General features: G+C 64.2%; 51 protein-coding genes and 1 pseudogene (2 of these 52 only partly in view). 26 read left to right on the top strand and 26 right to left on the bottom strand.

The window, feature by feature from the left end; genetic code table 11:
• The 3 genes in view from ACVIHF_RS07625 to ACVIHF_RS07615 are tightly spaced (at most 37 nt apart) and all read right to left on the bottom strand, a layout consistent with a single transcriptional unit that may run on beyond the window.
• Positions 1–256 carry the beginning of a S8 family serine peptidase gene (locus tag ACVIHF_RS07625; RefSeq protein WP_253609548.1) on the bottom strand. It extends 1,430 nt beyond the left edge of the window, so the window shows 256 of its 1,686 coding nt (coding positions 1–256); it begins with the start codon at positions 254–256; its stop codon lies beyond the left edge, outside the window.
• Positions 257–293: 37 nt separating this feature from the next.
• A complete protein-coding gene (locus ACVIHF_RS07620; RefSeq protein ID WP_050387103.1) occupies positions 294–1,013 on the bottom strand; it encodes a hypothetical protein in 720 nt (239 codons plus the stop codon).
• Positions 1,010–1,579, bottom strand: coding sequence for a sigma-70 family RNA polymerase sigma factor (locus tag ACVIHF_RS07615; protein ID WP_016843228.1), 570 nt, complete (start codon positions 1,577–1,579; stop codon positions 1,010–1,012). Before ACVIHF_RS07615 ends, ACVIHF_RS07620 begins: the two co-directional genes overlap by 4 nt.
• Positions 1,580–1,996: 417 nt before the next feature.
• Here ACVIHF_RS07615 and ACVIHF_RS07610 point away from each other — a divergent pair, with 417 nt between their 5' ends.
• Together ACVIHF_RS07610 and ACVIHF_RS07605 are read left to right on the top strand one after the other, a co-directional pair.
• The gene (locus ACVIHF_RS07610) at positions 1,997–3,145 is read left to right on the top strand and encodes a GGDEF domain-containing protein (RefSeq protein WP_253609549.1); all 1,149 of its coding nucleotides are present in this window, start codon (positions 1,997–1,999) and stop codon (positions 3,143–3,145) included.
• Positions 3,146–3,202: 57 nt separating this feature from the next.
• Positions 3,203–4,309: a DUF2336 domain-containing protein gene (locus tag ACVIHF_RS07605; protein ID WP_028331661.1), complete on the top strand. Its 1,107-nt coding sequence runs from the start codon at positions 3,203–3,205 to the stop codon at positions 4,307–4,309.
• A gap of 221 nt (positions 4,310–4,530) precedes the next feature.
• On the opposite strand, the gene ACVIHF_RS07600 is transcribed toward ACVIHF_RS07605, so the two are convergent.
• Together ACVIHF_RS07600 and ACVIHF_RS07595 are read right to left on the bottom strand one after the other, a co-directional pair.
• Positions 4,531–5,169, bottom strand: coding sequence for an NrsF family protein (locus ACVIHF_RS07600; protein WP_076833110.1), 639 nt, complete (start codon positions 5,167–5,169; stop codon positions 4,531–4,533).
• A 2-nt stretch (positions 5,170–5,171) separates the two neighbouring features.
• Complete coding sequence (locus ACVIHF_RS07595; RefSeq protein WP_057015660.1) at positions 5,172–5,717, bottom strand: sigma-70 family RNA polymerase sigma factor; 546 nt, start codon at positions 5,715–5,717, stop codon at positions 5,172–5,174.
• Positions 5,718–5,766: 49 nt separating this feature from the next.
• Between ACVIHF_RS07595 and ACVIHF_RS07590 the strand changes: the two genes are divergently transcribed.
• A complete protein-coding gene (locus ACVIHF_RS07590) occupies positions 5,767–6,726 on the top strand; it encodes a hypothetical protein (protein WP_225641783.1) in 960 nt (319 codons plus the stop codon).
• Between the two features lie 124 nt (positions 6,727–6,850).
• The gene (locus ACVIHF_RS07585; RefSeq protein ID WP_253609550.1) at positions 6,851–7,630 is read left to right on the top strand and encodes an enoyl-CoA hydratase; all 780 of its coding nucleotides are present in this window, start codon (positions 6,851–6,853) and stop codon (positions 7,628–7,630) included.
• Between the two features lie 75 nt (positions 7,631–7,705).
• Here ACVIHF_RS07585 and ACVIHF_RS07580 read toward each other — a convergent pair whose 3' ends face one another.
• Positions 7,706–9,577, bottom strand: a complete 1,872-nt coding sequence (locus ACVIHF_RS07580; RefSeq protein WP_253609551.1) for an acetyl-CoA hydrolase/transferase C-terminal domain-containing protein — start codon at positions 9,575–9,577, stop codon at positions 7,706–7,708.
• A gap of 242 nt (positions 9,578–9,819) precedes the next feature.
• Between ACVIHF_RS07580 and ACVIHF_RS07575 the strand changes: the two genes are divergently transcribed.
• Entirely contained in the window at positions 9,820–11,238 is a 1,419-nt protein-coding gene (locus ACVIHF_RS07575) for a TolC family outer membrane protein (protein WP_253609552.1), read from the top strand.
• Between the two features lie 138 nt (positions 11,239–11,376).
• A complete protein-coding gene (locus ACVIHF_RS07570; protein WP_253609553.1) occupies positions 11,377–12,345 on the top strand; it encodes an amidohydrolase family protein in 969 nt (322 codons plus the stop codon).
• Positions 12,346–12,356: 11 nt separating this feature from the next.
• Here ACVIHF_RS07570 and ACVIHF_RS07565 read toward each other — a convergent pair whose 3' ends face one another.
• The 3 genes from ACVIHF_RS07565 to ACVIHF_RS07555 all read right to left on the bottom strand — a co-directional run bounded on the left by ACVIHF_RS07565 (position 12,357) and on the right by ACVIHF_RS07555 (position 18,406).
• Positions 12,357–15,485 (bottom strand): efflux RND transporter permease subunit, encoded by a 3,129-nt coding sequence (locus ACVIHF_RS07565; RefSeq protein WP_253609554.1) that lies wholly within the window; start codon positions 15,483–15,485, stop codon positions 12,357–12,359.
• Between the two features lie 115 nt (positions 15,486–15,600).
• On the bottom strand, positions 15,601–16,848 hold the full coding sequence (locus tag ACVIHF_RS07560) for an efflux RND transporter periplasmic adaptor subunit (protein ID WP_057015665.1): 1,248 nt from the start codon (positions 16,846–16,848) through the stop codon (positions 15,601–15,603).
• A 151-nt stretch (positions 16,849–16,999) separates the two neighbouring features.
• On the bottom strand, positions 17,000–18,406 hold the full coding sequence (locus tag ACVIHF_RS07555; protein WP_253609555.1) for a CoA transferase: 1,407 nt from the start codon (positions 18,404–18,406) through the stop codon (positions 17,000–17,002).
• Positions 18,407–18,528: 122 nt separating this feature from the next.
• On the opposite strand from ACVIHF_RS07555, the gene ACVIHF_RS07550 reads away from it, so the two are divergent.
• Positions 18,529–18,816: a hypothetical protein gene (locus ACVIHF_RS07550; RefSeq protein WP_018270628.1), complete on the top strand. Its 288-nt coding sequence runs from the start codon at positions 18,529–18,531 to the stop codon at positions 18,814–18,816.
• Positions 18,817–19,872: 1,056 nt separating this feature from the next.
• Here the strand turns inward: ACVIHF_RS07550 and ACVIHF_RS07545 are convergent.
• Genes ACVIHF_RS07545 through ACVIHF_RS07535 form a run of 3 tightly spaced genes read right to left on the bottom strand, consistent with a single transcriptional unit; the run spans position 19,873 to position 25,626 of the window.
• Entirely contained in the window at positions 19,873–23,310 is a 3,438-nt protein-coding gene (locus ACVIHF_RS07545; RefSeq protein WP_253609556.1) for an error-prone DNA polymerase, read from the bottom strand.
• A complete protein-coding gene (locus tag ACVIHF_RS07540) occupies positions 23,307–24,956 on the bottom strand; it encodes a Y-family DNA polymerase (RefSeq protein ID WP_253609557.1) in 1,650 nt (549 codons plus the stop codon). The genes ACVIHF_RS07545 and ACVIHF_RS07540 overlap by 4 nt, the downstream gene beginning before the upstream one ends.
• Positions 24,847–25,626 carry an ImuA family protein gene (locus ACVIHF_RS07535; protein WP_253609558.1) on the bottom strand — a complete coding sequence of 260 codons (780 nt, stop codon included), beginning with the start codon at positions 25,624–25,626 and terminating at the stop codon, positions 24,847–24,849. Before ACVIHF_RS07535 ends, ACVIHF_RS07540 begins: the two co-directional genes overlap by 110 nt.
• 383 nt (positions 25,627–26,009) lie before the next feature.
• Here ACVIHF_RS07535 and ACVIHF_RS07530 point away from each other — a divergent pair, with 383 nt between their 5' ends.
• Together ACVIHF_RS07530 and ACVIHF_RS07525 are read left to right on the top strand one after the other, a co-directional pair.
• Complete coding sequence (locus ACVIHF_RS07530) at positions 26,010–27,458, top strand: UdgX family uracil-DNA binding protein (RefSeq protein ID WP_456791878.1); 1,449 nt, start codon at positions 26,010–26,012, stop codon at positions 27,456–27,458.
• A 539-nt stretch (positions 27,459–27,997) separates the two neighbouring features.
• Positions 27,998–29,620 carry an inorganic phosphate transporter gene (locus tag ACVIHF_RS07525; RefSeq protein WP_057015669.1) on the top strand — a complete coding sequence of 541 codons (1,623 nt, stop codon included), beginning with the start codon at positions 27,998–28,000 and terminating at the stop codon, positions 29,618–29,620.
• Positions 29,621–29,711: 91 nt separating this feature from the next.
• On the opposite strand, the gene ACVIHF_RS07520 is transcribed toward ACVIHF_RS07525, so the two are convergent.
• Positions 29,712–30,620 (bottom strand): LysR family transcriptional regulator, encoded by a 909-nt coding sequence (locus tag ACVIHF_RS07520; protein WP_456791877.1) that lies wholly within the window; start codon positions 30,618–30,620, stop codon positions 29,712–29,714.
• A 138-nt stretch (positions 30,621–30,758) separates the two neighbouring features.
• Between ACVIHF_RS07520 and ACVIHF_RS07515 the strand changes: the two genes are divergently transcribed.
• Positions 30,759–31,940, top strand: a complete 1,182-nt coding sequence (locus tag ACVIHF_RS07515; protein ID WP_253609561.1) for a cytochrome P450 — start codon at positions 30,759–30,761, stop codon at positions 31,938–31,940.
• Between the two features lie 3 nt (positions 31,941–31,943).
• Here ACVIHF_RS07515 and ACVIHF_RS07510 read toward each other — a convergent pair whose 3' ends face one another.
• Positions 31,944–33,116, bottom strand: a complete 1,173-nt coding sequence (locus ACVIHF_RS07510; RefSeq protein ID WP_057015671.1) for a M20 aminoacylase family protein — start codon at positions 33,114–33,116, stop codon at positions 31,944–31,946.
• A gap of 262 nt (positions 33,117–33,378) precedes the next feature.
• Between ACVIHF_RS07510 and ACVIHF_RS07505 the strand changes: the two genes are divergently transcribed.
• Positions 33,379–33,804 (top strand): hypothetical protein, encoded by a 426-nt coding sequence (locus ACVIHF_RS07505; RefSeq protein WP_057015672.1) that lies wholly within the window; start codon positions 33,379–33,381, stop codon positions 33,802–33,804.
• 43 nt (positions 33,805–33,847) lie between these two features.
• On the opposite strand, the gene ACVIHF_RS07500 is transcribed toward ACVIHF_RS07505, so the two are convergent.
• Positions 33,848–34,474 (bottom strand): pyridoxamine 5'-phosphate oxidase family protein, encoded by a 627-nt coding sequence (locus tag ACVIHF_RS07500; protein WP_253609562.1) that lies wholly within the window; start codon positions 34,472–34,474, stop codon positions 33,848–33,850.
• Positions 34,475–34,638: 164 nt separating this feature from the next.
• The gene (locus ACVIHF_RS07495) at positions 34,639–35,409 is read right to left on the bottom strand and encodes an IclR family transcriptional regulator domain-containing protein (RefSeq protein WP_253609563.1); all 771 of its coding nucleotides are present in this window, start codon (positions 35,407–35,409) and stop codon (positions 34,639–34,641) included.
• A gap of 170 nt (positions 35,410–35,579) precedes the next feature.
• Here ACVIHF_RS07495 and ACVIHF_RS07490 point away from each other — a divergent pair, with 170 nt between their 5' ends.
• The 5 genes from ACVIHF_RS07490 (at position 35,580) to ACVIHF_RS07470 (ending at position 40,806) form a co-directional block, all read left to right on the top strand.
• Complete coding sequence (locus ACVIHF_RS07490) at positions 35,580–36,071, top strand: MaoC family dehydratase (RefSeq protein ID WP_253609564.1); 492 nt, start codon at positions 35,580–35,582, stop codon at positions 36,069–36,071.
• Between the two features lie 11 nt (positions 36,072–36,082).
• Positions 36,083–36,535, top strand: a complete 453-nt coding sequence (locus ACVIHF_RS07485; protein ID WP_253609565.1) for a MaoC family dehydratase — start codon at positions 36,083–36,085, stop codon at positions 36,533–36,535.
• 236 nt (positions 36,536–36,771) lie between these two features.
• Positions 36,772–38,079, top strand: coding sequence for an MFS transporter (locus tag ACVIHF_RS07480; protein ID WP_253609566.1), 1,308 nt, complete (start codon positions 36,772–36,774; stop codon positions 38,077–38,079).
• Between the two features lie 197 nt (positions 38,080–38,276).
• Positions 38,277–39,896 (top strand): GMC family oxidoreductase, encoded by a 1,620-nt coding sequence (locus ACVIHF_RS07475; protein ID WP_253609567.1) that lies wholly within the window; start codon positions 38,277–38,279, stop codon positions 39,894–39,896.
• Between the two features lie 7 nt (positions 39,897–39,903).
• Positions 39,904–40,806, top strand: coding sequence for an alpha/beta fold hydrolase (locus tag ACVIHF_RS07470; RefSeq protein WP_253609568.1), 903 nt, complete (start codon positions 39,904–39,906; stop codon positions 40,804–40,806).
• Positions 40,807–40,832: 26 nt separating this feature from the next.
• Here ACVIHF_RS07470 and ACVIHF_RS07465 read toward each other — a convergent pair whose 3' ends face one another.
• The 6 genes and pseudogenes from ACVIHF_RS07465 to ACVIHF_RS07440 form a co-directional block, all read right to left on the bottom strand.
• Positions 40,833–41,342 (bottom strand): DUF2721 domain-containing protein, encoded by a 510-nt coding sequence (locus tag ACVIHF_RS07465; protein WP_253635991.1) that lies wholly within the window; start codon positions 41,340–41,342, stop codon positions 40,833–40,835.
• A 133-nt stretch (positions 41,343–41,475) separates the two neighbouring features.
• A complete protein-coding gene (locus tag ACVIHF_RS07460) occupies positions 41,476–42,477 on the bottom strand; it encodes a SphA family protein (protein WP_309144978.1) in 1,002 nt (333 codons plus the stop codon).
• A gap of 212 nt (positions 42,478–42,689) precedes the next feature.
• Positions 42,690–44,124 (bottom strand): annotated as a pseudogene (locus tag ACVIHF_RS07455) (DUF1254 domain-containing protein).
• A 93-nt stretch (positions 44,125–44,217) separates the two neighbouring features.
• Entirely contained in the window at positions 44,218–44,559 is a 342-nt protein-coding gene (locus ACVIHF_RS07450; protein ID WP_018270606.1) for an HdeA/HdeB family chaperone, read from the bottom strand.
• A 106-nt stretch (positions 44,560–44,665) separates the two neighbouring features.
• A complete protein-coding gene (locus tag ACVIHF_RS07445) occupies positions 44,666–45,334 on the bottom strand; it encodes a hypothetical protein (protein WP_253609570.1) in 669 nt (222 codons plus the stop codon).
• Between the two features lie 106 nt (positions 45,335–45,440).
• Complete coding sequence (locus tag ACVIHF_RS07440) at positions 45,441–45,827, bottom strand: helix-turn-helix domain-containing protein (protein WP_253609571.1); 387 nt, start codon at positions 45,825–45,827, stop codon at positions 45,441–45,443.
• A 205-nt stretch (positions 45,828–46,032) separates the two neighbouring features.
• Between ACVIHF_RS07440 and ACVIHF_RS07435 the strand changes: the two genes are divergently transcribed.
• Together ACVIHF_RS07435 and ACVIHF_RS07430 are read left to right on the top strand one after the other, a co-directional pair.
• Positions 46,033–47,085, top strand: coding sequence for an AraC family transcriptional regulator (locus tag ACVIHF_RS07435; RefSeq protein WP_310880723.1), 1,053 nt, complete (start codon positions 46,033–46,035; stop codon positions 47,083–47,085).
• 152 nt (positions 47,086–47,237) lie between these two features.
• Positions 47,238–48,014, top strand: coding sequence for a hypothetical protein (locus ACVIHF_RS07430; RefSeq protein WP_253609573.1), 777 nt, complete (start codon positions 47,238–47,240; stop codon positions 48,012–48,014).
• A gap of 254 nt (positions 48,015–48,268) precedes the next feature.
• Here the strand turns inward: ACVIHF_RS07430 and ACVIHF_RS07425 are convergent, their stop codons facing one another.
• A complete protein-coding gene (locus ACVIHF_RS07425) occupies positions 48,269–48,760 on the bottom strand; it encodes a hypothetical protein (protein WP_253609574.1) in 492 nt (163 codons plus the stop codon).
• Between the two features lie 14 nt (positions 48,761–48,774).
• Between ACVIHF_RS07425 and ACVIHF_RS07420 the strand changes: the two genes are divergently transcribed.
• The gene (locus tag ACVIHF_RS07420) at positions 48,775–49,221 is read left to right on the top strand and encodes a hypothetical protein (protein ID WP_076833062.1); all 447 of its coding nucleotides are present in this window, start codon (positions 48,775–48,777) and stop codon (positions 49,219–49,221) included.
• A 166-nt stretch (positions 49,222–49,387) separates the two neighbouring features.
• Positions 49,388–49,621, top strand: a complete 234-nt coding sequence (locus tag ACVIHF_RS07415; protein WP_253609575.1) for a hypothetical protein — start codon at positions 49,388–49,390, stop codon at positions 49,619–49,621.
• 78 nt (positions 49,622–49,699) lie between these two features.
• On the opposite strand, the gene cax is transcribed toward ACVIHF_RS07415, so the two are convergent.
• Complete coding sequence (gene cax / locus ACVIHF_RS07410) at positions 49,700–50,803, bottom strand: calcium/proton exchanger (protein ID WP_076833060.1); 1,104 nt, start codon at positions 50,801–50,803, stop codon at positions 49,700–49,702.
• Between the two features lie 181 nt (positions 50,804–50,984).
• Between cax and ACVIHF_RS07405 the strand changes: the two genes are divergently transcribed.
• A complete protein-coding gene (locus tag ACVIHF_RS07405; RefSeq protein ID WP_233475477.1) occupies positions 50,985–51,539 on the top strand; it encodes a Spy/CpxP family protein refolding chaperone in 555 nt (184 codons plus the stop codon).
• A 98-nt stretch (positions 51,540–51,637) separates the two neighbouring features.
• Here ACVIHF_RS07405 and ACVIHF_RS07400 read toward each other — a convergent pair whose 3' ends face one another.
• A complete protein-coding gene (locus tag ACVIHF_RS07400; protein WP_253609577.1) occupies positions 51,638–52,045 on the bottom strand; it encodes a GFA family protein in 408 nt (135 codons plus the stop codon).
• Between the two features lie 249 nt (positions 52,046–52,294).
• Here ACVIHF_RS07400 and ACVIHF_RS07395 point away from each other — a divergent pair, with 249 nt between their 5' ends.
• From ACVIHF_RS07395 to ACVIHF_RS07380, 4 genes are all read left to right on the top strand, one after another.
• Positions 52,295–53,248, top strand: coding sequence for a metallophosphoesterase family protein (locus ACVIHF_RS07395; RefSeq protein WP_310880721.1), 954 nt, complete (start codon positions 52,295–52,297; stop codon positions 53,246–53,248).
• 12 nt (positions 53,249–53,260) lie between these two features.
• A complete protein-coding gene (locus tag ACVIHF_RS07390) occupies positions 53,261–53,584 on the top strand; it encodes a cupredoxin domain-containing protein (RefSeq protein WP_028338682.1) in 324 nt (107 codons plus the stop codon).
• Positions 53,585–53,678: 94 nt separating this feature from the next.
• Positions 53,679–54,236: a sigma-70 family RNA polymerase sigma factor gene (locus ACVIHF_RS07385; protein ID WP_018270594.1), complete on the top strand. Its 558-nt coding sequence runs from the start codon at positions 53,679–53,681 to the stop codon at positions 54,234–54,236.
• Complete coding sequence (locus tag ACVIHF_RS07380; protein WP_253609580.1) at positions 54,233–55,003, top strand: anti-sigma factor family protein; 771 nt, start codon at positions 54,233–54,235, stop codon at positions 55,001–55,003. Before ACVIHF_RS07385 ends, ACVIHF_RS07380 begins: the two co-directional genes overlap by 4 nt.
• 102 nt (positions 55,004–55,105) lie before the next feature.
• Here the strand turns inward: ACVIHF_RS07380 and hpnO are convergent, their stop codons facing one another.
• On the bottom strand, positions 55,106–56,497 hold the full coding sequence (hpnO, locus tag ACVIHF_RS07375; RefSeq protein ID WP_050387129.1) for an aminobacteriohopanetriol synthase HpnO: 1,392 nt from the start codon (positions 56,495–56,497) through the stop codon (positions 55,106–55,108).
• Positions 56,498–56,598: 101 nt separating this feature from the next.
• Between hpnO and ACVIHF_RS07370 the strand changes: the two genes are divergently transcribed.
• A protein-coding gene (locus ACVIHF_RS07370; protein WP_253609581.1) for a DUF2147 domain-containing protein crosses the window boundary here: on the top strand, positions 56,599–56,977 show its 5' portion. It continues 251 nt past the right edge of the window; only the first 379 of its 630 coding nucleotides appear in the window; its start codon is at positions 56,599–56,601; its stop codon lies beyond the right edge, outside the window.

Here is a 56,977-nt window from a genome sequence, read left to right as displayed (position 1 = left end):
ACGACGTGGCCGGGCCGCGGTCCACCGATGGCGGCGGCATGCGGCCAACTGAGCCGCCGAACCCGCCGGCGGGATTGCCACCAAGCCTTCCGATACCGGGATTGGCCCGCATCCCGGGCGAGACCTGTGGCGCGCCACCGGTCGGCGATCGCATGAAATTCTGGGCGGAGGCGGAGCCGGCAACACAGACCAGCAACAAGGCTGCGGCTGCGCCGATCGCGTGGTTCGTCAATCTGGTCCGGCCGTTAGCGGCCATGGTGACCTCAACTCGGCGCAGAACCGTCAGCCGCCGACTACGGCGTTTCGACCGCGAGGCTGACGATCTTCTCCTTCTGCAAACGCGCAATCAGCGCAGCGACGCTGCTCTTGTCCATTGCGCGGAACTGCAGCCGGAACATCCCGCCCTTCCCGTCGAGGATCGAGGCCTGGTAATTGTCGAGTAGCGACGTGATGTCGGCGACCCTGGCATCGGGTGTGAAGCGCACCAGCAGCCGGGTCGGCGTCGCCGCCACGCTGGCGCCGAGGTCGCGGGTGATCGGCGCACTGGGCGCGACCGGCGCACTGCGCTCGGCGACATCGAGCGACGCCGTCTGGAACAAAGCCGGCTGGCTGCGCATCAGCACCGCGCCGATCACGCCCGCCTGCAACAACACCACGACCGCACCGAGGCCGGACGACCACGCCAGCGTCCGCGGCGACAATTTCGAAAAGAACTCCGAGACAGAGGCCGACATGCGCGCGCCCATCGACGGCTTGTGCTCCGGCTCGGCATCGATCGCGGCGAACAGCTTCTGCATCGCGCGCGCCGAGGGCGCACCGAGGCTCTCGTTGAGGCCGATGGTCTCGGCATATTCCTCGCGAATGACGGCATATTGCCGGGCGAGCTCCGGATCGCTCGCAAGCGCGTCCTCGACTCGGCGCGTGTCACGCGCGTTCAGCGTGCCGGCCGCGTGCCAGGGCAGCAGCATCTCGATATCGTCAGGCTCTTGCACCTTTGTTCTCGCAGCCATCATGGCCAACCTCGCTCGACACCGGCTGCCTTCAGCAACTCGGCAAGTTTCTTGCGCGCATAGAACAGGCGCGTCTTCACGGTATTCTCCGGAATCCCCACGATCTCAGCGACGTCTTCCACGGATTTCTCGTGATAGTAGACAAGATCGACAATTTCCCGATGTTCCGCCGATAGTCCCGTCAGGCACCTACGCAGCGTGTCACCGGTGTCCTTCTTCTGCACCACCGTTTCCGGATCGTCGGACGTGTCCTCGATCGCGTTCGCGGCCTCATCGTCCAGCTCGGCGTCCTTCCTTCGCCGCAGCGAAGACAACGCCTTGAACCGGGTAATCGCCAGAAGCCAGGTCGAAACGGCGGATCGTCCCTCAAACTTGCCCGCCTGACGCCACACGTCCAGAAAGACCTCGCTGATGAGATCTTCCGCCACCTGTTCGTCCCGCACGAGCCGAAGCCCGAAGCGGTACACCCTGACATGGTGCCGCCCGTACAGCACCTGCATGGCAAGCCGGTCGCCTTGAGCGATCCGAGCGATCAGAACGTCGTCTGAAGCCGCCTGTGTCGCGCTCAATGCCCGTCTCGCAAAGTTGGTCTGAAGGGGGCGGTGCGTGGTTCGACGCGAGAGCCAAGATTCTTCACATTACGGCAATGTCCGCACTGCATGTGTGATCTATGCCACAGTCGGCGCTTCCAATGAGGAAAAATCAGCCGAGACTCGATAAACGGTATCATAGTAGTTAGAACTCTCGCGGACAGGCACCATCCGGCGCGACCATACCAAGGCTTTATCGGCACGCCAGCACCGTCACGCAGTCCGCCACGGCGCAGGCTTGCCGCACATCGCTCCCGCCTCGCCGCTGCGAACGGATTCCCCTTACGAAACAAGGGCGATGACCGGGTTACACCGGGGTAGATTCGGTTCCAAAAGATACCAAACCTAAAGGCTTTCCCACGTAGATTTTCGCCGGATTTCACCAATGGCGAGACCATGGGCAGCGCTGCGTCGTCACTTCCCAGCCCGATCGCGGGCGCATCGGAAAGCGGCCGTCCCAGGCTGACGGCCGAGCGCCTGGCGCGCCGGGCCAAGCAGCGCCGCCAGATCCAGTCGATGATCGCGGCCTGCTTCGTGCTCGACGCCGTCGTGCTGCTGATCTACGCGCATGGCGGCACCACGTCGGTTTGGGTGGCGGCCGCCTACGCGCTGACCGGCCTGTCTTTGGTCGCCGTCTACGTGGCGCTCTCCGAGCGCGGCCTTCACGAGCGCTTCCGCGACCACTATCTGGTCGCGCCGCAATCGGCGATCAACATGGTGAACCTGCTGGTGTTCACCTACATCGCGCCGGAAGTCGGCGTGCTGTTTCTCTGCAACCTGTTCGTGGTGTTCGGCTTCGGTGCGCTGCGCACCTCGGCGCGGCAGACTGCGATCGTCTGGACCGTCATGGTGCTGGGCCTCGCCGCGCTGTTCCTCGGCACCGACAAGGCGATCGGGATGCCGACCGCGACCCGGATCGATCGCCTCGCCACCATGCTGGTGTTCGCGCTGACGATCGGGCGCTGCATGTGCCTCGGCATCTTCTCCAGTTCGATGCAGCAATCGCTGTACCAGAGCGGACTGAAGCTGAAGGAGGCCTACCGGCGCATCGAGGAGCTCGCGGAGCTCGATGAACTGACCGGCGCCTCCAATCGCCGCAGCATCATGCGCACGCTCGAAGAGGAGATCGCGCGCTGCGCGCGCAACGGCAGCTCCTGCGCGGTTGCGCTGATCGACCTCGACCATTTCAAGCGCATCAACGACGTCTACGGCCATCCGATCGGCGACGAGGCGCTGCGCACCTTCGCCATCGGCATGTTCGCCAACCTCCGCAGCGTCGATCGCTTCGGCCGATACGGCGGCGAGGAATTTTTGCTGGTGCTGCCCGACCTGTCGCAGGATCAGGCGATGCGCGCGCTCGAGCGGCTGCGCACGATCATCGCCGATCTCGACTGGAGCGCATTCTCGCCCGGCATGCGGGTGACGATCTCCGCAGGCGTCACGACGCTCAAGCCGCGCGAGAACTCCGATACGTTGCTCGCCCGCGCCGATGGCGCGCTGTACGCAGCCAAGGCCAGGGGACGCAACCGCATCGCCAGCGCCTGAAATCCATTTCCCTCTTCGGCGCCGGAGAAGCCGTCGCCACCGCTCCAGGACAGAGTCATGAGTTTGAAGCCCGAGACCGCCCCCGAAAGTCTGCTCGACGAGCTGCAGACGACGCTCGCGCACGGCACCGTCGCACGCCGCGTCGAGACGCTGCGCCGCGTGACCGACCTCTTCATCAACGGCTCGGTGAACTATTCCAACGAGCAGATCGTGCTGTTCGACGACGTTTTCCAATGCCTGCTCGAGCACATCGAAAACTCGGCCAAGGCGCTGCTCGCCGACCGCCTCGCCCCGATCGACACCGCACCGCCGCAGACCATCCGCACCCTTGCCTTCGACGACCTGATCGAGGTCGCGGGCCCCGTGCTGACGCTGTCGCCGCGGCTCGACGACGACACCCTGATCGAAACGGCGCGCAGCAAGAGCCAGGCGCATCTGCTCGCGATCTCGAACCGCAAGACGCTGAGCGGCGCCGTCACCGACGTGCTGGTGCTGCGCGGCAATGACGAGGTGATCCAGAGCGCGGTCAACAATCCCGGCGCGGAATTCACCGAGCGCGGCTTCACCCGCCTGGTCAGCCGCGCCGAGGGCGACGACAATCTGTCGACCTGCGTCGGCCTGCGCCCGAACATCCCGCGGCATCTCTATCTCAAGCTGGTCGCCAAGGCCTCGGACGCGGTCAGGCAGCGGCTCGAGGCTGCCAATCCGCAGCAGGCCAAGGAGATTCCGATCGCGGTGAAGGAAGCGACGCGACGCGCGCGCTCGGCGCCGGCGGCCGTGACGCCGGACACCACGATCGCGCATGCCTTGGTCAAGTCGCTCTACCAGGACGGCCGGCTCGACGAATTCCAGCTCGCAGCCTTCGCCGAGGCCGGCAAGTTCGACGAGACCAACGCCTCGCTCGCCGCGCTCGCCAACGTCTCGGTCAGCGTCGCCGAGAACATGATGATCGAAACCCGCGCCGAGGGCGTCATGATCCTGGCCAAGGTCTCGGGCCTGTCATGGTCGACGGTGCGGGCGATCATCAACCTGCGCGACGACATCTCGGGCGGCGAGCCGACCGATCTGCAGGCTTGCAAGGACACCTATGAGCGGCTGCGGCCGTCGACCGCGCAGCAGGTGCTGCGCTTCCATCGCATGCAGCAGTCCGCGCCCGCGGCCTGATTTCCCGTAGCCCGGATGCAGCGGAGCGAAATCCGGGCTACGACGTTCTCTTCCCCTTCCCCCTGAAAGGGGGAAGGTCGGGATGGGGGTGAGCCGCAGGCGACGCTGCCCTTGGAGAGAGCTGATCCCCACCCGCTTTGCTCTGACGAGCAAAGCGACCTCCCCTTTTCAAGGGGAGGTTAGGGCTCAGCCGGATTTCGCTCCGCCCGGGCTACAAGCAGTCAGTATCGCAACGCCCGGTTTCCCATCAGCGCGCCGACGCTCGCGACGATCGCGGTCGCCAGCGTGTACCAGGTGGCGACGAACAGCGGCGAGTCATCCGTGCAGTGCGACGCGTAGACGGTTGCCGCGAGCCCCGCCGAGAGCAGGCCGGCTATCGCGCCGGCGACCGCCGGCCGCGCCGGCGCGCCCTGCCGCAGCCCGTACAGCGCGCCGACCAGCAGCGGCAGCGACATCGCGGGGATCGCGGTCATGCAGGCCATCGAATTCTTGCCGATCAGCCGCGTCATCATCGGCGTACGCTGCGGCATCATCATCTCGCCGCTGATGGCGGCGACGAGGATGCCGGCGGGAATCAGCAGCCACCAGCCGAAGCCGCGCAGCGAGGCCTCCGGGCGCGACAGATGCAGGCTGACCGCGATCGCCGAGGCGGCAAGCGCCAGCGTCACGGCGAATTTCAGGTCGAAGAACGGATTGTGCATCGCGATCATCACGTCGGGCCGCACGCCGAGTTCGGCGAAGAAGATCAGGAGCGAGACCGGCGCCGCCGCCAGCAGTGCCAGCATCAGCGCAAGACCGATCGGACGCGCGCGATAGGCATTGTCGGCGGCAAGGGTTCGAATGAGTTGATCGGTGTCCATGCTCATCGATCCCGTAATTTCGCAGTGAGGCTCGCAAGCCCACGATGCAGCGCGACCCGCACCGCGCCCTCGGTCATCGAGAATTTCGCCGCGGTGTCCTTGATCGAGGTGCTGTCGACCGCGATCGATTGCAGCACCTCGCGCTGCCGCGCAGGCAAAGCCTGCAACTGGGCGCTCACCTCGCCCGGCGAGGCCGTCGGTTCCGGTGTTTCCCCGGGCAGCGTCTCGGCGAAATCATCGATGTTGACGAAGATCCGCTTGCCGCGGCGGCGCAGCGCGTCGATCAGCTTGTTGCGCGCGATCGCGAACAGCCACGGCGCGAACGCCGCGCTGGTGTCCCAGGTCTGTCGCTTCAAATGTACCGCCAACAAGATGTCCTGCACGATGTCCTCGGACTGATCGACCGGTTGTCCCGCGCGCGCCAGGCCGCGGCGCGCCGCAGCACGGAGTACCGGCGTGATGGCCTTGAGCAGGCGATGGTACGCCGCATCATCGCCTGAAATGGCCGACCGCATCAGGCCGGTCCATTCATCCTCACGTTCGCGCACGCAGGCTCCTGAATTGCAATTCGGCCGATCTTTCAGTTCGTTACGCGGCATGCCAGACGATCACGAATTCGTGATCTCTATCCTCCAGCAAGACCGCGCCGAGGATCGGCCTCAAAGAATCGCTCCGGCGGGTTTCCAGACGTCACGGCTCATAACACCGATCGGTCCGACAAGCATCGGTGCTGCTGCCGTCGATGGGCCACTGGGAAGAAATTGCCCAGCTTTTGCCCCCGGATGCCCGAAGATTCCCTTTTTCTGCCCCGGTGTGGACACGCAGCGGGGTCTCTTTTCGCCCTTGGGCGGGCGACATGGGGAGATCATCAAAATGAAGATCAAAGCCAGCGGGCGCTTGGCATTGATGGTTGCGACAGGACTGACAGGGCTTCTTGTGTGTCTCGCGGCTCCGTTGCCGGCGCATGCGGCCGGATCGGACGCATCGGCATCGAAATCCGACAGCGCAACGACCGACAAGTCTGCCGAGCAGAGTTCGCGGCATGGCCGGCGCTCGGCACGCCACCGGTCCTCCAGGACCGCTGACAAGACCGCCGACAAATCCGACAGCAAGAAGGCCACCAATAACGACGCCGGCAGGGTCACCTCGGCAGGCATTCCCGCCACCGTCGCCAACGCCAATGCGGAGCTGACCTCCGGCGACGACAATGCAGCGGCGACGCCGGTGAAAGCCAATGTGTTGATTGCCGCGGCCGACAAGCCCGCAGACCAGTCCGACGGTAATGTGGTCGCATCCGACCAGCTCAACGAGGTCGACCGAGCCCTGCAGCAGGAGCAGCCGGCGGAACAGCCGCAGCCGGCCCAGCCGCAGACCGCTCAACAGGAGGCATCGCCGGCGCCGCCGCCGACGGTTGCCGTGGCTGCACCCAAGCCGGCCCCGGTTCTGGCGAGCAGCGACAGCGCGAGCTGGGACCAGACCTCGCTGATCGGGAAGATCTTCATCGGGTTCGGCGCTTTGCTCACGGTGGCCTCCGCCGCGCGCATGTTCATGGCCTAGCGGAGGCACCTGCGGTGCGGCGCGGGGGGCGCCGCACCGCAGCCCAAAGCCTCGTTTCAGCCACTTGAAGCGCATCCCGTCAGCGGGCACATTGCCCGGCAAATCAGGCACGGGGTTTGCGTCCATGGCTACGTTCGAATTCATCATTGTCGAAAGCAAGGGACCGGTCGGCGTCATCACGCTGAACCGGCCGAAAATGCTGAATGCGCTCTCGTTCGGCGTGTTCCGCGAGATCGCCGCGGCGGTCGACGATCTCGAGGCCGACGACAAGATCGGCTGTATCCTGATCACCGGCAGCGAGAAGGCCTTCGCGGCCGGCGCCGACATCAAGGAGATGCAGCCGAAAGGCTTCATCGACATGTTCAACAGCGATTTCACCGCCATCGGCGGCGACCGCGTCGCCCGTTGCCGCAAGCCGACCATTGCCGCGGTCGCGGGTTATGCGCTCGGCGGCGGCTGCGAGCTCGCGATGATGTGCGACATCATCATCGCCGCCGACACCGCCAAGTTCGGCCAGCCGGAAATCACCCTCGGCACCATTCCCGGCATCGGCGGCACGCAGCGCCTGACCCGTGCGATCGGCAAGTCGAAGGCGATGGACCTCTGCCTGACCGGGCGGATGATGGATGCGGCGGAAGCCGAGCGCTCGGGCCTCGTGTCACGGATCGTGCCGGCCGACAAGCTGCTCGAGGAGGCGCTCGCGGCAGCCGAGAAGATCGCCTCGATGTCGCGTCCGGCCGCCGCAATGGCCAAGGAAGCCATCAACCGCGCGTTCGAGACGCCGCTCGCGGAAGGCATGAATGTCGAGCGCAACCTGTTCCACTCGACCTTCGCGCTCGAGGATCGCTCCGAGGGCATGGCGGCGTTCATCGAGAAGCGCAAGCCGGTCAACAAGAACCGCTAAAGCATGATCCGGAAAAGTGCGAAGCGGTTTTCCGGACAAGATCATGCTGAGACAACAGGCTAAGGCGCGATGATCTCATCGCGCCTTAGCCGTTCGGCTCCGTTGCAATGCCGCGGTGACGAGCGCGCGATAGGCGCGCTCGGCGAAATGCATCGGCTTGTCGAGACCGAGCCGCGCCAGGCATTCGCGGTCGGCGGCATCGGGCGGATGCCGCATGCCCTGCCACAGCAGGCCGGCGAGTTGCAGCGGCATGTGCTGCGCCTGCTGCAAGATCTGCAAAGCCGGAATCAGCCGCTGCTCGACATCGGTGAAGTCGCTGCCGAACGGGAATGACGGCAGCAGCCCGGCATCGCGCGCGGGCTTCAGCGCATCGCCGATGCGCTGGGGATAATTTTCGCGATGCGCCGCGGGAATCTCGTAGCTGCGCGGCAGCTTGCCGGCGTCCTTGGCCTGCCGCATCAATTCGCCCTGGAAGCGGGAGTCCGAGACCTGCAGCATTGCGGCGATCACGTCGGCATCGGATTTCCCCCTGACGTCGGCGACGCCATATTCCGTGACAAAGATATCGCGCAGATGCCGCGGGATGGTCTCATGTCCATAGGACCAGCGGATGTTCGACTGCGCTTGCTTGCCGGACTGACGGGTCGCCTCCAGCGCCAGCACAGAACGTGCGCCCTCGAGCGCGAATGCCTGCGCCACAAAATTATACTGACCGCCGACCCCGCTCACGACCTGGCCGTTCTCGAGGCCGTCCGAGATCGCAGCGCCGAGCAGCGTCGCCATCATCGCATTGTTGACAAAGCACGCATCGACCCGGGCGCGACGCTTGCCGTCCTCGTCGCCGAAGATCTCGTTGGTGAAGGAAACCGGCATCATCTGGATTCGCGCCAGCTGCTCCGGTGCCATCTCGCGCAGCGCCCGGTAGAATGATGGCGGGCCCAGGAAGAATGCGCCGTGCAGGATCACGCCGCCGACCTCGCGCTTGAGGATGCCGGCGTCGATCAGCCCGAGGAACGCCTCGAACAGCATCTCGCTGACGCCGTAGAGCCCCTTTTCGAACGACCCAGTCTCGGCCGCGGCGAGTTGCCCGGTACCGGGCGCAAGGCGCTGCATGATGCCATGGAATTCGGCGTTGTCGCGATGGCGGACCACGAGCCCCTGCGCCAGCGCGTCGCCGACCTGCCCGATGCCGATCTGCAACGTGCCGCCGTCGCGGACCAGACCGGCGGCATGCAAGCCGATCGCATATTTGGTGTCGCTGATCGGCTCGGACGGCGGCGCGAACAGCGGGAAATCGGTCTCTGGACTGTCGAGCACCGCGGCGAATTCATCCGCCGGCAGGTCGCCGGCGCCGGGCATGAACGGCAGCTCGGAATTGACCTGGCCGATCAGCTTGAACGACGCCCGCCCCTGCGCACGGGCGCGCAGCACGTCGAGCGTGGTGTCGGTGTTGCAGCTCAGGCTGTAGCGCGGCGCGCCGTCGACCATGCGCTTGGCAACTAGCTGAGGCACGACATTCAGTCCGCGCGACAACAAATATGACGCCGCATGGGTGTAGTTGGCGGAAATGTAGTGCTGTTGCGCGAATGGCTGGTGCAGCCACTGCCCCGCGAGGAAGAAGAACTCGATCACCTTGATGTTGGGCGGAAGTGCGCCATGATGCAGCGCATCCGCGTAGGCGAGATCTGGATAGCCGCCAAACAGGCGGTCGATCACCGGTCCGATGAAGCGCCGTTCGAGCAGGCTCTTCGGCTTCGGCTTTTCCAGCGTCAGCGCGGAGAACAGCGTGAGGTTGATGGAGCGGTCGGTCACTGCTCGCGCATACAGCGCGTTGACGATGTGGTTGGCCTTGCCGAGGCCGAGCGGCAGCCCGACCACCAGTTCGGTTCCGACGTCACGAATGATGTGCTCCGCGATCGCCTCGGGGTCGGAGAAGAATATCGGCATCAGCAATGGACCCGGACGAGACGGTGGATAACCGGCATCGTTGAATCGACGGCCGGCGGTTCAAACTTATACGTCATATGACCGATACGTGCGCCTGTGACGAACCGGCAACAGACAAGAACTGAAATGATGTGCAGATGTCGCGCGGCGGTTTGTCTGTGGCGGCACCGCCCCGTAAACAGGTAGATGTGTCGGCGGCGTCGGCGGGGGCGCACTGCCGGAGTTTTGGTTTGCGGGATCACATGGTTGAGCGTGCCGCCAGGGTTGGCGACGTAGCGAGGCGCGTGCTTTTGTCGGGCATCGGCCTTGGCGTGCTGGCATGTGCGCTGCTGACGGATACCGCGGCCCGCGCCGAGAGCCTGCCGGAAGCCTTGGTCAAGGCGTATCAGACCAATCCGCAACTCAACGCCGAGCGGGCGCGCCAGCGTGCGACCGACGAGAACGTGCCGCAGGCGCTGGCCGGTTACCGTCCCCAGATCATTGCCGGCCTGTCGGTCGGCCTGCAGGCGGTGCGCGATCAGCTGCCCGGCAATGTGATCCAGACCGCAACGCTGAAGCCGTGGCAGATCGGCGTCACGGTGACGCAGACCCTGTTCAACGGCTTCAAGACCGCCAACAGCGTCCGCGTCGCCGAGTTGCAGGTGCAGTCCGGCCGCGAGGCGTTGCGCAATGTCGGCCAGGGTGTGCTGCTCGACGCCGTCACCGCCTACACCAATGTGCTGGCCAACCAGACCCTGGTCGAGGCGCAGCGCGCCAACGTCGCCTTCCTGAAGGAGACCCGGGCAATCACCGAACGGCGCCTCAATGCCGGCGACGTGACGCCGACCGATACCGCCCAGGCCGAGGCGCGGCTCAACCGCGGCCTCGCCGACCTCAACGCCGCCGAGGTCAATTACGCGATCAGCCAGGCTACCTATGCGCAGGTGGTCGGCACTGCGCCATCCCAGTTGCGTCCGGCCGAGACCATCGACCGGCTGCTGCCACGCAGCCGCGAGGATGCGATCGCGCTCTCGCTCCGCGAGCATCCCGCCGTCACCGCGGCAGGCTTTGACGTCGACGTTGCCTCGACCTCGATCCGCGTCGCCGAGAGCAGCCTGATGCCGAATGTCTCCGTGCAGGGCAGCGTCAGCCGCAGCCGCGACACCGACACCACGCTCGGCAGCTTCGGCACCGATCAAGCCTCGGTGATCGGTCAGGTGACGCAGCCGATCTATGACGGCGGCACCGCCGCATCGCAGACCCGGCAGACCAAGGAAGTCGCGGCGCAGAGCCGGCTGGTGCTGGATCAGGTCCGCAATCAGGCCAAGACCGCCGTGGTCAGCGCGTGGGTCGCCAATGAGGGCGCCAAGATCGCGGTGTCGGCCTCGGAGTCCGAGATGAAGGCCGCGGAAGTTGCGCTCGCCGGCGTGCAGAAGGAAGCCGCGGGCGGCCAGCGCACCACGGTCGACGTGCTCAACGCGCAGCAGGATCTGATCACCGCGCGGGCACGACTGATCGGTGCGCAGCGCGACCGCGTGATCGCCTCCTACACGCTGCTCAGCGCGACCGGGCGCCTCGACGTCAAGACGCTGAACCTGAAGACGCCGGACTACCTGCCCGAGGTGCACTACCATCAGGTGCGCGACGCCTGGCACGGCCTGCGCACGCCGTCGGGACAATAGGCATTACGGAACCGTTCGCACCGCGAACTTGCCCTTCCCGCCTGCTCTCTCCGCCGATAACCTCCGCCCCCGCCGGCAACCCATAATGCCGGCGCGCGTATGACGCGCATAACAGCCGAGCACGCAGGGAGACGTCCAATGCTGACGCGACGCGATATGATGCTGGCTTCCATCGCAGCCGGAGTGACCATGACCAGCAGCAACGCATTTTCCAAGGCAGCGCAACCATCGACCGCGGTGAATTTCGACGTGCCTGCAGGGGCGTGCGACTGCCACACTCACATCCATGGCGACCCCGAGAAATTCCCGTTCTTCGCCGGCCGCGTCTACACGCCGGAACCGGCCTCGCCGGAGGAGATGAGCGCGCTGCACAAGACGCTCCATGTCGAGCGCGTGGTGATCGTGACACCGAGCGTCTATGGCCCCGACAATTCGTCGACCCTGTTCGGCATCACGGCCCGCGGGCCGACCGCGCGCGGCGTCGCCGTGATCGACGACAAGACCAGCGAGAGCGATCTCGATGCCATGAACAAGGCCGGCTTCCGCGGCATCCGCCTCAACCTCGCGACCGGCGGCGTCAACGATCCGAATGTCGGCCGACAGCGCTTCTCGGCCGCGATCGAGCGGATGAAGGCGCGCGGCTGGCATGTGCAGCTGTTCACCAGCCTCGCCATGATCTCCGCGATCAAGGACCTCGTCGCTACAGCGCCGGTGCCGGTCGTGTTCGACCATTTCGGCGGCGCCGAGGCCGCCCTCGGCACGGACCAGCCGGGATTTGCCGACCTGCTCGCGCTGGTCAAATCCGGCAAGGCCTATGTCAAGATTTCCGGCGCCTACCGCGCCTCCAAGCTCGCGCCCGATTATGCCGACGCCACGCCGCTGGCGCAGGCGCTGATCGCGGCCAATGCCGAGCGTATCGTCTGGGGCACCGACTGGCCGCACCCGGATTCGGTGACGCCGCAAGGCAGGAAGGTCACCGACGTGACGCCGCTGTTTCAGATCGACGACGGCCGCCTCCTCAACCAGCTTCCGGTCTGGGCGCCGGATGTCGCGATCCGCAAGGCGATCCTGGTCGACAACCCGGCACGGCTCTACGGCTTCACCTGATTCCTTCTGAGCTAGCGCTCGCGCGGCCGGCGCGAGAAATAGAAGATCAAGACCGGCAGCGTGATCAGGATCACCAGCGGCGCCAGCATCATGCCGGTGACAACGACGATGGCGAGCGGCTTCTGCACCTGCGAGCCGATGCCCTCCGACACCGCCGCCGGCAACAGGCCGACGCCCGCCACCACGCAGGTCATCAGCACCGGACGCAACTGCAGCTCGCCGGTGCGGATCACCGCGCGCATCCGGTCGTAGCCTTCGTCGATCAGCTGGTTGAACTGCGACAGGATGATGATGCCGTCCATCACCGCGATGCCGAACAGCGCGATGAAACCGATCGCCGCCGACACGCTGAACGGAATCCCCGAGATCAGCAGCCCGAGCACGCCGCCAAAGATCGCCATCGGGATCACGCTCATCGCGAGCATGGTGTCGACCATCGAGCCGAAATTGAAGAACAACAGCACCGCGATCAGCGCGAGGCTGATCGGCACCACGATCGACAGCCGCCTGATCGCGTCCTGCAGATTGCCGAACTCGCCGACCCACTCGACACGCGATCCCGGCGGCAGTTGCACCTGCTCGTCGATCTTCTGCTGCGCCTCCCGGATCGCGCTGCCGAGGTCGCGCTCGCGCACCGAGAACTTGATCGGCAAATAGCGCTCCTGCTGCTCGCGGTAGATATAGGCCGCGCCGGAGATCAGGTTGATCGAAGCCACTTCGGAGAGCGGGATCTGCGTGATGCCGCCATTGGCGTTGGCCACCCCGATCCGCAGGTTCTGGATCGCCTCCGCGCTCTTGCGATATTCCGGCGCAAGGCGGACGATGATCGGGAAGTGCCGGTCGCTGCCGGGCTCATAGAGGTCGCCGGCGCTGTCGCCGCCGACCGCAACCCGGATCGTGGCGTTGATGTCGCCCGGTGACAGGCCATAGCGCGCGGCGCGCGCGCGATCGACGTCGATCTGGATGGTCGGCTGGCCGAGCGAGGTGAACACCGCAAGATCGGTGACGCCCTGCACCGTCGACAGCACCGACTTGATCTTGTTGGCGGTGTCGGTCAGCGCCTGCAGATCATTGCCGTAGAGCTTGATCGAGTTCTCGCCCTTCACGCCGGACACCGCTTCCGACACGTTGTCCTGCAGATACTGCGAGAAATTGAATTCGACGCCCGGGAATTTCTCCTGCAACTGCGCCAGCAATTGCGCGGTCAGCACGTCCTTGTCGTGAGTATTTGGCCATTCGCTGGCCGGCTTCAGCGGCGCGAAGAATTCGGCGTTGAACAGGCCGGCCGCATCGGTGCCGTCGTCGGGACGGCCGTGCTGCGACACCACCGATACCACCTCGGGACGGCTGCGGATCAGCTTCCGCATCTCGTTGACATAGGCATTGCCCTCCTGCAGCGAGATCGTCGGCGGCAGCGTGGCGCGGATCCACAGATTGCCCTCTTCCAGCTTGGGCAGGAATTCGAGGCCGAGGAAGCGCGCGAAGATGATGGTCATGACCACGAGGCCGGCCGCGCCGGCCATCACCAGCTTGCGGTTGGCGATCGCCCAGTTCAGCACCGGCAGGTAGATCGCGTCGAGCTTCTTGACGATCCAGGTCTCGGTCTCGTGGATATGCGCCGGCAGGATGATCGCGCTGAACGCCGGAGTGACCGTGAACGTCGCCAGCAGCCCGCCGGCCAGCGCGTAAGCATAGGTGCGCGCCATCGGGCCGAAGATGTTGCCCTCGACGCCGGACAGCGTGAACAGCGGCAGGAACGCCGCGATGATGATCGCCGCGGCAAAGAAGATCGAGCGCGACACGTCGGCGGCCGCCGACAGGATCGCGTGGCTCTTCATCCCCATCACCGTGTCCTCGGAGATGTGGCTTCGCTCGTCTTCCGACAGCGCGGTGGTCTGCGACAGCCGGCGGAAGATCGCTTCCACCATGATCACGGTGGCATCGACGATCAAGCCGAAATCGATCGCGCCGACCGACAGCAGATTGGCGGATTCGCCGCGCAGCACCAGGATGATCACGGCGAAGAACAGCGCGAACGGGATCGTCGCGCCGACGATCAGCGCGCTGCGGAGGTCGCCGAGGAAGATCCACTGCAACAGCACGATCAGGAGGATGCCGACCACCATGTTGTGCAGCACGGTGTGGGTGGTGAGCTCGATCAAGTCCTTGCGATCGTAGATCCGCTCGATCTTCACGCCGGGCGGCAGGATCGAGGAATGGTTGATGTCGTGGACCAGCTGCTCGACGCGGGAGATCGTCGGCGAGCTCTGCTCGCCGCGGCGCATCAGCACGATGCCCTGCACGATGTCGTCGTCATTGTCGAGGCCGGCGATGCCGAGCCGCGGCTTCTCGCCGATCGTGACATGGGCGATGTCGCGCACCAGCACCGGATTGCCGCCGGACTGCGAGACCATGGTGTTGGCGAGGTCGTCGATCGAGCGGATCAGGCCGACGCCGCGCACCACGGCCGATTGCGAGCCGATGTTCACGGTGTTGCCACCGACATTGATGTTGGCGTTGGACACCGCCTGCAGCACCTGCGGCAGCGTCAGTCCGTTGGCGACCAGCTTGTTGAAGTCGACCTGGATCTCGTAGGTCTTGGTCTTGCCGCCCCAGCCGGTGACGTCGATCACGCCGGGCACCGCGCGGAAGCGGCGCTGCAGCACCCAGTCCTGCAGCGTCTTGAGGTCGAGCACGCTGTAGTTAGGCGGTCCCTTCAGGCGGTAGCGGAAGATTTCGCCGATCGGGCTGAGCGGCGAGATGCCGGGCAGCACGTTGCCCGGCAGCGGCGCGAGCTGCGACAGGCGGTTGAGCACCTGTTGCAGCGCCTCGTCATAGGTGTAGTCGAAGGAGAACTGCAGCTTGACGTCGGAAAGGCCGTACAGCGAGATGGTACGGATGGTCTTGAGGTTCTTGATGCCGGCGACCTGGGTCTCGATCGGGATCGTGATGTAGCGTTCGATCTCCTCGGCCGAGAGGCCCGGGCTCTGCGTCACGATATCGACCATCGGCGGGGTCGGATCGGGATAGGCCTCGATGTTGAGCTGCTTGAACGCGAGCAGGCCGCCGATCAAGACGGCCACGAACATGGCCACCATCAAGTAGCGGCGATTGACGGCAAGGGCGACGAGGCGATCCATTCAGATCGGCGCTTTCAACTGGAAGGGAGTTTTCTTATTGAGCGTGATCTCCGCGCAAACGCGTTGCGCGTTTGTCGCGAGGGAAAACCGCTTCCCGCTTTTCCGGATCATGCGCTTAGGTGCCTGATGCGGCGCGGTCGATGAAGAGGCTTCCCTTCGTCACGATCTGCTCGCCCGGCTTGAGGTTGCCGGCCACCTCGACGAGGTCGCCATTGATTAGGCCGGGCTTGATCTGACGCAGCTCGATGGTCTTGTCGTCGGCCCTCGCGACCCAGAGCCGAACCTGATCGCCCTCGTAGATCAGCGCCTGCTTCGGCACGCCGACTGCCGGGTGATCGCCCTTCGAATACAGCGTCACATTGGCGAACATCTCGGGCTTCAGCCGCTTGTCGGCGTTGTCGATGGTGGCGCGAACCAGGAGCCGGCGCGAGGTCGCGTCGATCGCCGCGGCGACATAGTTGACCCGGGCGTTCAGCGTCTTGCCCGGCAGCGCCATCACGCTGAAGGTGAGGTCCTGGCCGACCGCGACATTGTCTGCGTCGGATTCGCGGACAAAGGCGATCAGCCAGACCGTCGACAGATCGCCGATCACGTAGACCGGGTCGCTGGCGCCGGTCGAGACATACTGGCCGGGACCGGCCTTGCGCTGGACCACGGTGCCGCCGATCGGCGCGAACACCGTCGTCTCCGGATTGAGGCGGCCCTTCTGCCGCAGCGTCGTGATGTCGTCGTCGCCGAAGCCGAGAATGTGCAGCTTGTTCTGCGCCGCTTCCAAAAGCGTCTGCGCCGAGCGCGCATCGTTCTGCGCTTGCACCAGCGCGGTCTGGGCCTGCTGATAGTCCTTCAGCGGGATCGCCTTGCCCTCGGACAGATCCTTGGCGCGCTTCTCCTGGATCTGCGCCAGGTCGAGCGCCGACTGCGCCTTGTTGAGACCGGTCATCGCCGCGATGTAGTCGTTCTGTGCCTGCACGGTGTCGGCCGCCTCGATCACGAACAGCGGCTGGCCCTTCACCACGGCATCGCCCGGCCGCACCATGAGGCGGGTGACGCGCCCGGTATAGGGCGAATAGACCGGGGTGGAGCGGTCCTCATCGATGCCGATCTTGCCCTCGGTCACCAGCTCGGAGCGGAAAGTGTGCTCGCTCACGGTCTGGAAGGTCAGGCTGGCCCACTCGGCCGCCGACGGCGCATAGCGCGCGCCGCCCTTGCGGGACTGGCTGGAGACTTCCGAAGATGTCTGCTTTTCCGAGCCGAAACGCGTGTAGCCATAGGCACCCGCGCAGGCAACCGCCAGTAGCGCCGCGGCCACGACCAGGCGCGGGCGGCTAAAGCTCTGCATTCTCTTGGTAAACTCTTTCACCATGCGGTCCGCGGGGTCGATCGTTGCAGCATCCGGCGGGACGGCCCCAGCGGTGCGCTAATAGTGCTGAATTGGCGTCTCAAACAACCTAAAAATCGCCCTTCGGCGATGCCTGTCGTTAAAGTTTGCATAGCCTGAACGGCAGCTGAATGTCTCATCCGGGAAACTCCGGGGCAGGAAACTCCGGAGGATGGCTGCCGAGCGGCATGGCCGGACGGGACCAATGGGCCGGGGTCCTGGACAGCACGGCGGCATGCCGGACCGAGCTCAGCGTGCCAAAGCCGGACGGCAGCCGTTCGATGAAGGGCTGCACCACATCCGCCGTCAGGTCCTCGGTCGCAAGGCCTGCTTCGAGGCGGCCGAGATTCCACAGCCAGCGCCCGGTCTGCGCCAGCGATACCCGGACGTGCCAGCTGCCGCCCTCGCGGGCCTGGCGGGCCTTCGCCATCATGGCACCGAACGCCATGAAATATCCGGTGGCGTGGTCGAGCATCTGGGCCGGCAATTCCTTCGGCCCATCCGTGCCGGCCGCCCGTCCTTCGGCGTGGTTGAAGCCGGTCGTGGTCTGCACCAGCGAGTCGAAGCCGCGGCGCCCGGCCCACGGGCCGGCATGGCCGTAGGCCGACAGCGTCACATAGACGATCCCGGGATTGATCCGCGCCGCTTCCTCCGGCGAGAAGCCGAGCCGCGCGATCGCCTGCGGCCGATAGCCCTGCGAGAGAATATCGGCCTGCGCCAACAGCCCCTGCATCACACCCCGCCCCTCCTCGCTCCGCAGTTCGAGGAAGCTCGTGAGCTTGCCGCGGCCGGTGTCGATGGTGAGCCAGGGGATCGCCGGCAGATCGGGACCGGAGATCAGCATCACGTCGGCACCATGCGCCGCGAGCGTGCGGCCGGCGACGGGACCGGCGATCACGCGCGACAGATCGAGCACACGGATGCCGGCCAGCGGCCGGTTGCCCGCGGGCCACGGCTTCGGTGCGGCCTCGCCGATCTTCTCGATCGAGATCAGCGGCAGCTTTGCCAGTTCTTTGGCATGCGTCGTCGCCGACCACTCGTCGTGCGAGCGCATCAAGGCGACGACGCCGCCGGCGGCGTAGGCCGCGGTCTCGAACGCCTCGCCGTCCCATTGCAGCAGCGCGGCCTGGACCTCGTCACGCTCGGCGTTGCAGCCGAGCACCTTGCAGACGGCGTCGCGATGATGCGGGAAATTGGTGTGCAGGCGGACAAAGCGGTTGTCTTTGACACGATAGACGCCGGCGATCTTGTCCCAGGCCGGCGGCGGCGGCTTGTCGTCGACGCGCAAATAGCGCTCGCTGCGGCATTCGACGACGGCATGGCGGATGTCGACCGCGACGTCCTGCTGCTCGCCGCTGCGGGCCTTCCAGATCTCGGCCGCGGCGAGGCCGGCTGCTGCGATCGGCGCCTGCGCTGCGGCTGCGACCCGAAACGACGACGGCAGCTGCGGCTCGCTGCCGGTCAATGTGACCGCATCGAGCGCGGCCGGCGCGCCGCCGGCGCCGGTCCAGACATCGGAAAGGATTTCACGAATGTCCTGCATGCGCATACCCGTTTGCGATTATTCTATGCCCGAGCATGATGACAAAAAGGCGGTGCCCGATCCCAACAATCATTTCCGGCCCTGCTTATATCCAGCTCTGCCCGACCCACACAGGAGTTGCAATGGCTGCCATCGATCCTCTCACCGCCGGCGCTGTCTTCCTCGCGACCGCAGCGACCGACGCGGTCTATGTCATGTTCACCTCGGCGGTCGTGGCGCGCAAGCGCGTGCCGGCGGCGACCTGGAGCAGCGTCTGGTATGTGCTCTCCTCCTATGCGGTGATCAGCTACACCGAAAACTGGCTCTACGTCGCCTTCGCTGCCCTCGGCTCGTGGGTCGGCGCCTATGCATCGATCACCTTCCTGCACCGCCCGCCGGGTGGACCGCCGGTCGGCGCCGCGGTGGAGTAGCATGCGGCGGCTGAGGAAGTCATCCGTCGTCGATGCGACGTGGGGCCCGTCCGACAGGGACCGGTTGTAAGCTACGTGTCAGCATTGGCGTGTAGGCTACGCGTTCGCATTCACGCGACATCAGTCGATGAACTGGTTGGATGGACAATGGCGCGTTCGCGCCGCATGAACTCGGAGAACCCATACGCCGCGGCACCCGCGCATGCGGGTTTTGAACCGAGAGGACACGTCCTCCGCCGTCGTCCCGGCGAAGGCCGGGACCCATACTCCGCAGCGGGTGTTGTGAATGGGACTCGTCGTTCCGGCGTCGCGCAAGACAATTCCCATTTGTGGTTATGGGTCCCGGACGACACTGAATTTGTTACGGCATCGGTGGCATGCACCCGCATTCTCGCGACATGATCTGTCCGAGCTTTGCATTTCGTTTCGCCACTCTGGAAACAGAGGGCGCAGGGAAAGCCGGGTGCCGATCGCACCCATGGGCCCCGAGCAATGGGTAGAAAGCTCGGGGGTAGGACCACAGGTGTAACCGGAAACAACCCGGCTTTCCCTGCGCGATGGCTTACGGCTTATACGTGCTCTCCCCGGCGAGACTGGGCTTTGTTGTCACCGTCTTCGCAACGCGCATCGCGCAATGCGAAAAGACACCTACCGCTAGGGCGTCAGGCCTGCACGATTTCGCCGTCCGCCTCATGCGCACTCGTCAGTTGCGCAATCGGCGTCCACCGCATCTCGACCCACGTTCGTGACGACCGCGAAGCGCCCCTCGATCGGGTGAGACACACATATTGAACATCTGAGTTGGGTCTGCCGTCAAGTCAAATTCCGAAAAGCCGAAGAAAATATTCGGGGATCGACGGCATAGGATGGGATTGTTTCGTTTCGCTCGCGATAACGTGGATAGATGATACGGTCATCCTGAGGTGCGCGCGCTTGCGCGCCTCGAAGGATGCACGGCCCCGCTGGCAGTCGCGCGGAGAAAGCCGGGCCGTCGCTCTTCGAGCGGCCGCTCCGCGGACTCCTCAGGGTGACGGTGAGAGAGCCGTCGCACGCGGTTCAATGAAAATCGCGGGACGGCGGCAGGATGCGGACGTTGCGTGGGTGGCGGATCTTTTGCGGCGAGTTGTCGCCGTGATCGCGGCGGTCGTCGTTGAGCGGCTCGATCAGCGCGGGGCCCGCCGGCACCGGATGCTTGCGGCTCAAGGATTCATTGGCGAGGCCGATCAGATCGTGGGAGCGATCGGTCATGCGCTGCGCCACCAGATGCGTCACGCCCTCCGGGCTGCTCTGGATATAGCCCTCGACCAGGATCAGGCGCGCGCCCATCACCTCCTTGCGGTACTGCTCCATCACCTTCGGCCACACCACGATGTTGGCGATGCCGGTCTCGTCCTCCAGCGTCATGAACACGACGCCCTTGGCGCTGCCCGGCCGCTGCCGCACCAGCACGACGCCGGCACAGCGGACGCGGCGGCGGTCGTTGCTCTGGTTGATGGTGTGACAGGCGACGACGCGCTCCTTCGTGAAGGTGTCGCGCAAAAACTCCATCGGATGGCCCTTCAGCGACAGGCGAATGGTCTGATAGTCGGCGACCACCTGCTCCGGACGCGGCATCTCCGGCAGCGGCTTGGCGCCCTCATCCGGCTGCTCGCGCGCGGTGGCGGCCTCGAACAGCGGCAGCGGCACGTCGTCGGGCAACCGCCGCACCGCCCACAGCGCCTCGCGGCGGTCGAGCCCGAGCGAGCGGAACGCATCGGCGTCGGCGAGCAGGATCAGCGCGCGCTTGGGCAGGCCGGTGTCGCGCGCGAAATCTTCCAGCGAGGTGAAGGGCCGCCGATCGCGCGCGGCGACGATGCGGTCGGCCCAGTCTGTCTCAACACCGTCATTCCGGGGATCGCGAAGCGAGAACCCGGAATCTCGAAATTCCGGGTCTGGTGCTAGCGCACCATCCCGGAATGACAGTTGAAGCTGTTTCAGCCTCTCCTCGTCCTCATCCAGCCAATGAAACCCGTCGATCTGGCGAAAGCCGAGCCGCACCGCGCAATGATCGCCGACCTTCTCCTCCAGCATGTTCTGCGCAAAACTAAAGGAGACATCGACCTCGCGCACCGTGACGCCGTTCTTGCGGGCGTCACCGACGATCTGGGCCGGGGCATAGAAGCCCATCGGCTGCGAGTTGAGCAGGCCGCAGCAGAACGCATCGGGATGATGATGCTTCAGCCATGAGGAGATGTAGACGAGTTGAGCGAAACTCGCGGCGTGGCTTTCCGGGAAGCCGTAAGAGCCGAAGCCCTTGATCTGGTCGAAGCAGCTGCGGGCGAAGTCCGGATCGTAGCCGCGCGCCACCATGTTGCCGACCAGCTTCTCCTCATAGCTGCCGATGGTGCCGAGATTGCGGAAGGTCGCCATCGAGCGGCGCAAGCCGTTGGCTTCCTCGGAGGTGAAATGGGCCGCCTCGATCGCGATCCGCATCGCCTGCTCCTGGAACAGCGGCACGCCGAGCGTCTTGTGCAGCACGTTGTAGAGTTCGTCCTTGTCGCCCTGGTCGGGCGCCGGCGATGGATAGCTGACCTTTTCCTGGCCGTTCCGCCGCCTGAGATAAGGATGCACCATGTCGCCCTGGATCGGCCCCGGGCGCACGATCGCGACCTCGATGACGAGATCGTAGAAGGTACGCGGCTTCAGCCGCGGCAGCATGTTCATTTGCGCCCGGCTCTCGACCTGGAACACGCCGAGCGATTCACCGCGGCACAGCATGTCGTAAACTTTCTTGTCGTCCTGCGGGACCGAAGCTAGCTCCCAGTGCTCGCCCTTGTGGTCGGCGATCAGGTCAAAACATTTGCGGATGCAGGTCAGCATGCCCAGCGCCAGCACGTCGACCTTCATCATGCTAAGGGCGTCGACGTCGTCCTTGTCCCATTCGATGAAAGTGCGGTCGTCCATCGCGGCGTTGCCGATCGGCACATAGGTGTCGAGCCGGTCCTGGGTCAGTACATAGCCGCCGACATGCTGCGAGAGATGACGCGGAAACTCGATCAGCTCGGTGGCGAGCTCGACCGCGAGGTTGATCATCGCATTTTTGGGATCGAGCCCGGCCTGTCGCACCTGCATGTCGTTGAGGCCCTTGCCCCAGCTGCCCCACACGGTGTCGGCGAGCGCCGCGGTGACGTCCTCGGTCAGCCCGAGCGCCTTGCCGACGTCACGGATCGCGCTGCGCGGGCGATAATGGATCACGGTGGCGATGATCGCGGCGCGGTGGCGGCCGTAGCGGCGGTAGACATATTGCATCACCTCCTCGCGCCGCGAATGCTCGAAATCGACGTCGATGTCGGGCGGCTCCAGCCGCTCCTTGGAGATGAAGCGCTCGAACAACAGATCGACCTTGGTCGGATCGACCGAGGTGACGCCAAGCACGAAGCAGACCGCGGAATTGGCTGCCGAGCCGCGTCCCTGGCACAGGATGTTCTGGCTGCGCGCATAGTGCACGATGTCGTGCACGGTGAGGAAGTAATGCGCGTATTTCAGCTCGGCGATCAGCGCGAGCTCCTTGTTCAGGGTGGTGCGAAGCTTTTCGTCGATCTCGCCGCCGAAATATTTGTCGACACCGGCCCAGGTCAAATCTTCCAGATGCTGCTGCGCGGTCTTGCCCGGCGGCACCGGCTCGTCGGGATACTGATATTTGAGCTGGTCGAGCGAGAAAGAGATGCGTGCAGCAAAGCGCATGGTTTCCGCGATCGCGTCCGGCAGATCGCGAAACAGCCTGATCATTTCATGCGCCGGCTTGAGATGCCGCTCGGCATTGGCCTCGAGCCTGCGGCCGACCGCCTCGATCGTGGTCTTTTCGCGGATGCAGGTCAGCACGTCCTGCAGCGGGCGGCGCGCCGGATGGTGATAGAGCACCTCGTTGGTGGCGATGAGCGGCACACCGGCGTCGGTGGCGAGGCCATGCAGCCGCGCGAGGCGGCGCCTGTCGTCGCCGCGATAGAGCAGGCTTGCGGCGAGCCAGACGCCGTCGGCGGCGCTTGCCTTCAGCTTTGCAAGCAGATCGAGCGTGCCTGCCTCCTCAAAGCGATGCGGCAGCGCCAGCACCAGGAGCTGCCCCTCGACGAAGTCGAGGAGGTCGGCGAGCTTCAGATGGCACTCGCCTTTCTCGATCCGCACGATGTCGTCGCCGCGCTTGCCGCGGGTCAGGAGCTGGCACAGCCGGCCATAGGCGGCGCGATCGCGCGGATAGACCAGGATGTCGGGCGTAGAGTCGATGAAGACGATGCGGGCGCCGATCAAAAGCTTTGGCGGATGGGCAACCTTCTCGCTGTCGAGCTCCTTCCAGGCGCGCACCACGCCGGCCAGCGTGTTGTGATCGGCGAGCCCGATCACGGGAATCCCGAGTTCGCTCGCCTGATGCACATAGGCGCGCGGATCGGAACCGCCGCGCAGGAAGGAGAAATTGCTGGTGATGCCGATCTCGGCATAGTCGGGTGGCGGTGTGCTCATGCGAACAGCCCATGCACATACCAGTTGGCCGGAACGGACTTGCCCTCCTCGTCCCGCAGCTCGCTCTCGTAGAGGCCGTCGCGAAAGATCCAGAAGCGCTGGCCCTCGGCATCCTCGACGCGGAAATAATCGCGCGTCAGCGACGCGCCGTCCTGCTTCCACCATTCCATCGCGATGCGCTCGGGGCCCTCGACCCGCACCACGTCATGCTGCGCGCGCCGCCAGGTGAATTGATGCGGCGGACCGTCGGGCACGGTCGCGAACGGCACCTTGATCGGTTCGGGCCGCTCGAACAGCCTGAGCGGACGCAGCGGCGGTTCGCCGGCGACGCGCTCCGGCCAGGCGGCGGCGCTGGCCGCGGCCAGATGATGCTGCGCCGGCAGCGCGAGCGCCGATCGTTCGGGGATGTGGCTTTCCAGCGGCAGATGCACGACGACGCGTTTTCCGCCGATGCGGGCGGCGATGCGATCGATCAGCGCCGAGAGCTCGTCATTGTCGTGTATGGTGGCGTCGAGATCGCGCTGCTGCTGTACCACGATCTCGGTACGCCCTGCGGCGAGGCGAATGAGATCGAAGCCGAAGCCGGGATCGAGCGGATCATTCAGCGCATCGAGCCGCTCGCGGAACAGGCGATCGATCATCTCGGGCCGCGTCACCGGACGCCCGGTCTCGACCATGATCGCGCGCACCGCACCGTCGGTGCGGAAGAAGCTCGCTTCCAGCTGCCGCGCACCTTTGCCCTGCTTGTCCATCGCCGCAACCAGCATCTTGGCAAGGCTTGAGAGCGTCAGCGCGATCACGGTGTCGGTCGCGATCGGCTCGGGGAAACGCTTCTCGACGATGTAATCGGGCAGCGGCTTGCGCGGGCTGATCGGAGCATCGCCCTGCCCGAGCGCGTGGTTGAGCAAGGTGGTGAAGGCCGCACCGAACCGCGCCGAGATTTCATGCGGCGCGCGCGAGGCGACATCGCCGATGGTCTTCAAGCCGGCGCGGCGCAGGCCGGTGGTGACAGCGGCATCGGCGCCGAGCGCCGACACCGGCAGCGGGCCGACCGCCGCCGCCTCCTCGCCATCGGCGACAATCTTGCCCGAGGCGGTGCGCGTCAGCGTACGCGCCGCGATCGAGGTGCCGGCAATGGCCGCGCTGACGGCAAAGCCGCGCCGGCTCAGCGCCCCCGTCACGGTCTGTAGCAGCGCTCGCTCGCCGCCGAACAGATGCGCGCAGCCGGTGATGTCGAGAAACAGACCGTAAGGCAGATCGAGCGCGACCAGCGGCGTGAAGCGGTCGCACCAGTCGGCGATGTCGTTCAGCGTCTTCAGATCGGCGGCGGGATCGGCATCATAGACCGTGAGCTCCGGACAGATCGCCCGCGCATTGGCGAGCGGCAGCCCGATCGACAGCCCGGCGCGCACCGCGGCCTCGTCGATCGCGTGCAGCAGGATGGCGTTGTGGTCTTTTGCGACGACGACGCTGGGGAGTTCTGCTTTCTTCGCCTCTCCCGCTTGCGGGGGAGGGAGCCCTGCCACCTCCCGTGCATCAGCTTGCGAGGCGATGTCCTGCGCGAGCTTGCGCTTGATGCGGTCGATGGGCAGGCGTGGCAGCCACAGGCTGAGAATACGCCGACGGTTCACTGAATTGGCACTCATCACATTTCCATTCCATGATCCATCGCCCGACCGGGCCATGACGATTGCGCACGAGTTCGGCCTCGAAGCGCGGCGCGCCCCACACCCTCGCGGCATTGCCCGGCGGCGAATGCGCCGCGCGCACGATCCAGCGCGTCTCCGCGGTCGAGGGGATCGGGGTTGCCGCGATCCGCAGCACCAGCGCGGTGACGCCGGAGGCCTGCGCGGCCAGGGTCAATTTGCGGCTGGCGACGAGATCGAGCTGGCGCGCCTGGCCCCAGACCTCGAGCACGACCGCGCCGAGCGCATCGCAGGCGAGCGCGTCGGCCGCGGTGCGCAGGCCGCTGTCGACATCGGCGGCGCGCACCGTGACCAAGAGGCGCGGATCGAGGCCGAGCTCGGCAAGCCCGCGCATCGATAGCGCGCCGTTTTCGCGATCGGAAAAATCCTGCCGCACCCAGACCAGCGGCTTGCGTGCCGACAGCCGTCCGGCGAGCCCCGCAATGAAGCCGGTCGCCGCGCCGCCTTGATGGCCGGCCGCGAACACCTCGTGCAATGCCGCCGGCGCAAGCCCGCCGCGCAGCATCGCATCCGCGCCGGCGTGTCCGAGCGCGACGCGGTTCGGCATCGCCGCATCCGATGGCGCCTCGATGCGCGCGATGCTGCCGCGCAGAGACGCAAGCGTACCCATGCGTGCGGCGGCGCATGATCCGCCAAAGTGTGAGCGGTTTGGCGACAAGATCATGCGCCTTTCTTAAAAAAGAGGAGCGCGATCGGACGCAAAACCGGCGACCACTTTTGCTGATCGCGCTCCGGCATATGCGCCGCTCCTTCCAACCAAAATTTGAGGCCGTCACTGGTCTGAACAGAGAACCAGGGACTGGCTCATTTGTTCATGGTATGTTCTAATATAAAGCTAACAGGGCCCGCGGAGTCAATCGGATTGGTGAACTCATCGATTCATGAGTGGAATCAATGGGATTCAGCAGCCGCCGAACCGGACGAGCCCTGATCTTCCGCAGTGTCAGCCACGCAGGCCCCGAAAATGGCGCGTGACGGAAACGGAGCAATCGCATGCGCATCATCGTGCTCGACAACGACACCGATTTCGAGGGCTGGCGCAAGGCCGCGCGGCGATTGGCGCTGAACGATGTGAAGCCCGCAGAGATCACATGGACCGTACGCAGCGACGACGAATTGTCGTCGGCATCCTGCGTGAATGAATTGCCGGATACGCCGCAGGCGCGGTTCAATGTGTCGGCCAAATTCGTCGAGCTCGCAAAGGCCGCGATCCTGCATCGCAGTGACGAACGCTTCGCCCTGCTCTATCGCCTGCTGTGGCGGCTGCGCAGCCATCACGATCTTCTCAGTGCGACCGATGATCCCGATGTCGCCGAGGTCCACGCGATGGCGCGCGCGGTCTATGTCGATATCGACAGGATGCATGCGCATCTGCGCTTCCGCGAGATCGGCCGCGAACGGACGGCGCATTACGTCGCATGGTTCGAGCCGGAGCATCACATCGTCGAGCTTGCCGCGCCGTTCTTCGCCGGCCGTTTCGCCGACATGCCGTGGTCGATCCTGACCCCCGACGTCTGCGCACATTGGGACGGGCACGCGATCTCGATCACGCCGGGCGTCGCCAAATCCGAAGTGCCGACCGAGGACCGGCTCGAGGAGGCCTGGCGGCGTCACGACAACGGCCGCTTCAATCCCGCACGGCTGAAAGTGATGGAGATGCCGCAAGCCTATTGGAGGAACCTGCCCGAGGACTCGATCATTAAGCCTCTGATCGAAGACGCAATGCGCATGACCAGCGGCCCCTTCATCGCACGCAAGGCGGCCGAGCCGCAGAAGCGGCAGGATACGCCGATGTCCCGCAAGCAAGTTCAAGGCAAGCAGGTTCAAGACAGGCAAGCTCACGACACGATTGCGGCCTTGCGCGAGGAGGCCGCCGATTGCCGCGCCTGCCCGCTGTGGAAAGACGCAACCCAGACCGTGTTCGGCGAGGGACCACAGAGCGCAACGCTGATGCTGGTCGGCGAGCAGCCCGGCGACAAGGAAGATCTCGCAGGCCACCCCTTCGTCGGACCGGCCGGCCAGATGCTCGATCGCGCGCTGCAGGAAGCCGGCATCGATCGCCGCAAGGTCTATATCACCAATGCAGTGAAGCACTTCAAATTCGTGCCGCGGGGCAAGATCCGGCTGCACCAGAAGCCGAGCACACCGGAGATCCGCGCCTGCCGCCAGTGGTATGAGCGCGAGCTCGCCACCATCAAGCCGGACCTCGTGATGGCGCTCGGCGCCACCGCGGCGCAGAGCGTGCTCGGCAAGATCACGCCGATCAACAAGAACCGCGGCCATCTGATCGACCACGACGGAACCAAGGTGCTCGTCACTGTGCACCCGTCCTATCTGTTGCGGCTGCCGGATGAAAAAGCCAAGGCGCTGGAATATCAGCGCTTTATCGACGACCTGAAAATCGCCGCACATCAGTTGCGCAGATCAGTCGATGCAGCTTGAGTTCCGTAAAACCAGCGGAACCTGAGGAACCACATCGCAACGAGAAATTGTTCTAAGCCGCGGACAAATACCTACAACCTTTAATTGATCCGTGGTAGGGTAGCATGTTCCGCAGGTATCGGGCGTCATGTTCACGCCATGACGTACCCTGAGGCGGGCGCGCTGCGCGGTTTGCTAGCCCCGATCGTGCGGCGCGCCACCTCATCTCTCATCAATCCGCCTCCCTCATTCGCGATCCTCCCACTCGCAGGCGCCCGCCGAATTCTCCGGCTGCCCGGCCGGCCGGATGCCGGTGTGACGTCCTCCGCACATTGTCTCGCCCTGCGAAACGCAGGCCACAGCTTTCCGTCGCGATCCGCGATCCCTTTTTGCTGACGATTGCCACGAGGCCGCGAAGCCACGTGCGCGCTCAATGCGTTGCACAAAAATTCGGCTCGATGTCCACCGTCACCGCAAACCGGTGCATCTCGCGGGGCCGGATTTCAATTGCTTGTCATATGCATCGATCAAAATCGGGAGCATTGGGACAGGAGTTTACCATGAGCGATATGGCGTTACCCGGCTCGATCGAGCCCGCCCTGAAAAAGGGTCCGGACCTCGACAAGGGCTTTCATCCTCTCACCGGGGTTATCTATTTGGGCGTGGTCGCGGCCGCGCTGCTGTTCGTTGCCTACAGCATCTATGCCGATGTCGACGCCACCGGCACGCGCATCACCTCGTTCCTGCCGTATATCCTGCTGTTCGTCGCGCTGCTGATCGCGCTCGGCTTCGAATTCGTCAACGGCTTCCATGACACCGCGAACGCGGTCGCCACCGTGATCTACACCCGCTCGCTGCCGGCGCATGTCGCCGTGGTGTGGTCGGGCATGTTCAACCTGATCGGCGTGCTGCTCTCCAGCGGCGCCGTCGCGTTCGGCATCGTCTCGCTGCTTCCGGTCGAACTGATCCTGCAGGTCGGCAGCAGTGCCGGCTTTGCCATGGTGTTCGCGCTCTTGATCGCCGCCATCATCTGGAATCTCGGCACCTGGTGGCTCGGCCTGCCGGCCTCGAGCTCGCACACCCTGATCGGTTCGATCATGGGCGTCGGCATCACCAACGCGCTGCTGCGCGGCCGTGACGGCACCTCGGGCGTCGACTGGTCGCAGGCGACCAACATCGCGAAGGCGCTGCTGCTGTCGCCGCTGTTCGGCTTCGCGCTCGCCGCCGGCCTGCTCTACCTCCTCAAGATCGCGCTGCAGCGCGCGACCCCGGCGCTGTTCGGCGAACCGGTCGGCGACCAGCCGCCCCCGTGGTGGATCCGCGGCATCCTGATCCTGACCTGCACGCTGGTCAGCTTCTTCCACGGCTCCAACGACGGTCAGAAGGGCATGGGCCTGATCATGCTGATCCTGATCGGCACGGTTCCGACCGCCTATGCGCTGAACCGCGCAATGCCCTCGAGCCAGATCGAGCTGTTCACGGCGCACTCGACCGCGGCCAGCAAGGTCATCGAAGGCAAGGCCGCCGGTTACAACGTGATCGGCAATCCGCGCCCGGCCGTGACCAACTATGTCGCGCAGCACCAGATCAACGAAGGCACCTTTCCGTCGCTTGCGGTGCTGGTGCGCGACATCGGCCAGCAGGTTGCCCAGTATGGATCGCTGGCCAAGTTCCCGGCTGACGCGGTCGGCAACACCCGTAACGACATGTACCTGGCGTCCGAGGCGATCCGTTTCCTGATGAAGGACAAGGAAGCCGAGCTGACCGCTGCCGACATCGCCACGCTGAACCAGTACAAGGGCTCGCTCGATGCCGCGACGAAGTTCATCCCGAGCTGGGTGAAGTTCGCCGTCGCCATCGCGCTCGGCCTCGGCACCATGGTCGGCTGGAAGCGTATCGTCGTCACCGTCGGCGAGAAGATCGGCAAGACCCACCTGACCTACGCGCAGGGCGCCTGCGCCGAGATCACGGCGGCCGCGACGATCGCGGCGGCCGACGGCTACGGCCTGCCGGTCTCGACCACGCACGTGCTGTCGTCAGGCATCGCCGGCACCATGGCCGCCAACGGCTCCGGCCTGCAATGGGCCACGATCCGCAACATCGCGATGGCCTGGGTGCTGACGCTGCCGGCCGCGATGATCATCTCGGGCGTTCTCTACTACGTGTTCTACCACCTGTTCTGACGCCCCACGCTTTCGGCGCAGCAACGCGCCGGACAAAGGCCCGCACTCCGGTGCGGGCCTTTTGCTTTGGACCTGCAGCCCGGCTCCTCGCTCAGGCGGCGCAGGCCTTCGCAACCTCGGCCAGCAGGCCGCGCGCCCATTTGTGCAAGCCGGATTTGGCCGTCCGGGCGCCCCAGTACATGTCGATCGAGATCGGCACGCGGAACGGCAGCGCAGCGACATGGAGGCCGCCGCGCATCGCCCGCGCCAGATGATGCGGGATGGTCGCGACGAGCCTGGTGCCGGTGATGATGCGCTCCAGACTGTCGTGGTTCGGAAGGCTGACCACCGGCTCGATCTCGATTTCCCTCACCTTCAGCGCCTCGAGATAGAGCGGCTGCCACTCGCCGCTGTGGGTGATGAAGACATGCTCGGCCCTGGCATAGGCCGACAGCGCGATCCGGCCGCGCGCCAGCGGATTGGCCCGATCCATCACGCAGACATAGTGGTCGGTGAGGATATGGCGCCGGAAGAAGCTCTCGCCGACGATCCCGACCGGACCGAGCACGATGTCGCACTGGTTCTGCTTGAGATGGACGTCGCCGTGGCCCGCGGCATCGAGCAGGACGAGACGGACCCGCGGCGCGCCGGCACGCAGCCGCGTGCTGAATTGCGGGATCAGGGTCTGGCGTTCGTGATAGTTGCAGGAGATCGTCACGCTTCCCTGCGCCGTCGCCGGATCGAACTCCGCCGGTGATGCAAGCCCGTCGATCTCGCCGATCATGTCCCGCGCCCAGGTAACCAGCGCCGCACAGCGTTCGGTCGCCGTCACGCCATTGCCGCTGCGAACGAACAGCGGGTCATGCAGCGCACCGCGCAGTCGCTCGATCGCATAGCTGATGGTGGACTGGTTGACGTCGAGCCGCTTGGCCGCCGCGGAGAACGACTGCAGGTCATAGACCAGCACGAGGGTCCGCAGAGTCCCGATGTCGATCGGATCGATCGAGGAATTGGCCACCACGCTGCACCTCCCTGCATTACTGGCGGCCAGCCTAGCACAAGGTCATAGAATATTTCGATGAGCCAGATCGATCCCATCGAATTGAGCGATCGCGCGCCTGGAGCTAGCTTTGGCGAAAAAGCGCTTCCGGGAGGACCAATGACCAGCGCCGTGCCTGTCGTCACCGATATCGCGTATCAGGATCTGCTCGACGACCCGTATCCGATCTTCCGCCGCCTGCGCGAGATCGCGCCGGCGGTCTTCGTCGCGCCCGCGAAGCTGACACTGGTGACGCGCTTCGACGACATCATGCGGATCGAGCGCGATCCCGCGACCTACTCGGCCGACAATCCGGCCTCGCTGGTCAACAAGGTGATGGGGCCGACCTTCATGCGCAAGGACGGCGCTGAACACGCGATCGGCCGCAAGGCGATCGAGCCCTCGTTCCGCCCGGCCACGATCAAGGAGCATTGGGCACCGAAATTCACCGCGATCGCAGAAAAGCTGATCGATGATCTGTTGGCGACCGAAGAGGCCGATCTGTTCTCCGCCCTTGCCGCGCCGATGGCCTCGCTCAGCCTGATGGCGATGATCGGCTTTCGCGCGATGCCGTGGCAGACCCTCGCCGAGTGGTCGCAGGCGCTGATCGACGGCGCGGGCAATTACGCCGCCGACGCCGAGATCGAGCGCAAGGCAATGCAGGCGAGCGCCGATGTCGATGCCGCGATCGACGCGGTGTTCGACGATCACCGCAGCCAGCCGAATCCTTCGATCCTGTCCTCGATGGTCAATGCCGATCCGTCGATGCCGATCGAGGGCATTCGCGCCAACATCAAGGTGATCATCGGCGGCGGCCTGAACGAGCCGCGCGATGCGATCCTGACGCTTGTGCTCGGCCTACTGGAAAACCCGGCACAGAAGGACGGCGTGCTGGCGAAGCCGGAGCTATGGCCGGCCGCGCTCGAGGAAGCGGTGCGCTGGATCTCGCCGATCGGCATGTATCCGCGCCGCGTCACCCGCGACGTCGATCTCTCCGGCACCACGCTGCCGCAAGACCTTCAGATCGGCCTCTGCGTCGGCGCGGCGAACCGCGACGGCAGCCGCTTCGCCGAGCCCGATCGCTTCGACGTGACGCGGCCCAAGCAATCGCATCTGGCATTCGGCGCCGGACCGCATTTCTGCGCCGGCACCTGGGTGTCGCGGCTCACCGTCGGCAAGATCGTGGCGCCGATGCTGTTCGCGCGCCTGCGCAATCTGCGCCTCCGCGCGGAGGCGCCGCCGGTCGTGCGCGGCTGGGTGTTCCGCGGTCCGGTGACGCTGCCGGTCAGATGGGATGCGTGAACCTCACGCCGCCAGCGCGTTTTCCACGATCTTCACGAAATACGACGTGCCGAAGACGATCGCCTCGTCGTTGAAATTGTAGGCGGGGTGATGCAGGCCGGCGCTGTCGCCGTTGCCGCAGAAGATGAAGGCGCCGGGCCGCGCTTCCAGCATGTAGGAAAAATCCTCGGCGCCCATCAGCGGCGGCATCTCGTGCACGTTGGACGCGCCCGCGACCTCGCGCGCGATGCGGCTCGCGAATTCGGTCTGCGCCTCATGGTTGACGGTGACCGGGTAGCCGCGCTCATAGGTGAGATCGATCTTCGCGCCGGTCATCTTCGCAACGCCATCGACCACCTCGCGCACGCGCTTCTCGATGAGGTCGCGCACCTCGCGGGTCAGCGTGCGCACGGTGCCGCGCAGCTCCGCGGTCTGCGGGATCACGTTGCGGGCGTTGCCGGCGTGGAATTCGCACATCGAGATCACGGCGGAGTCGAGCGGATCGACGGTGCGCGCGACGATCTGCTGCAAGGCGGTGACGAGCTGCGCGCCGACCAGCACGGAATCGATGCATTTGTGCGGACGCGCGGCGTGACCGCCGAGCCCTTCGATCTTGATGTCGATCGCATCGGTCGCGGCCATGATCGGGCCGGTGCGGATCGCGAACGAGCCGATCGGAATCCCCGGACCGTTGTGCATGCCGTAGACCTGCTCGATGCCGAAGCGATCCATCAGGCCGTCCTTGATCATCGCGGCTGCTCCGGCCCCGCCCTCCTCGGCCGGCTGGAAGATCACGACCGCCTCGCCGGCGAAATTGCGCGTCTCGGCCAGATAGCGCGCCGCCCCCAGCAGCATCGCGGTGTGGCCGTCATGGCCGCAGGCGTGCATCTTGCCCGGCGTCTTCGAGGCGTAGGGCAAATTGGTCTGTTCGTGAATCGGCAGCGCATCCATGTCGGCGCGCAGGCCGATCACCTTGACGTCGCCCTTCGCCGGCCCCTTCTTGCCCTTGATGACCCCGACCACGCCGGTCTTGCCGAGCCCGGTCGCGACCTCGTCGCAACCGAACTCGCGCAACCGGTCGGCGACGAATGATGCAGTGCGGTGCACATCGTAGAGCAGCTCGGGGTTTTCATGGATGTCGCGGCGCCAGGCCTGGATATCGGGTTGCAGATCGGCGACGCGGTTCACGATGGGCATGAGAATTCTGGCCTCAGAGGTTGGACGTAAGTCATCTCTAGCATGCAAGAGCCGGTCCACCCAAACAGATGTGGCATGCTCGCGGCTGGAGCCTGCATTCGCAATCGGGATGCGGGCCGTCCCTCGCTGGACTTTGCGCAGACCTCAGGTCTGATATCATCGCATCCGACCAAAGCCTAATAGTGCGGCACATATCCCGCACGGATACTACCCCAGGTTTCCCGCACCGAAATCCTCCCGCCTTCCAACACGGAGCGGCTGCATGACGCCGGATCAAGCGGTCCTGTTTTCCACCATCATCCTGCTGGTGCCGATGGGATACTTCCTGCTGGCGGCGCCGGCGTTCCTGCTTGTGAAGCTCGACGTCCCGCCGGTCACACGGCTGCTGCGTGGCATGTTCAATGCCTACTTCCTGGTGCTCACTGTTTCGGGCGTGATCGGCACGCTCGCCTTTGCCACGGCCGGCCGGTTCGCCGTTGCGCTTGGCATCGCCTTGATCGCGGCGTTCGCGGTGCTGGCGCGCCGATGGTTCTTGCGGCGGCTCGATGCTGAGGCGGACGCGCGAGACTCGGGTGATCCCACCGCGGTGCGGCGGCTGCGCCAGCTGCATTGGGGCGGCATGCTGTGCAACGCGGTGCAGGTGTTCGCTCTGGTCGGCAGCATTCCCTACATGGCGCCGCTGCCCTGATCGCGGTTTGCTCGCTCGTCCGGATGCGGTTCCCGGCTGTCCGCTATGCGTCACGTTTCCGATGCGGATCGTACTTCGAAAGCACGTCCTTGAGATAATCCCGGCTTTTCCATTCCGGGGCGGGCGGCTCGTACCCGGGCCGAGGCACGTACAGATTCGCCGGTACGTCCGCTGAGGCGCCCATCAGGTCCGGAACGTAGCGCGGGCAATTTGGAAAGATCTCGCATTTGACGCGCACGACGACCTTCGCGCCATGATGCCCGGCAAGCACTTCGGCGCTGTCGTGGATCGTTGCCTTGCCTCGGATGCGCGTGCGAAACGTCTTGCCGTCGAGCCGTACAAACAACAATCCGACGTTCGGGTTGCGCTGAATATTGCCGAGCGTGCGGTACATGTTGTTGCCGTCGTACTCAGGGAATTCAAGCGTATCAGGCCCGGTGATCTTCACGAAGCCGGGATCGCCGGAACGCATCGAGCAATCGACGTTGTCCTGATAGCTGGTCGCGATGAAAAAGAAGCGTGTCTCCTCGATGAGCTTGCGGTCCTGTTCCCAGAACTCGAAGTGGAGGCGATGCTTCTCGAGGCCGTCGGCGACACGCCGACCGTCGAAGCGGTCCTGCAACTCACGCATTCCGTCGTGATAGAAAGGGGCGCGGACTGGGTCGGCCACGGCAATCCTCCGGCAAGTTGAGCAATCGATCTGCACTTTGACGTGGCCGCGATTTTCCTTGGCAGTTCACCCGGCCAGCAAGGCGAAAGACTATTCATTCGGCATGGGCGTGGAAAGCCATCCAGGTCCGGAGCGGGTGAAAAGGCGTCGATAACGGCCGTCCCCTACCCTGATGTCAGCATCTGGCTGCGGATCTCCTGCGCGGTGCGGCGCAGCGGCAGCAGGAACTTCTTGCGCGCGCCGGCTTCGCTCACCGTTCCCGAGATCGTGTTGACGCTGAGCGCGGCGACCACCGCGCCCGCGGGATCGCGCAACGGCACCGCGATGCCGCAGATCGCCGGATCGAGCTCGCCATCGACCCAGGCATAGCCGTCGCTCTCGACGCGCGCGAGCAACTCGCCGAGACGCTCCGGATCGGTGACCGTGCGCGGCGTGACCTGCCTGAAGCCCCCGGTCGCGAGATAAACCTCGCGGGTGCCGGGCGGCAGCGCCGCGAGCATGACGCGACCGAGCGACACCAGATGCGCGGGCAGCCGGCTGCCGACGCCGAGATTGGCCGAGAGGATCCGCCGCGCCGGCAGGCGCAGCGCATAGACGATCTCATCCTCGTCGAGCACCGCCATCGCGCAGGACTCGCCGATCTCGTTGCGCAGATTTTCCAGCGCGCGCTGCGCATGACCCCAGTATGGCAGCGCGTTGAGATAGGACAGGCCGAGCCCGAGCGCGCGCGGCCGCAGGCTGAAATAGCGTCCGTCGGACGCGCAATATTTCAGCGCGACAAGGGTCGCGAGGATACGCCGCGCGGTGGCGCGGTTGAGGCCGGCAGTATCGGCGGCCTCCGCCAGCGTGTGCCGCCCCGGCGGCTTGCCGAGTGCCTCGATGATCGAGAAGCCGCGCGCAATCGCGCGCACGAAGCCGTCACTCTCTTTGCTCATGGCGGGCGCCCAGCTGGTTCCGTCATCGCGCTCACGACATCGCAGCCCGCATGGCTGCCTGCACATGACGCGGCTCTGCGCGCTTGTCAGGGGCTCCCGACCACGCTAGCGTCAATTCATACAGCGAATTAATTGTTCGCCTGGCGAACTCAGTAGCAGGAGGATGCACGATGACGCAAGCAGAAAGTTCTGCGGCCACCCCGTTCGAAACCGATTTCTGGAAAGACGCGAAGCTGCGCAAGGTGTGGGACGACATCGTCCCCGGCGAGCCGCGCAAGACGCTGCCCTACAAGCTCACGCAGGAAGCGATCGCGCTGTACTGCCGCGCAGTCGGCGAGACCAATCCGCTCTATCTTGACGAAGCAGCTGCGAAGGCCGGGCCCTATGGCGGGCTGATCGCGCCGCCCGCGATCCATATCCTCTTGATGTTCGCCTGCACGCCGGCCGACGACTGGATGCGCTCACCGGGCACCGTCAATGCCGGACAGTCGTGGAGCTACAGCATCCCGGCCCGCCCCGGCGACACCATCACCCTGCAGGCTCGCGCACTCGACAAGTTCATCAAGCGCGAGCGGCTGTTCGTGGTGCACGACAACGTCTTCTTCAACCAGCATGGCGACGTGATCTGCTCGGGTCGCGGCCAGACCATCCGTCCGATGTAAGGAGGATCATCATGACCCCGGCGAATTTCGAATCTCTCAAGGCCGGCGACACCATCGACGGCCCGGCATTCGCGGTTTCGCGCGAATCGATCCGCCTGTTCTGCGATGCGTCGCTCGACTACAACCCGCTGCATCTCGACGACAACTACATGAAGGGCGATTTCGGCAAGACCAATTTCGGCGGCATCATCATGCACGGCATGAACAATTTCGGCCTGATCTCGCGCATGTTGACCGACTGGGCGCTTCCGGCCGGCGCGATCCATCGCAGGCTCGAAACGCGCTGGCTGAAGCCGGTGAAGCCCGGCGACACCATCCGCCCGGCCGGCACCATCAAAGCCAAGCAAACGACCGCGAAGTCACGCTGGGTGCTGGTCGACGTCGCCGTACAGAACCAGCGCGGCGAGACGGTCGCGGCCGGCGAAGCGATGCTGGAGTTTCCGCCGAACGCGAAGGCGGGCTAGCCGCGCGCACTCGATCGGAGCAACGGGCTCGACTTACCTCGCCCCGCCTGCGGGGAGAGGTCGGAATGCATCGCTAGATGCATTCCGGGTGAGGGGGAGCCTCCGCGAGGGTTGCTGTCACCGTCTATGGGAGACGGCCCCTCACCCCAACCCTCTCCCCGTAAGAACGGGGCGAGGGAGCCTACCGCCGTCGCGGCACCAACAAACAATCAAATAATCATTTCGAGGAGACTTTCATGCAGGATGCGGCCCATTCGCGGCTCTATGGACGGATCGCCTGGCGCCTGATCCCGTTCCTGCTGGCGTGCTACACGGTTGCGATTATCGACCGCTTCAACATCGGCTTTGCCAAGCTGCAGTTCCTGCACGACCTGCAGATCGACGACGCGGTGTTCGGGCTTGCCGCCGGCATCTTCTCGGTCGGCTATGTCGCGCTCGAAGTGCCGAGCAATCTCCTGCTGGTCAAGGTCGGTGTCCGCAAGACGCTGCTGCGGATCATGGTACTGTGGGGCGCAGTCACCGTGCTGCTCGCGCTGGTGCAGAACCAGTATCACCTCTATCTGCTACGCTTCCTGCTCGGCGCCGCCGAGGGCGGCTTCTTCCCCGGCATCCTGTATTATCTGACGCTGTGGTTCCCGGATCGCGTGCGCGGCCGCATGACGAGCCTGTTCGTGATGGCGGTGCCGCTCGGCGGCGTCATCGCGGGTCCCTTGTCGGGCCTGATCATGGATCACATGCAGGGCGTCCATGGCCTACATGGCTGGCAGTGGCTGTTCATCCTCGAAGGCGGCCCGGCCGTGCTGCTCGGCATCGCCGCCTATTTCTACCTCGCCGACGGACCGCAGGTCGCGAGCTGGCTGAGCGCCGACGAGCGGCGGCAGGTCGCAAGCGACCTCGCCCGCGACCGCGCCGCTGTTCCCGGCACCACGCGGAGCTTCGCGGCGGCGCTGCGCGAGCCGCGCGTCTATCTGCTCTCCTTCATCTACTTCGCGTTCTTCTGCTCGCTCAACACCATCCTGTTGTGGACGCCGACGCTGCTGAAACGCGTCGGCGTGGCGACCACCACCGAGATCGGCTGGCTGAGCGGCGCGATCTCGGTTGCATCCGCGCTCGGCATGGTGGCGATCGGCTACAGTTCCGACCGCACACGGGAACGGCGCTGGCACGTGGTCTGCTGCGGCCTCGTCGCGGCGGCCTGCTTCATCGCCTTGCAAGCCGCGCAAGACAGCGTGCTCCTGACCGTGACGCTGCTCGCCGTCGCCTCGATCGGCATCTTCGCGATCCTGTCGCTGTTCTGGACGATTCCGAACGCGATGCTGGAGGGCAGCGCCGCGGCCGGCGGCATCGCGCTGATCTCAGCGATCGGCTCGTTCGGCGGCGCGGTCTGCCCTGCCCTGATTGGCTGGATGACTGCCGCAACCGGGAGCATCTACGCACCGCTCGCCCTCGTCGGCGCCGTGCTCGGCATCGGCATGCTGACGCTGATCGTCTGTGTTCCCCGCGCGAGACATGAGGTCACACTGGCCGAACCGAGCCGCCCCTGATCATCCAGCGCACGCCCGGCATCCACTGCCGGGCTTGTCTCGACCGGCCGCGTCTGGATAGAACTCGGTCCTGACTCTGTCAGTACCGAGTTCTATTTTCTTGTATTGACGCGTTTTCTTCACGCGAACCGGGCTCCACTTCGCTCGAAAACGCTATAGAAGGGGCCCAACAAAAGACGCTTGCCGGGAAAGAGGACATGCCGCGAAGGCTCGAGGGTGATTTCGACTACATTATCGTCGGCGCAGGCACGGCGGGCTGCATCATGGCCAACCGCCTGTCGGCCGATCCGAAGAAGCGCGTGCTGCTGCTGGAAGCCGGCGGCAAGGACAACTGGATCTGGTTTCATATCCCGGTCGGCTATCTCTTCGCGATCGGCAATCCGCGATCGGACTGGATGTTCAAGACCGAGGCCGAGCCCGGCCTCAACGGCCGCGCGCTCGCCTACCCGCGCGGCAAGGTGATCGGCGGATCCTCCGCCATCAACGCCATGATCTCGATGCGCGGCCAGGCCGCGGATTACGACCACTGGCGGCAGCTCGGCCTCACCGGCTGGAGCTACAGCGACGTGCTGCCGGCGTTCAGGCGGCTGGAGGATCATTTCCTCGGTGAAAGCGAGCATCATGGTGTCGGCGGCGGCTGGCGCATCGAGGCGCCGCGGCTGTCGTGGCAGATCCTCGACGCGGTCGGCGATGCCGCCGAGGAGATGGGCATCAAACGCATCCCGGATTTCAACACCGGCGACAATGAGGGCACCAGCTACTTCCACGTCAACCAGAAGCGCGGCCGGCGCTGGTCGTCGGCGCGCGGCTTCCTCAAGCCGGTGCTGAACCGCAGCAATCTCAGGCTCGAAACCGACGTGCTGGTCGATCGCCTGATCATCGAGAGCGGCCGCGCTGCCGGCGTACTGTTCCGCCAGGGCAATGAGGTGGTGGAGGCGCGCGCCAGGGGTGAGGTAATCCTCTGCGCCGGCTCGATCGGAACCACGCAGGTGCTGCAGCGCTCCGGCATCGGTCCGTCCGAATGGCTGTCGCCGCTCGGCATCGACATCGTGCTCGACGTGCAGGGCATCGGCCATAATCTGCAGGACCATCTGCAGCAGCGCGCGATCTACAAGGTCTCCGGCGTGCGCACGCTGAACGAGACCTATTACAATCTGGTTCGCCGCGGCCTGATGGGCCTCGACTACGCATTTCGCCGCCGCGGTCCCCTGACCATGGCGCCGTCACAGCTCGGCATCTTCACGCGCTCGGACGCGACGCGCGCGCGCGCCAACATCCAGTTCCACGTGCAGCCGCTGTCACTCGACAAGTTCGGCGATCCCTTGCATCGCTTCCCCGCGATCACGGTGAGCGCCTGTAATCTGCAGCCGAGCTCGCGCGGCACCGTGCGCATCAAATCGTCCGTTCCCGACGACAAGCCGTCGATCGCGCCGAATTATCTGTCGACCGACGACGACCGCCAGGTCGCGGCCGACGCAATCCGCACCACGCGCAAGCTGATGAAGCAGAAGGCGTTGGAGAAATATCATCCCGAGGAATTCCTGCCCGGCCCCTCGGTCGGCGACGACGATGCTTCGCTTGCCAAGGCTGCCGGCGACATCGGCACCACGATCTTCCACCCCGTCGGCACCGCGAAGATGGGAACCGCCAATGATCCGATGGCCGTGGTCGACGAGCGGCTGCGCTTCTACGGCCTGCATGGCCTGCGCATCGCGGATGCCTCCGTGATGCCGACCATCACCTCGGGCAACACCAACACGCCGACGGCGATGATCGCCGAGAAGGCGGCCGCGATGATCCTGCAGGATGCGCGATAGAGAGACGATGAACGCCCCGAAGCGCTTCCTGGTTGGAGATGCCGGTGCACAGGTTGCGGTGGCGCAATGGGGCGAGCCGGCCTCGGACAAGCCGCCGGCGCTGCTGCTGCACGGTACAGGCTTTGTCGCGGAGGTGTGGACCGAGGTCGCAGAGGCGCTGGCGGCCGATTACACGGTCTACGCGCTCGACCGCCGCGGCCATGGCTTGAGCCACAAGCCGCCGGCCGATCGCTATCACTTCCAGGATTTTGCCGAAGACGTCCGCATGGTGGTGGAGCGCCTCGACCTCCATGACATCTACGCCATCGGTCACAGTGCCGGCGCAACCGACCTGCTGCTCGCAGCCAGACTGATGCCCGGTCGCTTCGCGCGCCTGCATGTCACGGAGCCGACCGCGATGGATCCGCGCGCGCCGCGCGCCGGAGACCTCAGCGACATCGCGAACGGCTCGGTGCAGGGCGTGCTGCGCCGCCGGGCCGAGTTCGACAGCGCCGACGATCTGTTCCAGCGGCTGCGCGCCGCGCCGGCCTTCGCACCATGGACCGAACGGTCGCTGTGGGCCTATGTCCATCACGGCTTTGCGCGGCTCGACGACGGCCGCATGCGGCTGCTTTGTACGCCGGAAATCGAGTCGGCCCTGCTAGGGCCGATCTTCCAGGCCATGGAGCAGATCTACACCGGCGATGGCCGCGGCAATCCGTTCCCGTGGTTCTCCGAGATCGCCTGCCCGGTCTGCATCGCGACCGCCGAGCAGTCATGGCCGATCTACAAGGAAATGGCCGACCGCGCCGCGGCGCTGATCCCGCATGCAAGCCGCTGGACCTTCGACGGTGTCGGACATTGCGTCGCGCAGGAAGCGCCGGAGTTGATGGTGGCAGCGCTCACGACATTTGCCGCGCGTGCGCGTTAAGGCGTGCACGTATCAATGCGTTGCGTCTAGCCGTAGTGATCGAACTCGCTCAGGGCAATTCGGACCTCTCGCGCGAAATCGACCAACGACACGATGAAAGCCACAACGGCAACAATGAAGAGAATGGCAACGCCCCGCTCGTGCTGGATGTGAAGGAACGCACTCACAAAGCCGACGACGATGACAACGCTGATCGAAATGCTTCCCATGATGGACCAGAAGATCGCGCGATTGATCATGGTGGCGCGCCGAGCAAGACGCGGCAGGTCTGCCTTGAGCCGGCATCTCGCCTGATCCTGATCCGAAATTTGGTTCAGGTAAATCGATCTGTCGATGATCCGGTTCAGGCGGGAAATCAGCACCGCGATAAAGGCCGCCAATGCGCCAAGCAGAAATGCGGGCGCAGCCGCTTGAGAAATCACTTGAGAGAGCTGACTGACCGACGGCGTATCCGGTAACATTGACTCCACTTTCGGGTTAACGCGGCCGAAATCAACCGGCCGAGCATTGGCAACTTGGGCCCTGCGGCCTGACAATCACGACGCCCGCGTATCGAACCGGCGTCGGCGAAAATTGCCGGGCGGCGTCCGAACGGCGGGCGTCGCCACCGGCACGGTTGCGGCCTATAGTGGCGTGATCTCGGCACAATCGAAGGCGCCAGCAGCGCTGCTATTTTGTCACGACCCGTCGGGTCGGCGTCACGGTGCTGGTCGGCGCCATCGGAGAGATCGAGAACGTCAACCAGGTATTCCAGCCGGCCGGGCGATTCTCTGCTGCAAATTCTCCATACCCTTTGAGATTCAGATAACCCTGCATGTCGCCTACGGGAAACAGGAAGCCGATCTGCGGACCAACGCCAAGCACGCGGGACCGGAAGCCTCCCAGGACAGGGTGCTGGCCGAAATCGTCGGTGACCTGCTGATAGGCATATCCAACCAGGCCAACGAAAACCTGCTTTGACAGGAATTGGGAGGCGCCCCAATCCAGATGGAAGTCGACCCCGCTCTGGTACTGGGTATCCGGATTCTTGAAATTGTAGGTGAAGCCCGCGACCGCGGAAAATTCGTGGCCCGCCTGCTGGTTAAAGTAGGTGTAGCCGCCGCCGGCATCGATGGCCGCGTGACCGATGCCGAGATTGGCAAGGCTGCTCGGGCTGTATGCTCCGACCGGGATGTCTCCCGTTACATAGCTCATGAAATTGTGCACCCCGGCGTTCCACTTCAGCGTCGCCTGCGGGTAGAGGTCGCCGACCGATGTGATCGAATCGCCGAAGCTGCCGGTGCGGGTTGTCGCCAGCGGACCGACGGCCGCCGTCAGCGTCCCCGCAAGATCCGCGCTCGACCGTCCGAACAGCCCGGTCACGCCGATGGCAAGTTGGCCACCCAGCACCGGCGTTGCGAACGTATAAGTGGGATTGAGAAGGATGAGATCCGCCTGCGCGTTGAGATGCAGGTTTAGGTTGACGTTAGCCGCGGCGGGGATTCTGCCAACCTGGATCTCCCTGGCGGCCGCGGCATTGCCGAATGCACTTACGCTGGTGTGATAGTAGACCTCCGCCATCGACCAGCCAGGGACCTGCGGGGTCGCAGCGAGGCTGCCGAAGCGGCCGGGAAGCCAATATGAGACGCCGGCCTCGTCGGCACGCGCGGCCTCAGATGAAACTGACGCCATGACCAGTATCATGGCGATGCCGACATCCCTGAGTGTCTTGCCTCGCCCGTTTGGTCGCCGCCTCATCGAAAGACCGCGAAGCCGCATGTCACGCCCCCTTTGGTGCGGTGCGGAACGACCTGTACGGCTCGCTCAGGCGCACGATTCGCCCGCGCAAATTGTAGCACATTGATTCATGCCGGCCCGGTTGGAGCCGGCATGAATCCAGTTTCTCAGGCCCCGATCTTCTTGGCGGCCGGAATCGTCCAAGTGCCGTTGATGATCGAAGGGTCGGTTTCCTGCGGCCAATACATCCGCAGCATGAGTATGAAATCTCCCTCGGGCGCAGGAAGCCAGTTCGATTCCTTGTCTTTGCCGGGCGAGTCCTTCTGAATGTAGAGATCGGTCGAGCCGTCCGGATTTTCCTTCAGATTTTCCCGCGCACTGATCGAATATCGGTTGAGCGGATTGTTCACGAAGAAGTAGCTGCTGTCGTACATCGTGAGCGACCAGAATCCCTCGACCGGAGGCAAGTGGCCTTTGGGAAACCGCATGACGTACTTGTTCGCACCATTGTACTTGCGCTCATCCGCATCCTTTTGCGAGGTCGGATAGACCGCATCCTGCGGGCGGTTGGCGCCGAGTCCGATCGCGGTTACCAGGGCCCGCATCAGGTAGTCCGTCCCGCTAGATGCCGGTTTTCGTCGTGAACGCAAAGCCATTCTCATCCGTGATGGCCTTGTTGACCTTGAACTGAAGCATGATCCTGTCGAATGACACCTCGGGGACACGCTTCAGGAAGTCCGCCTTCAGCTTGGTCTCGTCAAAGTCCCGCCCGGGTACGATGCCGATGCGGGCAAATTTGGCGAGCTGGGCCGCGTCTGCCGCGTTCGGCGGGTTGCTTTTCATGAGCTCGCATAGCAGCTTGAAATACGACACCGCGTCCATGCGATTGACCTGTTCGCGGACGGCCGTCTTCATGTCGATCGAAGGATCGACCTTTCCTGGAGGCGGTGTGTACGGCTTGCCGTAAGCACTGAGCGGAACGAGCTTGCACTCATCCTGCAGCTTGTGGACGGCGGCGTAGTCCTCCGGCGTTCCGGTGCAATAGATGCGGCCGAGCAGCCACACGATATTGGTGGGCGATTTGTACTCCTTCACGCCGTCCGGCAGCGTGCCCTTCCAGCCGGGCCCGGTGATGGCATAGGTTTGTGCACCGGTGCCGGTGGTGCGCTTTCCCGGCACCTGGAACACCGTCGTCCAGCCATCAAGCATGGGCATCAGGAAATAGCGCCCCTTCATGTCCGGGATGCTGAGGACCCACGGTTCTTTCCCGACGTCGAAGAAGGACGTGGTGTAGAGCGTGTCCGCGTTGGGCGCAGTGACATCACGGAACGACGCGTCCGGATATTGGCGCAGCTTGATGATATGGCCCATCGGCCCGCGCGTGCCCACGGGCTCCGCGACGTTGGTGATGATCCTCCGCGTCATCTCCATCGTCACCAACGGATAGCCGAATATGTAGGCGTCGCTCGCGAGCCAGAAGTCTTCCAAGCCCTGACCGACACCCAGGAAAGCTCCCTCCTCGGCGACGGCTGGTCGACCTATCGCCGCTCCGGTGAGCAGCCCCATTCCGCCGAGCGCAAGATTGCGACGCGTGATCTCCATTGTTTTCTCTCCTTTGCAAATCGAATGATCTTCAAACAATCGTCAGGCTGCTCCGACTGTCGGCCCGCCGTAAAAGGTGTCCTAGCCCGCGGGTCAGGGCTGCATCCTGATCCCGAGCGCCGCTCTCATATCCTTGAAGACCACTGCGATGGCTTCGATGATGAGCTGGTCAGGATGAGCCTTGCAATGTTGAATCACTTCGTGCTCGGCCTCGCGGGACTTCTTGATGTCGAGGTAGTGCTTGCGCGCAAGCCCGTTGTACCAACCGCTGTACCAGGCAGTGAGAAGATCGGCGTCTCCCTGCCATGTTCCGGCGAGTTGCGCGCAGGTCAGCTTCTGAACGTCCAGATAGCCTTCGGCGTTGGCGTAGGCGCTGAGGTCTGTCTGCGCGTGCGCCGACTGAATGCCGGCGACGATCAGCGATGCTGCGATCATAGCGGTTCGTCTCATGATGCTCTCCTGTGAGCTCGCGTGCCCGGCTTAGATCGCGGCCGATCTTCCACCTGTCGGCCCAGCGGCTTCGACGCGACGGTCGCGTTGCTCAGTAACAAGGCGGATAAGGATAGTATCCGCATCGGGGGGCGTAGTACGGATAGGCTGCCGCAGCTCCAAGTGCGGCCGCACCCGCGACTGCAGCGCCGCGGTAGTAAGCACCTCGCCAGGCGGTGCGGCGGGCAACGCCGGCAAAAGACAGCGGCGTGAACGGACGACCGATGATGTCGATAAAGATCGACGCCGGTCCATCAGCCCCCGCAAGGTCGCCTTCGAGCATATCGACATCGAAAGTCAGCCTGTCGCCTTCGAGCTTGGGCGATTTCAGGACGACGACGGCGTCCGTTACCGATGATCCGTCTTTCCTGAACCCGGACACCGTGGCGTTTGGAGGGTCTTTCGCGAAATTGTCACTGCCATTGCCCCAATCCTCGACAATGCGCGATGTGAGATCATGACCGGCTGCCCTCACGGGCCGATCGGCGAACACGATCGCATTCGGTGAAACCCCCGTCAGCACAAGCTTCCCGTCCTTCAAGCTCGCACCGCGCGAGTTGAGAACGAAGAGCGATGGCACGACTTCCGGCTTTGCCTGACCTATCGACTTCTCGAGCGGTACGTGTGGTTTGTTCTCGGGTGCAGTTTGGGAAAGCACCTTATGGGGAGCGGCAATCAATCCGGCGACGCAAAATACCAACAGAGCTGAGCGAAGGGTCATGTTTGTTATTCCTTTGGGGAGCGCAATCTCGGCAATCAGCTTCGCTAAGCATTTCGCGCCAATTCAAATCGCGCGTCTTGCCATTTCGCGCCAATGATCGGAATTGTCATGGCCCAGCGGTGTGGGATCTCTTGCGATGGCCCGCTTGGCCCTGCCGATCGGCAAGTTGCCGCTGCCTGTAAACGATAGGTTGGATTTTCATCAAACGCACGAACCTGCGGCTGAAGCTGCTGGCGTTGCTATAGCCGACGAATTTCGCGATTTCCGACAGCCGCTTGCTTGAGTCTGCGAGCAAGCGGCAAGCGATGTTCAAGCGAACTTCCGCGAGCATTTCGCTGTGGCTGGTGCCCAGGCGACCAAGGTGTCGCTGCAACGTGCGCGAGCTGATCTTGAGGGCGTGAGCGGTGCTATCAAGAGTTGCGTCACCGTGTCGCAGCGACGCGACAATGACTGCGCGGACCGCCTGGGCTGAAGGCAATCGGACAGCTCTCATCGGTTGGTTTGAGGCGTGAAGCCCGTGCTCCTGCAGGAGAAACGACGCTTCAAGATAATGCAGCTTCGCCCACCGATCTGGCCATCAGCCGCCAAAACTTTCGCCAATCGGAATTCGTCGCAGCTGGTTGCGCGATAAAGACAACGCAAGACGAGTTCCGGCCTGCTAAGCTGCGATCGCGGCAAAACTTCTTGGGTAGGTAGTAATGACCGTCATTCCATTGACCCGTTGTCAATTTCTGATCCCGTTCGCTGAGCTCCATTCTGAAATAGGCGGCTCGACGGCAGCACTTCTCGCCAAATTTCAACTCCCGACGTCCTTTGAAGAAAAAGCGGATCATTACGTGCCTTTGCTGCCGGCGGTTCGGTTCGCGACGGCCGCTCAGCAAAAGCAGGGCCTATCGGAAATTGCCTTTCGCGCAGCCCAACGACTGTCGTTCGAACATTTGAGCGAAGCCATGCGGGCGCGGGTGCGCCATGCGCCAACGCTTCTGGTTGCCCTGCAGCAAATATGCCGGTGGGCGCCGTGCGAAGATACGATCCTCCAACTATGGCTCGAGCCAAGCGGCGAGAATTTGAAGATTTGCAGCAAGCTTATTGGAACGGAGGGCATTTCCCATCTTGAGATATCCCAGTGGCTTCAGAACATATTCGTCCTGCACATCGTCCGTCAGTTCGCCGGGATCAGTTGGTCTCCGAGAGTGATTGCGTTTGAAGCACTCTACACGCCGAGCCCGGAGGTCCAGTCGCATTGGCCGAACACGCGCTTCATGTCGGGTCAAAAGGCGTCATGGATCGAAGTGCCGGTAGAACTCCTCAGTCTTGCAAATCCCGCAAGCGACGTTCGGCCGACGCCCGCCGATCACGAGCCGCAGTCATTCGGAAAGGACGTCGTCAGCGCACTGAAGCTAAGCTTGCCCTCCTACCTTGATCAAGGAGGCCTCACGATCATGCAGGCCGCCGAGATGATGGGCGTGAGCACCAGGAGTCTGCAGCGGAGGCTTTCGCTCGCTGGTCTGACATACTCGGGTCTGCTTGAGCAGGCTCGCTTCAACAATGCGGCCAAGCTTCTGGGCAGCACAGAAATCAAGATCATCGACGTTGCATTCTCGTCGGGCTATGCCGACCCTGCCCACTTCACGCGGGCTTTCCGCCGGATTTCCGGCTGCACCCCACGGGAGTTTCGGCAGAGGTCGAGGAACGGACAAGCCACGATCGATCGGCCTGCCTCCCGATCCAATGGCAATCGCCGCGCCTAGGGAAGGTTCTCGCCTTGAACGCGCCGCCACGTAACAACGCGGGGCTCCTGGCTCCCGGATCGATCTTGAGCGCGGCATTGTGCGCGCTGCTCATCGCCGTCCCGGTTGCGCAGGCCTTTGCCGCAAACGATGATGGCCTTGCCAATGCTTCGGTGCCGACGATCTATCTCGACCTCAGGACGATCTACGCACAGGTTCCGGCAGGATCGCTCGCGTTCGGCTTTGGCCATCCGACGCTGTTCAATACGCAGACGCTTGCGACATCAGGCGGCGCGGCATCTCCGGTCGGCCTGCCAGCAGCGAAATCCCTCAATATGGATTTTCCGCTGACGGTCGATGTCACCGAGAGCGCCTCGCTCTATGCCGGCGTCTCCGGAAGTTCGACGAGCTTTGGAAGCTCCGGCTTTTCGTCCCTTCAAATCACAAGCTGGAACATCGGCTTCCAGGCCGACCTTTACGAGCAGAACGGTGGAACCTTTCCTACCGTGACGCTGCAGTCGACTATCACAAAGTCGATTCCCGATGGTCCACTGAGCACAACCTCCTTCAACCACATTCTCGAATTTGACTATGCGCTCGATTCCGATGAGACCAGAGGCTTCCTCAGCGGTTTCCAATACACGCGAACCGACGTCGACGGTGCGCTGGGAAGGATCAACCCCAACACGATTGCCTATGTCGGCGGCTACTATCAATGGCCGAACAATTGGAAATTTACCGGCCGCGTGGGCGTGCAATCCTTCGAGGGCGCGCAGCTTCTGAACCTCGCATCGATTCAGCCCTTTGCGCAACCGATCGTGCGGTTCGATCTCGACCGCGTGGACGATAATGACAACCGACTGTTTGGCGTCACAGCCGAAATCATGTGGGTGCCGAAACCGGCCTATCAACTGACGTTCAGAACGCCTCTGTATGCCGTCAAGAACTAGCCGGCGCCCCGGCCGCCCGAGCAAGCAAGCACCGAGACCATCCGACGAGGGTGCGAGCGACCCGCCCCCGACCGTGCTCCTACGACAGGTAGTTCTGCTCCGGTCACTTTGACTGCGTCCTCTGCGGCCATCACCGGGTCGGCCATCGGCGCGCCGGGATGCTGCGCCAATCGGTGCAGTGACACGGCCAAACAGTCATGGCGTCAGCCGTTACCTCAGAAACCGAAGCGCGCTCGCGGCAACCAATCGTCCGGCTATTGTTGATCGTCGAACAGCTTCGCCGAGGAGACCGGCGCGCGCACCGGCTGGATCGTCAGCCGATAGGCGATCAGGTTGGTGCCATCGAAGGCCTCGAGCAAGTAGTCGCAAACGGGACAGCGATACTCACCTTTGGTGCCAGGTTCGGACCATAGCTCCAACCGCCGGAAACCTGCGCCACAGCACGCGCACGTCACATCCGCTTTGCGCACGTTGATCCTCTTGGCTGCGTTCTGCAGGAGGTAAAAACACCAGGTGAACTCGGCAATGAAACGATGGCTGTCGCCTGACTGAGGCGAAAAGCAAATGCCATGGAACTCACGTTCGCATTCCAGGCAAGATGCTTCGGCAGCAGAGTACAGATTGTGCCTGGGGTTGATGACAGCTGCCTGACCCTTTTGGAATGCGCGCCCTGCTGCATTCCGTTGATCTACGTCAATCTCGCGAGGCGAAATTGTCGCAGTGTCGCCGTTCGCAAATTGTCCCATAGGGAGGACACGCCATGCTTCGTTGCATCCTCGCCGCTCTGGCGGCTCTGGTTCTCGTCGCTGTCTGCCTGATTCCTGATGACGCCTATGCCCGTCGCGGAGGAGGCGGCGGCTTCCGCGGCGGCGGAGGCGGCTTTCACGGCGGCGGGATGCGTGGCGGTGGCATGCATGTAGGCGGCGGAAGAGTTCACGGTGGAGGATATCGCGTTGCCGGCCGTCCAGGTGGCCGACCGATTGCAGGGCGTCCGGGCTATCCCGGTCGACCGATTGCAGGGCGCCCTGGCCGCCCGGTCGCCGGCTATCCCGGCTACGGCAGAGGCTACTATCGGCCGGGCTGGGGTTATGGTGCTGCCGCCGTCGGCGCTGCAGCCGCAGCCGGCGCGTATGGCGCCTATGGCTACTACGGCAACCAAAGCTGCTACTACAATGAATACGGGCAAATGGTCTGCCCGCAGTATTGATCCGGCTGAGCTGCAATGGATGGACATGCGGTTGCACCGCACCGGCTCGCTGTCGAGCTTCGTTCAGGCATCGGCATGTCCATTTTGAATGGATCGATCGCAAAGAGACGCCATGATCGCCATCGTGGCGGTCCCTTGAATTTTGCTTTTCCAAGGAGACGGCTCGATGGAGTACAACGCCTTCACCGACGCGAGCCTTAAGATGATGTACGAGGCTGTTCGCGGCGCGCTCGAAGCCGACGATGAGTTCGAGGCAAACGGTGAAGATCCAAAATTCCGGGTCCGGTCGACGGCCGAATGGAAGCGGCATGCCAGCAATCTTGAGGCCGAGATTCTGAAACGGGGGCTCCAGATCGACATCATCGACTGGACGCGCGGTCAGAGCGAGCTACCGCTCTAAAGCCATCAGGGGTCCGCGTGAACGCGACGAAGAACACGCGCCCTCGTCCGGATTGGTGCCGGCAACGCTCGCCGTTGATCAAACCGGGCCGTGCGATCCAGGTGGCACCATGTACAGGGTCATGGCGAAAATCACATAGATGAGCACGAGCAAGGCGCCGATAAACCATGCCGACCGTCCGCTGTTGGTGATGAAGCAGGACGTCACGGAGGCGATCATGACCATCGTCACGGCGCCCGGCCAGAACTGCAAATCCATCGGCTTCGGACCGACGACGTAGCTCAGAAGCACCAGCGCCGGCGCGACAAACAAGGCGATTTGAGACGCGCTGCCGAGCGCGATGCTGACGCTCATATCGAGACGGTTCTTGCGCGCCGCAGAAAACGCGACCGCCATTTCTGCCGCGGCGCCGACCAGCGCGACGATGATGAAACCGACGAACGCCGGGCTCAATCCCAGCGTCTCGCCCGCTTTCTGCACCGAGCTAACGAATATTTCGCTGACCAGTGCAACCAGCACCGTGACGACGAGAAGGGTGCCTAACGCAAGTCCGATCGGCCAGCCGGCGCCGCCGGTTTCGCCATGCTCCTCGCTTGCGAACAGCTCCTTGTGTGTCTTGAGCGAGAACAGCAAGCCGAGCCCATAGGCGCATATCAGCAGCACAGCGAGGCCCGTACTGAGAGCCAGCGCCATGGCCTCGCCGCGCGCCGGATCGAGGTCGGCAACAGCCGAGGGCGCAAGCAACGCAATCGTGGCCATCAGCAGCAGCGCTGCGTACATCCTCCCGCCGGCCCGGTTATATTCCTGAACGTGATGGCGGAGCCCCCCGAGCAGGAACGATGCGCCGAGCATGAAGAGTGAATTGGTGACGATGGCACCAGCGATCGATGCCTTCACCAGCATGTATTCGCCGGCATGCAGCGCAGCGATCGCGATAATCAGCTCGGTCAGATTGCCCAGGGTTGCGTTGAGCAAGCCTCCGATTGCGTCGCCCGTTTTCTCCGCGACGCTTTCCGTCGCGTGGCTGAGAAGGGCAGCCAACGGCACGATGGCCAGCACGGCGAGCACAAACAGTGCTGTGTGGGCGGACGGAGCTGCCGTCTCGACCACCAGCACAATCGGCACGAAGACAAGCATCCAGAATAATGGATTGTGACGAATTTCCTTGAGCAGAAGGTGCATGGGACCGCCCGGTCGGTGGGAGTTGGACAGCAATTTCTGAACACCATGGACCGCCCGCGCTTGATCTAGCTCAACCCGCAAACAGCCGACGTCGCTCGGTATTTTGCGAACGGTCAGAAGAGCGTTCCTGCCTCCGGCTCCCTGCCCCTTTGACCTAGATCAACCGGCAGCCGATCCGGCTATGTTTTCCTTCTCGGGACGTCCAAGAAAAGCAGCTCAGGAGTTTGCAATGACGAGGAACGCAGCCGCCGCAGCGATTGCACTTTTGATGACAACCTCGTCTCTCGCCATCGCAGCAGAGACATCCCCGACTGTCGGCGTTGCGCCACCCAGCGCCGCCGACCTGAAGAGCCTGACCGACATGCGCGTCGGCATCGTCAAGGCCGCCTTGCAGCTGACTCCGGATCAGGAGAAGTACTGGCCGGCCATCGAGGATGCGATCCGCACCAGAGCGAAAAATCGGCAGGCTCGGTTGGAGCGCATTGCCGAATTGCACGAAAACGGACCGATGGACGGAATGCATGAAGGCAATCCGGTCGAATTCATGCAGCGCAGGGCGGATCGGCTGATTCAGCGCGGGACCGACCTCAAGAAGCTCGCCGATGCCTGGGAGCCGCTCTACAAGACATTGAGCGATGATCAGAAGAGAAGGATGGCGTTCGTGTCGTTCGCTGTCATGCGTAGCGTGCGAAATGCGATCGAGCAGCGCGGCGGTCCGGAAGACGAGGACGAGTAAAGCCAAACGGGCGCAGGCGTCTACGTTGCGGGGCGATTCCATGTCGCGGCGCGCATCGCCGCTTCGCCAGAGGCAGCGCCGCGTTCATCAACCGGCGGTCATTCCGGCGGCGGAAAGCGATCGAAGGTCGGCAGCTCGTGTGCATCCTCCATCCAGCGCAGCCGCTCCGCGACCTGGATATGCATCGTGGCCGGCACCGCGTCGGGATCGTCATAGGTGCCGCTCTGGATGTCGATGAACCCGGGCAGCATGTTGCCGTTGGTATAGAAAAGTCCGCTACCGCAGTTCGCGCAGAAGTGCCGCCGGCCGTGCTCCGAGGATCGGTAGATCCTGGGCTGCCCCTTGGTCACCTTGACCATGTCCTCGGCCACCATGACCCAGCCAACCATCGGCGCGCCAGCGTGGCGCCGGCAATCGGTGCAGTGACACAAAGCATGGACGACCGGTTCGCCGGTCACCTCGTAACGGATCTCGCCGCAGTGACAGCCGCCGGTGACGTCAGCCATGTTTTCCTCCGCTCGATCAGTGGTTTGCCGGGTCGATAACGCCGCAAGCAGCAACGCTTCAATTGCGCATCTTGCCCTTGCGTCGAGCTGTCGCGCGGTCCCCTGCGCCCACCGATCATGCAGACCGGCGTCGTACCTCACGAAATCGTCATCCCTGCCCTCGGCCCCGCCAAAGCGTCGGGAATAAAGCCCCGGCCCCGCCGATCATCTCCCCGGAAACCCAATCCCTGGGCCCACGGGAGACTTGCCATGAGCGGACACGATCACGACCATCGCGATGAGGAAAAAGGCGTTAGCCGACGCAAGGTGCTGGAATGCATGACCTGGGCCGGCACCGGCGTGCTGTGGACCGTCACCGGCGGCGTGCCGCATTCGCTCGGCATCATCGGATCGGCCGCGGCTGCGGAAGCTGCGCCCGGCATGACCTTCATGCAGATCAGCGACAGCCATGTCGGCTTCGACAAGCCGGCCAACCCGAACGCCATCGGCACGCTGGAAGAGGCCATCAACAAGGTCCGGGCGATGCCGGTCAAGCCGTCCTTCATGATCCACACCGGCGACATCACGCATCTGTCGAAGGCGTCCGAATTCGATGACGCCGATCGCATCATCTCGCAGGCCAAGCTCGACGTGCACTACGTGCCGGGCGAGCACGACTTCATCGACGAGGAGGTCAAGCTCTACAAGGAGCGCTACGGCCGCGGCACCAAGGGTCCGGGCTACTATTCGTTCGATGCCGGCGGCGTGCATTTCATCGGCCTCGTCAACGTCGTCGACCTCAAGGGCGGCGGCCTCGGCAATCTCGGCAACGAGCAGCTCGAATGGCTGGAGAACGACCTCAAGGGCCGCTCGAAGTCGATGCCGATCGTGCTGTTCGCCCACATCCCGCTGTGGACGGTCTATCCGCAATGGGGCTGGGGCACCGAGGACGGCGCCCGCGCGCTGGAATACGTCAAGGGCTTCGGCTCGGTCACGGTGCTCAACGGCCACATCCACCAGGTAATGCAGAAGGTCGAGGGCAACGTCACCTTCCACACCGCGCGTTCGACCGCCTTCCCGCAGCCGGCGCCGGGCTCCGCCCCCTCGCCCGGCCCGATGAAGGTGGAGGATGCCAAGCTGCGCAGCATGCTCGGCGTCGCCAGCATCAACTTCAAGCAGAACAGCCAGCCGCTGGCGATCATCGACACGCCGCTGCAAGGCTGAGGGACAAGACCGATGAGTTCGATCAATCGACGCGACTTCGGGATCGCCGTGGTCGCGACCATGCTGCTGCCGGTCACGGCGGCCCGCGCCGAAGATACCGCGGTTCACATCGACAACTTCTCGTTCACCCCGCCCCAGCTTGACGTGAAGGTCGGCACGACAGTGACCTGGACCAACCGCGACGACATCCCGCACACCGTGGTGTGCGCGGGCAAATTCCGCTCCAAGACCATGGATACCGACGGCACCTTCTCCTTCACCTTCACGGAGCCCGGCGAGTACAAGTATTTCTGCTCGCTGCATCCGCACATGACAGGCAGTGTCAAGGTTGGGTAACGTGACAACCCATACAATCACAACCATGCCCGGCCGGTGGCCCTCCGCCCCCGGCCGGGCACGAGCCGTCTCTCGACATGCCGGACAGGACACGATGGTTGTCAACGCGTCGCAAGACGATCCCGAAAAGGCGCGGCGCTTCCGCGAGGCCGCGCTGCCGTACCTTGACGACGCCTATACGCTGGCCCGCTATCTGCTGCGCGATGCCGCCGACGCCGAGGATGCGGTGCAGGAATGCTATCTGCGCGCCTACAAGCATTTCGACAGCTACCGCGGACCTGCGATGAAGCCGTGGCTGTTCGCGATCCTGCGCAATGTCTGCCGTGCCGAATATGCAAGGCGCAAGACCGCCCCGACCGCGGTCGAGGAGTTGCCCGAAGGCGGCGAGCAGACCCCGCTGTGGAATGAAGCCCCGGAGACCCCGGAAAAGCAGCTGCTGCGCCGCTTCGACGGCGAAACCGTGCGCAAGCTGGTCGCGGCGCTTGCCGAGCCGTTCCGCGAGACCTTCGTGCTCAGGGAAATCCAGAATCTTTCATACCGCGAGATCGCCGATGTCGCCGCCGTGCCGGTCGGCACCGTGATGTCGCGCCTCGCGCGCGCCCGCGCCATGCTGCGATCGGCCTGGCTTGCGGAACAGGAGCAAGCGAAATGACCTGCGAGGAAGCCGAAGTGCTGATCCACGCGCTAATCGACGGCGAACTCGACGCCGGCCATGCGCGCGAAGTGGAAGCCCATGTCGAGGGATGCGCGCATTGTGCCGCGCTCATGAAGGAGTATCAGGAGATCCGCCAGGCGATCGCCGAGAGCGATTTGCGCTACAAGGCGCCGCTCGAGCTGCGTCGCAGGATCGAGAAGTCGCTGCCGCAACCACAAGTGCAGGCGGCGCCGAGCCGGCGCTCGGTGCTGCGCGGCTTCGCGCTGGGCTCCGCGGTGTCGGCCATGGCAGCGACCGGCCTTGTCGCGATCGTGCTGCGCAACGATGACGAGCAGCGCATCGAGAACGAGGTGGTGTCGGCGCATCTGCGTTCGCTGCAGGCCGGCCACCTCACCGACGTGATCTCGACGGATCAGCACACGGTCAAGCCCTGGTTCAACGGCAAGCTCGACGTCTCGCCGCCGGTGATCGATCTCACCGCGCAGGGCTTCACGCTGATCGGCGGCCGGCTCGACTACGTCAACGCCCGCGAGATCGGCGCCGTGGTCTACAAGCGGCGCCAGCACGTCATCAACCTGTTCGTGGCGCAGACCGCGAACACCGAACGCAAGGCGGCGAAGATCTCGACACTGCAGGGCTTCAATATCCGCCGCTGGAGCGACCGCGGCCTGAACTACTGGGCGGTCAGTGATCTCGGCGCCGACGAGCTGAGCGAGTTCGGCGACAAGTTCGAGGGCGCGATGCGCGCCAACAAGGAGGGGTGAAATCTTGTAGCCCGGATGCAGCGCAGCGCAATCCGGGAACGGTCTTGCCAGTTGTGAGAATCCCGGATTTCGCTTCGCTTCATCCGGGCTACATCGTGAGGCCTACGCCGACTTGCGCACCGCGTTGTCGACCAGCGTCTTGCCGAGCGACCAGATCGCGCCGGGCACCTTGTGGCTGCCGGCGATCACGTCGTCGAACGACTTCTCGATCCAGGTGCAGTCCGCTTCGGTGATCATGAGCGGCGGCAGCAGCTTGATGGTGTGGAGGCCGTGGCCCGCGACCTGGGTTAGGATCTTGTGATCCTTGAACAGCGGCACCGTGATCAGCTGGCAGAACAGGCCCTTGTTGGCGGTCTCCAGCAGATTCCACGACGCCTTGAGCCGCAGCGATTTCGGCGGACCGAACTCGACGCCGATCATCAGGCCTTTGCCGCGAACTTCCTTCATCAGTTCATAGCCGGGCACCATGCGCGTCAGCGCAAGACGGAGCTCGGCGCCGCGCTTGGCGGCGTTCTCGACGAGCTTCTCGGCCTTGATGACGTCGAGCGTGGCAATGCCGGCGGCCATCGCGAGATCGTTCTTGGCGAAGGTCGAGCCATGCACCACCGCGCGGTCCATCTGGTTGAAGATCTTGTCGAAGATGTTCTTGCGCGTCAGCAGCGCGCCGATCGGCACGTGGCCGCCGGACAGCGCCTTCGCCAGCAGCACCATGTCGGGCTCGATGCCCCAATGCTCGATCGCGAGGAATTTTCCGGTGCGGCCGATGCCGGTCTGGATCTCGTCGGCGATGAACAGCGTGCCGTATTTGCGGCACAGCGCCAGCGCGCCGGGCAGGAACTCGTCGGTGGGCATGTTGACGCCCTTGCCCTGGATCGGCTCGACGATGAAGGCGCCGACCTGGCGCGACGACAGCGCCTTCTCCAGCGCTTCGAGATCGTTGAAGGGAATCGGAGTGCAGCCCGGCAGCAGCGGCTCGAATCCGCCGCGGAAATTCGAATCATCCGTCAGCGACAGCGCGCCGTAGGACAGGCCGTGGAACGAATGCCCGCAATAGACGATACCGGGGCGGCCGGTCGCGCCGCGCGCGAACTTGATCGCGGCTTCGACGGTTTCGGCGCCGGAATTGGCGAAAAAGACCTTGTCCAGATATGGAACATGTTCCAGAAGACGTTCCGCGAGCACGCCGGCGAGCGTCGAGACATCGAGCTGCACGAGATTGGGCAGATCGGCGTCGAGCACGCTCTTCAGCGCCTGGCGCAGGGCCGGATGATTGCGGCCAATCGCAAAAACGCCAAATCCGCTCAATAGATCAAGGTAACGAGCCCCCTGACGATCGAAGAGGTATTGGCCTTGCCCCTTCTGGAAGCCGACGTCGTAGCCGATGGTCTTGAGAACGCGAACGAGCTGCTCGTTGAGGTGACGCGTGTGCATGGCACCGCGCTGCCCCTCGCGCTCCACAAAAATCTCGGAAACGTCTAAATTGGAACTTACCATTCGTCACATACGTCGGTTGATGGCCATCTCGTCAACTTAAAACGCTCGCTAGCGGCGTTTTGCCCCCGCTCGGATCGTCCAGTTAAGCACAGGTTTGGACCATGTTGCACTGCCCAAGAACTTTCGCGCGTACAATAGCCTTTTCAGGTTTATTTTTGGCCACCGTATTATCACCGGCACTTGCAGCGGACCCGACCGGCGACTGGAAGGTCGCTGACGGTGTCGCCACCATCCGCGTCGCCCAGTGTAATGGCAACATGTGGGGTGCGGTATCCTGGGAAAAAACCCCGGGCGGCAAGGATAGGAACAATCCTGATCCTGCGAAGCAGAGCAGGCCGACGCTCGGCATGCCGATCCTGATCGACATGAAGAAGAAGGCCGGCGCCGATGCGTGGGAAGGTCAGGTCTACAACGCCAAGGACGGCCAGCTCTACAGCTCGACCATCAAGCCCGTCGGCACCGATCAGCTCGAGATCCAGG

This window comes from Bradyrhizobium sp. USDA 4506 (assembly GCF_054058795.1).
Note: the sequence above shows the minus strand (reverse complement) of the source record. Positions and strands in the feature narration are given on the sequence as shown.

Bases quoted from the DNA above. Each gene is read 5' to 3' on its own strand.
- ACVIHF_RS07620 (WP_050387103.1), bottom strand. From the start codon at position 1,013: ATGATGGCTGCGAGAACAAAGGTGCAAGAGCCTGACGATATCGAGATG.
- ACVIHF_RS07610 (WP_253609549.1), top strand. From the start codon at position 1,997: ATGGGCAGCGCTGCGTCGTCACTTCCCAGCCCGATCGCGGGCGCATCG.
- ACVIHF_RS07605 (WP_028331661.1), top strand. From the start codon at position 3,203: ATGAGTTTGAAGCCCGAGACCGCCCCCGAAAGTCTGCTCGACGAGCTG.
- ACVIHF_RS07600 (WP_076833110.1), bottom strand. From the start codon at position 5,169: ATGGACACCGATCAACTCATTCGAACCCTTGCCGCCGACAATGCCTAT.
- ACVIHF_RS07590 (WP_225641783.1), top strand. From the start codon at position 5,767: ATGCCAGACGATCACGAATTCGTGATCTCTATCCTCCAGCAAGACCGC.
- ACVIHF_RS07585 (WP_253609550.1), top strand. From the start codon at position 6,851: ATGGCTACGTTCGAATTCATCATTGTCGAAAGCAAGGGACCGGTCGGC.
- ACVIHF_RS07580 (WP_253609551.1), bottom strand. From the start codon at position 9,577: ATGCCGATATTCTTCTCCGACCCCGAGGCGATCGCGGAGCACATCATT.
- ACVIHF_RS07575 (WP_253609552.1), top strand. From the start codon at position 9,820: ATGGTTGAGCGTGCCGCCAGGGTTGGCGACGTAGCGAGGCGCGTGCTT.
- ACVIHF_RS07570 (WP_253609553.1), top strand. From the start codon at position 11,377: ATGCTGACGCGACGCGATATGATGCTGGCTTCCATCGCAGCCGGAGTG.
- ACVIHF_RS07565 (WP_253609554.1), bottom strand. From the start codon at position 15,485: ATGGATCGCCTCGTCGCCCTTGCCGTCAATCGCCGCTACTTGATGGTG.
- ACVIHF_RS07560 (WP_057015665.1), bottom strand. From the start codon at position 16,848: ATGGTGAAAGAGTTTACCAAGAGAATGCAGAGCTTTAGCCGCCCGCGC.
- ACVIHF_RS07555 (WP_253609555.1), bottom strand. From the start codon at position 18,406: ATGCAGGACATTCGTGAAATCCTTTCCGATGTCTGGACCGGCGCCGGC.
- ACVIHF_RS07550 (WP_018270628.1), top strand. From the start codon at position 18,529: ATGGCTGCCATCGATCCTCTCACCGCCGGCGCTGTCTTCCTCGCGACC.
- ACVIHF_RS07545 (WP_253609556.1), bottom strand. From the start codon at position 23,310: ATGAGCACACCGCCACCCGACTATGCCGAGATCGGCATCACCAGCAAT.
- ACVIHF_RS07540 (WP_253609557.1), bottom strand. From the start codon at position 24,956: ATGAGTGCCAATTCAGTGAACCGTCGGCGTATTCTCAGCCTGTGGCTG.
- ACVIHF_RS07535 (WP_253609558.1), bottom strand. From the start codon at position 25,626: ATGGGTACGCTTGCGTCTCTGCGCGGCAGCATCGCGCGCATCGAGGCG.
- ACVIHF_RS07530 (WP_456791878.1), top strand. From the start codon at position 26,010: ATGCGCATCATCGTGCTCGACAACGACACCGATTTCGAGGGCTGGCGC.
- ACVIHF_RS07525 (WP_057015669.1), top strand. From the start codon at position 27,998: ATGAGCGATATGGCGTTACCCGGCTCGATCGAGCCCGCCCTGAAAAAG.
- ACVIHF_RS07515 (WP_253609561.1), top strand. From the start codon at position 30,759: ATGACCAGCGCCGTGCCTGTCGTCACCGATATCGCGTATCAGGATCTG.
- ACVIHF_RS07510 (WP_057015671.1), bottom strand. From the start codon at position 33,116: ATGCCCATCGTGAACCGCGTCGCCGATCTGCAACCCGATATCCAGGCC.
- ACVIHF_RS07505 (WP_057015672.1), top strand. From the start codon at position 33,379: ATGACGCCGGATCAAGCGGTCCTGTTTTCCACCATCATCCTGCTGGTG.
- ACVIHF_RS07495 (WP_253609563.1), bottom strand. From the start codon at position 35,409: ATGAGCAAAGAGAGTGACGGCTTCGTGCGCGCGATTGCGCGCGGCTTC.
- ACVIHF_RS07490 (WP_253609564.1), top strand. From the start codon at position 35,580: ATGACGCAAGCAGAAAGTTCTGCGGCCACCCCGTTCGAAACCGATTTC.
- ACVIHF_RS07485 (WP_253609565.1), top strand. From the start codon at position 36,083: ATGACCCCGGCGAATTTCGAATCTCTCAAGGCCGGCGACACCATCGAC.
- ACVIHF_RS07480 (WP_253609566.1), top strand. From the start codon at position 36,772: ATGCAGGATGCGGCCCATTCGCGGCTCTATGGACGGATCGCCTGGCGC.
- ACVIHF_RS07475 (WP_253609567.1), top strand. From the start codon at position 38,277: ATGCCGCGAAGGCTCGAGGGTGATTTCGACTACATTATCGTCGGCGCA.
- ACVIHF_RS07470 (WP_253609568.1), top strand. From the start codon at position 39,904: ATGAACGCCCCGAAGCGCTTCCTGGTTGGAGATGCCGGTGCACAGGTT.
- ACVIHF_RS07460 (WP_309144978.1), bottom strand. From the start codon at position 42,477: ATGGCGTCAGTTTCATCTGAGGCCGCGCGTGCCGACGAGGCCGGCGTC.
- ACVIHF_RS07450 (WP_018270606.1), bottom strand. From the start codon at position 44,559: ATGATCGCAGCATCGCTGATCGTCGCCGGCATTCAGTCGGCGCACGCG.
- ACVIHF_RS07445 (WP_253609570.1), bottom strand. From the start codon at position 45,334: ATGACCCTTCGCTCAGCTCTGTTGGTATTTTGCGTCGCCGGATTGATT.
- ACVIHF_RS07440 (WP_253609571.1), bottom strand. From the start codon at position 45,827: ATGAGAGCTGTCCGATTGCCTTCAGCCCAGGCGGTCCGCGCAGTCATT.
- ACVIHF_RS07435 (WP_310880723.1), top strand. From the start codon at position 46,033: ATGACCGTCATTCCATTGACCCGTTGTCAATTTCTGATCCCGTTCGCT.
- ACVIHF_RS07425 (WP_253609574.1), bottom strand. From the start codon at position 48,760: ATGGGACAATTTGCGAACGGCGACACTGCGACAATTTCGCCTCGCGAG.
- ACVIHF_RS07420 (WP_076833062.1), top strand. From the start codon at position 48,775: ATGCTTCGTTGCATCCTCGCCGCTCTGGCGGCTCTGGTTCTCGTCGCT.
- ACVIHF_RS07415 (WP_253609575.1), top strand. From the start codon at position 49,388: ATGGAGTACAACGCCTTCACCGACGCGAGCCTTAAGATGATGTACGAG.
- cax (WP_076833060.1), bottom strand. From the start codon at position 50,803: ATGCACCTTCTGCTCAAGGAAATTCGTCACAATCCATTATTCTGGATG.
- ACVIHF_RS07405 (WP_233475477.1), top strand. From the start codon at position 50,985: ATGTTTTCCTTCTCGGGACGTCCAAGAAAAGCAGCTCAGGAGTTTGCA.
- ACVIHF_RS07400 (WP_253609577.1), bottom strand. From the start codon at position 52,045: ATGGCTGACGTCACCGGCGGCTGTCACTGCGGCGAGATCCGTTACGAG.
- ACVIHF_RS07395 (WP_310880721.1), top strand. From the start codon at position 52,295: ATGAGCGGACACGATCACGACCATCGCGATGAGGAAAAAGGCGTTAGC.
- ACVIHF_RS07390 (WP_028338682.1), top strand. From the start codon at position 53,261: ATGAGTTCGATCAATCGACGCGACTTCGGGATCGCCGTGGTCGCGACC.
- ACVIHF_RS07385 (WP_018270594.1), top strand. From the start codon at position 53,679: ATGGTTGTCAACGCGTCGCAAGACGATCCCGAAAAGGCGCGGCGCTTC.
- ACVIHF_RS07380 (WP_253609580.1), top strand. From the start codon at position 54,233: ATGACCTGCGAGGAAGCCGAAGTGCTGATCCACGCGCTAATCGACGGC.
- hpnO (WP_050387129.1), bottom strand. From the start codon at position 56,497: ATGGTAAGTTCCAATTTAGACGTTTCCGAGATTTTTGTGGAGCGCGAG.